The sequence below is a fragment of the Endozoicomonas ascidiicola genome (assembly GCF_001646945.1).
GTDB classification, from domain to species: Bacteria; Pseudomonadota; Gammaproteobacteria; order Pseudomonadales; family Endozoicomonadaceae; genus Endozoicomonas; species Endozoicomonas ascidiicola.
Window position 1 is genome coordinate 710,720 of sequence record NZ_LUTV01000002.1, and the last position, 57,671, is coordinate 768,390.

General features: G+C 45.8%; 51 protein-coding genes and 1 pseudogene (1 of these 52 cut by a window edge). 33 read left to right on the top strand and 19 right to left on the bottom strand.

The genetic code is table 11. From position 1 onward, the window contains the following. Positions 1–242 precede the first annotated feature (242 nt). From AKL11_RS06950 to AKL11_RS06975, 6 genes are all read left to right on the top strand, one after another. The gene (locus tag AKL11_RS06950; protein WP_157673449.1) at positions 243–1,133 is read left to right on the top strand and encodes a DMT family transporter; all 891 of its coding nucleotides are present in this window, start codon (positions 243–245) and stop codon (positions 1,131–1,133) included. A 58-nt stretch (positions 1,134–1,191) separates the two neighbouring features. After that, positions 1,192–1,947, top strand: a complete 756-nt coding sequence (gene truC / locus AKL11_RS06955) for a tRNA pseudouridine(65) synthase TruC (RefSeq protein ID WP_245673254.1) — start codon at positions 1,192–1,194, stop codon at positions 1,945–1,947. 30 nt (positions 1,948–1,977) lie between these two features. Then, positions 1,978–2,403: a YajG family lipoprotein gene (locus tag AKL11_RS06960; RefSeq protein ID WP_067515863.1), complete on the top strand. Its 426-nt coding sequence runs from the start codon at positions 1,978–1,980 to the stop codon at positions 2,401–2,403. 241 nt (positions 2,404–2,644) lie between these two features. After that, complete coding sequence (locus AKL11_RS06965; protein ID WP_067515864.1) at positions 2,645–3,697, top strand: Fic family protein; 1,053 nt, start codon at positions 2,645–2,647, stop codon at positions 3,695–3,697. 104 nt (positions 3,698–3,801) lie between these two features. Continuing rightward, complete coding sequence (locus AKL11_RS06970) at positions 3,802–4,839, top strand: histone deacetylase family protein (RefSeq protein WP_067515865.1); 1,038 nt, start codon at positions 3,802–3,804, stop codon at positions 4,837–4,839. A 64-nt stretch (positions 4,840–4,903) separates the two neighbouring features. Continuing rightward, complete coding sequence (locus tag AKL11_RS06975) at positions 4,904–5,995, top strand: polyamine ABC transporter substrate-binding protein (protein WP_157673450.1); 1,092 nt, start codon at positions 4,904–4,906, stop codon at positions 5,993–5,995. A 49-nt stretch (positions 5,996–6,044) separates the two neighbouring features. On the opposite strand, the gene AKL11_RS06980 is transcribed toward AKL11_RS06975, so the two are convergent. The 3 genes from AKL11_RS06980 to can form a co-directional block, all read right to left on the bottom strand. Beyond that, positions 6,045–6,578, bottom strand: coding sequence for a cytochrome b (locus AKL11_RS06980; RefSeq protein ID WP_067515866.1), 534 nt, complete (start codon positions 6,576–6,578; stop codon positions 6,045–6,047). A gap of 95 nt (positions 6,579–6,673) precedes the next feature. Then, positions 6,674–7,087 carry a hypothetical protein gene (locus AKL11_RS06985; protein ID WP_067515867.1) on the bottom strand — a complete coding sequence of 138 codons (414 nt, stop codon included), beginning with the start codon at positions 7,085–7,087 and terminating at the stop codon, positions 6,674–6,676. Positions 7,088–7,162: 75 nt separating this feature from the next. Beyond that, positions 7,163–7,810 carry a carbonate dehydratase gene (gene can / locus AKL11_RS06990; RefSeq protein WP_067515868.1) on the bottom strand — a complete coding sequence of 216 codons (648 nt, stop codon included), beginning with the start codon at positions 7,808–7,810 and terminating at the stop codon, positions 7,163–7,165. Positions 7,811–8,249: 439 nt separating this feature from the next. On the opposite strand from can, the gene AKL11_RS06995 reads away from it, so the two are divergent. Genes AKL11_RS06995 through AKL11_RS07005 form a run of 3 tightly spaced genes read left to right on the top strand, consistent with a single transcriptional unit; the run spans position 8,250 to position 11,505 of the window. Then, positions 8,250–9,575 (top strand): CmpA/NrtA family ABC transporter substrate-binding protein, encoded by a 1,326-nt coding sequence (locus AKL11_RS06995; protein WP_245673278.1) that lies wholly within the window; start codon positions 8,250–8,252, stop codon positions 9,573–9,575. Positions 9,576–9,602: 27 nt separating this feature from the next. Beyond that, on the top strand, positions 9,603–10,622 hold the full coding sequence (locus tag AKL11_RS07000; RefSeq protein WP_095210233.1) for an ABC transporter permease: 1,020 nt from the start codon (positions 9,603–9,605) through the stop codon (positions 10,620–10,622). Between the two features lie 34 nt (positions 10,623–10,656). Next, complete coding sequence (locus tag AKL11_RS07005; protein ID WP_067515870.1) at positions 10,657–11,505, top strand: ABC transporter ATP-binding protein; 849 nt, start codon at positions 10,657–10,659, stop codon at positions 11,503–11,505. Here the strand turns inward: AKL11_RS07005 and AKL11_RS07010 are convergent. Further along, the gene (locus AKL11_RS07010; protein ID WP_067515871.1) at positions 11,502–12,341 is read right to left on the bottom strand and encodes a hypothetical protein; all 840 of its coding nucleotides are present in this window, start codon (positions 12,339–12,341) and stop codon (positions 11,502–11,504) included. The genes AKL11_RS07005 and AKL11_RS07010 overlap by 4 nt on opposite strands. 261 nt (positions 12,342–12,602) lie before the next feature. On the opposite strand from AKL11_RS07010, the gene AKL11_RS07015 reads away from it, so the two are divergent. Beyond that, on the top strand, positions 12,603–14,006 hold the full coding sequence (locus tag AKL11_RS07015) for a TrkH family potassium uptake protein (protein WP_301335650.1): 1,404 nt from the start codon (positions 12,603–12,605) through the stop codon (positions 14,004–14,006). 2 nt (positions 14,007–14,008) lie between these two features. On the opposite strand, the gene AKL11_RS07020 is transcribed toward AKL11_RS07015, so the two are convergent. Together AKL11_RS07020 and AKL11_RS07025 are read right to left on the bottom strand one after the other, a co-directional pair. After that, positions 14,009–14,659, bottom strand: a complete 651-nt coding sequence (locus AKL11_RS07020; protein WP_067515872.1) for a LysE family translocator — start codon at positions 14,657–14,659, stop codon at positions 14,009–14,011. Between the two features lie 95 nt (positions 14,660–14,754). Further along, entirely contained in the window at positions 14,755–15,372 is a 618-nt protein-coding gene (locus tag AKL11_RS07025) for an outer membrane beta-barrel protein (RefSeq protein WP_067515873.1), read from the bottom strand. Positions 15,373–16,104: 732 nt separating this feature from the next. Between AKL11_RS07025 and AKL11_RS07035 the strand changes: the two genes are divergently transcribed. The 10 genes from AKL11_RS07035 to AKL11_RS07080 all read left to right on the top strand — a co-directional run bounded on the left by AKL11_RS07035 (position 16,105) and on the right by AKL11_RS07080 (position 25,229). Further along, complete coding sequence (locus AKL11_RS07035) at positions 16,105–16,998, top strand: LysR substrate-binding domain-containing protein (RefSeq protein ID WP_067515875.1); 894 nt, start codon at positions 16,105–16,107, stop codon at positions 16,996–16,998. Between the two features lie 328 nt (positions 16,999–17,326). Beyond that, on the top strand, positions 17,327–17,803 hold the full coding sequence (locus AKL11_RS07040; RefSeq protein ID WP_245673251.1) for a F0F1 ATP synthase subunit I: 477 nt from the start codon (positions 17,327–17,329) through the stop codon (positions 17,801–17,803). Between the two features lie 171 nt (positions 17,804–17,974). After that, a complete protein-coding gene (gene atpB, locus AKL11_RS07045) occupies positions 17,975–18,856 on the top strand; it encodes a F0F1 ATP synthase subunit A (protein ID WP_067515876.1) in 882 nt (293 codons plus the stop codon). 111 nt (positions 18,857–18,967) lie between these two features. Then, on the top strand, positions 18,968–19,219 hold the full coding sequence (atpE, locus tag AKL11_RS07050) for a F0F1 ATP synthase subunit C (protein WP_067515877.1): 252 nt from the start codon (positions 18,968–18,970) through the stop codon (positions 19,217–19,219). A 224-nt stretch (positions 19,220–19,443) separates the two neighbouring features. Further along, on the top strand, positions 19,444–19,914 hold the full coding sequence (locus AKL11_RS07055; protein ID WP_067515878.1) for a F0F1 ATP synthase subunit B: 471 nt from the start codon (positions 19,444–19,446) through the stop codon (positions 19,912–19,914). 14 nt (positions 19,915–19,928) lie between these two features. Continuing rightward, a complete protein-coding gene (locus AKL11_RS07060) occupies positions 19,929–20,462 on the top strand; it encodes a F0F1 ATP synthase subunit delta (RefSeq protein ID WP_095210234.1) in 534 nt (177 codons plus the stop codon). 288 nt (positions 20,463–20,750) lie between these two features. Beyond that, entirely contained in the window at positions 20,751–22,295 is a 1,545-nt protein-coding gene (gene atpA / locus AKL11_RS07065) for a F0F1 ATP synthase subunit alpha (RefSeq protein ID WP_067515880.1), read from the top strand. A 116-nt stretch (positions 22,296–22,411) separates the two neighbouring features. Next, positions 22,412–23,272, top strand: a complete 861-nt coding sequence (gene atpG / locus AKL11_RS07070; protein ID WP_067515881.1) for a F0F1 ATP synthase subunit gamma — start codon at positions 22,412–22,414, stop codon at positions 23,270–23,272. 55 nt (positions 23,273–23,327) lie between these two features. Further along, positions 23,328–24,704, top strand: a complete 1,377-nt coding sequence (atpD, locus tag AKL11_RS07075) for a F0F1 ATP synthase subunit beta (protein WP_067515882.1) — start codon at positions 23,328–23,330, stop codon at positions 24,702–24,704. A gap of 99 nt (positions 24,705–24,803) precedes the next feature. Beyond that, complete coding sequence (locus AKL11_RS07080; RefSeq protein ID WP_067516026.1) at positions 24,804–25,229, top strand: F0F1 ATP synthase subunit epsilon; 426 nt, start codon at positions 24,804–24,806, stop codon at positions 25,227–25,229. A gap of 458 nt (positions 25,230–25,687) precedes the next feature. Here AKL11_RS07080 and AKL11_RS07085 read toward each other — a convergent pair whose 3' ends face one another. Next, positions 25,688–26,410 (bottom strand): SDR family oxidoreductase, encoded by a 723-nt coding sequence (locus AKL11_RS07085; RefSeq protein WP_067515883.1) that lies wholly within the window; start codon positions 26,408–26,410, stop codon positions 25,688–25,690. A gap of 146 nt (positions 26,411–26,556) precedes the next feature. Between AKL11_RS07085 and AKL11_RS07090 the strand changes: the two genes are divergently transcribed. Both AKL11_RS07090 and AKL11_RS26610 read left to right on the top strand, forming a co-directional pair. Further along, positions 26,557–27,141 (top strand): LysR family transcriptional regulator, encoded by a 585-nt coding sequence (locus tag AKL11_RS07090; RefSeq protein WP_095210235.1) that lies wholly within the window; start codon positions 26,557–26,559, stop codon positions 27,139–27,141. Positions 27,142–27,194: 53 nt separating this feature from the next. After that, positions 27,195–27,386, top strand: a complete 192-nt coding sequence (locus AKL11_RS26610; protein ID WP_366556851.1) for a type 2 periplasmic-binding domain-containing protein — start codon at positions 27,195–27,197, stop codon at positions 27,384–27,386. 73 nt (positions 27,387–27,459) lie between these two features. Here the strand turns inward: AKL11_RS26610 and AKL11_RS07095 are convergent, their stop codons facing one another. Beyond that, positions 27,460–27,789: a DUF3144 domain-containing protein gene (locus AKL11_RS07095; protein WP_216636437.1), complete on the bottom strand. Its 330-nt coding sequence runs from the start codon at positions 27,787–27,789 to the stop codon at positions 27,460–27,462. A gap of 184 nt (positions 27,790–27,973) precedes the next feature. Between AKL11_RS07095 and AKL11_RS07100 the strand changes: the two genes are divergently transcribed. From AKL11_RS07100 to AKL11_RS07120, 5 genes are all read left to right on the top strand, one after another. Beyond that, positions 27,974–29,206 (top strand): BaiN/RdsA family NAD(P)/FAD-dependent oxidoreductase, encoded by a 1,233-nt coding sequence (locus tag AKL11_RS07100; RefSeq protein ID WP_245673250.1) that lies wholly within the window; start codon positions 27,974–27,976, stop codon positions 29,204–29,206. A 157-nt stretch (positions 29,207–29,363) separates the two neighbouring features. Then, a complete protein-coding gene (locus AKL11_RS07105; RefSeq protein WP_067515884.1) occupies positions 29,364–30,182 on the top strand; it encodes a TnsA endonuclease N-terminal domain-containing protein in 819 nt (272 codons plus the stop codon). Further along, positions 30,179–32,329 (top strand): TnsB C-terminal domain-containing protein, encoded by a 2,151-nt coding sequence (locus AKL11_RS07110; RefSeq protein ID WP_067515885.1) that lies wholly within the window; start codon positions 30,179–30,181, stop codon positions 32,327–32,329. Before AKL11_RS07105 ends, AKL11_RS07110 begins: the two co-directional genes overlap by 4 nt. Next, on the top strand, positions 32,329–33,753 hold the full coding sequence (locus tag AKL11_RS07115; protein ID WP_067515886.1) for an ATP-binding protein: 1,425 nt from the start codon (positions 32,329–32,331) through the stop codon (positions 33,751–33,753). The genes AKL11_RS07110 and AKL11_RS07115 overlap by 1 nt, the downstream gene beginning before the upstream one ends. A 52-nt stretch (positions 33,754–33,805) precedes the next feature. Continuing rightward, positions 33,806–35,290 carry a TnsD family Tn7-like transposition protein gene (locus AKL11_RS07120; protein ID WP_067515887.1) on the top strand — a complete coding sequence of 495 codons (1,485 nt, stop codon included), beginning with the start codon at positions 33,806–33,808 and terminating at the stop codon, positions 35,288–35,290. 34 nt (positions 35,291–35,324) lie between these two features. Here the strand turns inward: AKL11_RS07120 and AKL11_RS07125 are convergent, their stop codons facing one another. The 8 genes and pseudogenes from AKL11_RS07125 to AKL11_RS07160 form a co-directional block, all read right to left on the bottom strand. Beyond that, positions 35,325–36,572, bottom strand: coding sequence for an MATE family Na+-driven efflux transporter (locus tag AKL11_RS07125; RefSeq protein ID WP_366556852.1), 1,248 nt, complete (start codon positions 36,570–36,572; stop codon positions 35,325–35,327). A gap of 19 nt (positions 36,573–36,591) precedes the next feature. Beyond that, positions 36,592–38,228 (bottom strand): annotated as a pseudogene (locus tag AKL11_RS07130) (IS1634 family transposase). A gap of 430 nt (positions 38,229–38,658) precedes the next feature. Then, positions 38,659–40,998: an AAA family ATPase gene (locus AKL11_RS07135; RefSeq protein ID WP_067515888.1), complete on the bottom strand. Its 2,340-nt coding sequence runs from the start codon at positions 40,996–40,998 to the stop codon at positions 38,659–38,661. A gap of 303 nt (positions 40,999–41,301) precedes the next feature. Next, positions 41,302–44,493: a type I restriction endonuclease subunit R gene (locus tag AKL11_RS07140; protein WP_067516035.1), complete on the bottom strand. Its 3,192-nt coding sequence runs from the start codon at positions 44,491–44,493 to the stop codon at positions 41,302–41,304. 25 nt (positions 44,494–44,518) lie between these two features. Then, positions 44,519–45,085: a DUF4276 family protein gene (locus AKL11_RS07145; protein ID WP_067515889.1), complete on the bottom strand. Its 567-nt coding sequence runs from the start codon at positions 45,083–45,085 to the stop codon at positions 44,519–44,521. Beyond that, positions 45,085–46,269 carry an AAA family ATPase gene (locus tag AKL11_RS07150; RefSeq protein WP_067515890.1) on the bottom strand — a complete coding sequence of 395 codons (1,185 nt, stop codon included), beginning with the start codon at positions 46,267–46,269 and terminating at the stop codon, positions 45,085–45,087. Before AKL11_RS07150 ends, AKL11_RS07145 begins: the two co-directional genes overlap by 1 nt. A gap of 272 nt (positions 46,270–46,541) precedes the next feature. Further along, positions 46,542–47,867, bottom strand: coding sequence for a restriction endonuclease subunit S (locus AKL11_RS07155; protein WP_067515891.1), 1,326 nt, complete (start codon positions 47,865–47,867; stop codon positions 46,542–46,544). After that, positions 47,857–49,440, bottom strand: a complete 1,584-nt coding sequence (locus AKL11_RS07160; RefSeq protein WP_067515892.1) for a class I SAM-dependent DNA methyltransferase — start codon at positions 49,438–49,440, stop codon at positions 47,857–47,859. The genes AKL11_RS07155 and AKL11_RS07160 overlap by 11 nt, the downstream gene beginning before the upstream one ends. Positions 49,441–49,688: 248 nt before the next feature. On the opposite strand from AKL11_RS07160, the gene AKL11_RS07165 reads away from it, so the two are divergent. After that, positions 49,689–49,946: a hypothetical protein gene (locus tag AKL11_RS07165; protein WP_067515893.1), complete on the top strand. Its 258-nt coding sequence runs from the start codon at positions 49,689–49,691 to the stop codon at positions 49,944–49,946. 55 nt (positions 49,947–50,001) lie between these two features. Here the strand turns inward: AKL11_RS07165 and AKL11_RS07170 are convergent, their stop codons facing one another. Continuing rightward, positions 50,002–50,292: a hypothetical protein gene (locus tag AKL11_RS07170; protein WP_067515894.1), complete on the bottom strand. Its 291-nt coding sequence runs from the start codon at positions 50,290–50,292 to the stop codon at positions 50,002–50,004. 331 nt (positions 50,293–50,623) lie between these two features. On the opposite strand from AKL11_RS07170, the gene AKL11_RS25885 reads away from it, so the two are divergent. From AKL11_RS25885 to AKL11_RS07190, 5 genes are all read left to right on the top strand, one after another. Further along, positions 50,624–51,130, top strand: coding sequence for a DUF262 domain-containing protein (locus tag AKL11_RS25885; RefSeq protein ID WP_216636766.1), 507 nt, complete (start codon positions 50,624–50,626; stop codon positions 51,128–51,130). Next, positions 51,097–52,482, top strand: a complete 1,386-nt coding sequence (locus tag AKL11_RS07175; RefSeq protein WP_216636435.1) for an HNH endonuclease family protein — start codon at positions 51,097–51,099, stop codon at positions 52,480–52,482. The genes AKL11_RS25885 and AKL11_RS07175 overlap by 34 nt, the downstream gene beginning before the upstream one ends. A 109-nt stretch (positions 52,483–52,591) precedes the next feature. Further along, a complete protein-coding gene (locus AKL11_RS07180) occupies positions 52,592–52,984 on the top strand; it encodes a hypothetical protein (RefSeq protein ID WP_157673451.1) in 393 nt (130 codons plus the stop codon). A 371-nt stretch (positions 52,985–53,355) separates the two neighbouring features. Beyond that, complete coding sequence (locus AKL11_RS07185; RefSeq protein WP_067515896.1) at positions 53,356–54,246, top strand: IS982 family transposase; 891 nt, start codon at positions 53,356–53,358, stop codon at positions 54,244–54,246. Between the two features lie 501 nt (positions 54,247–54,747). Next, entirely contained in the window at positions 54,748–55,158 is a 411-nt protein-coding gene (locus tag AKL11_RS07190; RefSeq protein WP_157673452.1) for a hypothetical protein, read from the top strand. 27 nt (positions 55,159–55,185) lie between these two features. Here the strand turns inward: AKL11_RS07190 and AKL11_RS07195 are convergent, their stop codons facing one another. Then, positions 55,186–56,022: an IS630 family transposase gene (locus tag AKL11_RS07195; protein WP_157673406.1), complete on the bottom strand. Its 837-nt coding sequence runs from the start codon at positions 56,020–56,022 to the stop codon at positions 55,186–55,188. Between the two features lie 532 nt (positions 56,023–56,554). Next, a protein-coding gene (locus tag AKL11_RS07200) for a hypothetical protein (protein ID WP_067515898.1) crosses the window boundary here: on the bottom strand, positions 56,555–57,671 show its final stretch. Its footprint extends 2,039 nt past the window's final position; the window shows 1,117 of its 3,156 coding nt (coding positions 2,040–3,156); its start codon lies off the right edge, out of view; its stop codon occupies positions 56,555–56,557.

The window sequence follows — 57,671 nt, forward strand, 5'->3', positions numbered from 1 at the left end:
CAGAAGATGCCCGGATTAAGTTGAAGAGACTTTACCCGGTGCTGCCAGAATAAGCAGATAACCTGTGGCAAGAATTCTAATTTTTTGAGCCATGGATAAAGCTATAGTTCTATTTTCCCGAGCAAAGCAGGGAGGTGGGTTACTATGTGTAAAATTGTCTACTTATTGTAGAAAATCAAAAAACTCAGTTTAGTTGGTGTGACTTTCGCATTCGAATCCGATGTTTGAGAAAGGCTGGTCGATTGACCACATCTTCTTATCAAATGCTGTCGGATGGAGTACTAGTTAAACTCCATATTGCGGTGATTTTATTTGGCATATCGGGTCTTTTTGGTAAGTTGATACCGATAGACCCAAGCCTGATTGTATTTGGTAGGACTCTGATTGGCAGTATCGTTCTTCTTCTGGTTATGGCTGTTACTGGAAAACTAAAGTCGTTGTCGATGACTCGACAGACCTTGGTTGATATGGCTTTAGGTTCTATCCTGGCGTTTCATTGGATTACTTTCTTTCACTCCATACAAGTGTCTTCAGTTGCCATTGGTCTTTTGGCCTTTTCCTCCTCTCCTGTATTTGTAACTCTCCTTGAGCCATTCTTTTACCGTGAAAAGCTTCGCAAGCTGGATCTTGTCACTGCAATGAGTGTGGTTGCAGGCATCTCCATCATATTTCCATTTAGCTCTATAGCGAGTGAGTCAGGCATTGTACAAGGCATTATCTGGGGAGTAATTAGCGCGCTTTTACTGGCGCTGTTATCACTGGCAAATCGAAGTCGAGTTCAGAAGTCGGATCCAATGGAGCTCACGTGCCTTCAAAATATTGGAGCAATGGTAACGGCCCTTCTTATCATGCCAACATCAGAGTGGTTTTTATTGGCAGACTTCAGTGTTGAAATTATGGCTCTTGGATTGATCTGTACAACGTTACCATTGCTGCTTTTTCTTACCAGTTTGCGTCATATCAAAGCACAATTGGTGAGTTTGGTGCTCTGCCTTGAGCCGGTTTACGGTATTATTCTGGCGGCAGTTGTACTGTCTGAAATACCATCCTTAAGAACGCTGCTTGGTGGTGCCGTCATTCTTATCGCCATCACCGTTGGAACTTTGAGCAGTCGCTCGACAACCGCCCATTAATCTATTGGATTTGGATGGGGCAGCTTATATTCTGCAGCAATTTGTTGGGATGTTGGACATGATGAGCAGTGTCACTGAAGAAACTTTGGATATCATCTATCAGGATGAGTGGCTCGTTGCCATTAACAAACCCTCCGGGCTTCTGGTGCACCGTTCTATGATTGATCGCCATGAGAACCGGTTTGCCATTCAACTGCTGCGTGACCAGATAGGACAAAAGGTTTATCCGCTTCACAGGTTGGATAAACCCACTTCCGGTGTGTTGGTATTTGCGTTGTCATCGGAGGTAGCCAGTTTGGCAGGGGAACAGTTTCAGCAAGGAAGCATCAGTAAAACCTACCTTGCTGTTGTGAGAGGTTTTGCGCCAGAGTCGGGTACCATCGACCATCCCTTAAAAGAGAAGCTGGACAAGATAGCTGATAAAAAAGCGCGTAAAGACAAACCCGCTCAAGAAGCCGTGACAGAATTTGAACGATTGGCAATTACTGAAATGCCTGTTGCCATTGACCGGTACCCCTGCAGCCGCTACTCGCTGGTCGAGTTACATCCAAAAACTGGGCGTAAACACCAGATTCGACGTCACATGAAGCACATCGCACACCCTATTATTGGTGACGCCAAACACGGTAAAGGTAACCATAATCGATATTTTGCGACTCACCTTGGGGCTGACCGGCTGCTACTTCACTGCACCAATATGACCATGACTCACCCGGTGACGAATAAAACGATTAAACTCTCTGCATCACTGGATACCGTCCTGGATCAACTCTTTGATCGATTTGGCTGGACAAGCTTTAAGACCAGTGACTAAATAACGCCTTTTCCATTTTGGGATATATTAATGAAAACAGTTGTTTCCGCAGTGCTGGTCTCTTTTGCTCTTTTACTGACAGGTTGTGCAGCGACTCAGGAAAGCGCCCAGTCCAATACAGAGGTTACCCGTCAGTTCAACGGAAGCACACAGAACCCTGATATGGTTTCCAGGCAAACTCTGGAGCTCAGCAAAGCTGGTGTGCTGAAAAATGTTAGAATGACTCGCTCTATCCCTGCTCAGATTACCGCAACCGGCCCAGAAAATGTGCTCTCCTGCATATCGGTTGAGGGAAACAAATGGGTAACTGAGCATAAGGAATGTGAGTACATGGATGAGAATACCTGCACGGATTTGGGTGGTGAATTTAACGCTTGTGCTTCTGCCTGTCGCAATGACCCGGAAGCTGAAATCTGCATCATGATGTGTGTTCCAGTTTGTGGTTTTGCTAACTAACACCTCGCTTTACAACCCCGTGAAGTACTACTTTGCGGGTTCCTCTGTTAAATCTTCCTTTATCTTCACTCGTTGTAATGATGTTAGGTGTTATTACGAGTTTGATTAAAAAGTATCCAATGAATATCCTATTATGAATTAGGTTTTAAATAATTGAATTTATTTAAGCATTTTTCTACTCATATTCAGCGACCCATAAATTACCCGATAAATAACCAATTATTATTTATCGCTTTGGCCTATGAAGACACTGCAAAATTTATCCAATTACACCTTTAGCAGTTACCAGCTAGGCCTGTTCCGTCAGCTGGGAGAATTCAAAGGGCGTCAGCTGGTGACGGTACGTCAGCAGCCAGAAGTATTGGACACCCTTCGGCAGATTGCAGTGCTGGAATCCGTAGAATACAGCAGCCGCCTTGATGGCATCACGGTCAGCCGAGAGTTGGTGCGTAGGTTGGTTCATAAGGAATTCCAGCCGGTTCTGGCTATTGAAAGCCAGATTGCAGGCTATCGTGACAGCCTGGACATGGTCGTAGAGCCGGGCGAGCATATGACGTTATCAGTCAGCTTGATCCGCCAACTGCATACTATGCTTTACCATCATCTTCCCCATGAGGGCGGCCGCTGGCGAGTCACTAATAAAGAAATTGTTGAGCGAGACTCTCGTGGGCAAAAAGTCGGTATTCTCTATCGAACGATCCCTGCATCTTCTATCGCTGGCGCTATGGAAGAGCTGATTGCCCTTTACCACGAAGGATTACAGCAACAGGTAGAACCTCTGTTATTAATTCCAGCCGTGGTATTGGACTTTCTCTGCATTCATCCGTTCAGTGACGGCAACTCACGCATAGCATGGCTCATAATGTCGATGATGCTGGCATTGAGTGGTTATCGAGTGGCTGAATTGATCAGCCTTGAGAGACTGTTTGTCCGGCACGAGCAATCTTACAAAAGAGCGTTGCAGCTGAGTGTTAAAGGTTGGCATGAGGGAACACACAACCCAATGCCCTGGTGTGATTTCTTCCTGAACACCCTGATCCGTGCTTATGATGAAATGGAAGACAAAATCCATACGCTGCAATGGGAAGGTAGCCGAGCGCCAAAATCCCAATTGATCAGGGGGGCTATTGAACAAACCCGCCGTGCATTTTCCATCGCAGATATCTGTCTGCAAATACCTACGGTCAGTCGAGAATTGGTGAAAAAAGTCGTACAGCAAATGCGCTCAGAAGGGCTTTTAGCACCGGTTGGCAAAGGTCGCGGGGCTCAGTGGCAAAAGAGTCAGTCAGGCTAATTTTTAGTATTTTTGTGTCGTATTTATGCGTGTATACCCCTGAAAGCACTTTTTATAAAATCTCGAGCTTTTAACGCACTACTAATGAGGTGTTTTCTTAAGAAATGATCACCGTTTACTCCGAGCAGCAGGCGCTTCACTGCAATGTGCAGGAAGTTCTCAGTGGCGAACTGATCCCCAGCTTTGAAGTCGCTGAACGAACTGACATTATATTAAGGCATATCAATGCCCGAAATCTGGGCCCGGTGATTGCACCGCATTCGTTTACCCCGGATACCGCTGCTCGTGTTCACACCTCTGAGTATGTGGAGTTTCTTAGCACTGCCTGGCAGCAATGGCTCACCACTTACCCTGATAGCAAACAAGCCATGCCTTACTGCTTTCCGGTAAGAGGTAATCGCGCCATCTGCCCAAAACATATTGAAGGTAAACTCGGTTTTTATTCTTCTGATTTAACGGCTGCGCTTGTCGAAGGCAGCTGGCAGGCTATCTGGTCGGCAGCTGAATGTGCGCTGACAGGGCAACAACTGATTCAACAGGGTGAGCGTTCAGTATTTAGTCTTTGTCGTCCACCTGGGCATCATGCTACTCAGGATCAAATGGGCGGGTATTGTTATCTGAACAATGTCGCAATGGCCGCTCAGGCTTATCTGGATAATGGTTGCCAACGCGTAGCGATTCTGGATGTGGATTACCATCATGGTAATGGCACTCAATCCATTTTTTACGATCGATCTGACGTCTTCTTCACTTCTGTTCACGCTGACCCGGCATGGGATTATCCGCACTTTCTGGGTTATGCCGATGAAGCTGGTGAAGGCGAAGGTCAGGGTTTCAACTTGAATCTACCGCTGGCTCTGGGCAGTCATTGGTCTGACTATCAACCTGTATTGCAGAACGCAATAAATGCCATTTCAAACTACCAGCCGGATGTGCTTTTGGTTTCTCTGGGGCTGGACAGCTACGAGCAGGATCCAATCTCCTTCTTCAAATTGCAATCTGATGATTACACGACGATGGGCAAAATAATTGCGGAGTTGAAGTTACCGACTCACTTTGTCTTTGAGGGTGGGTATGCGGTTGATGCCCTTGGCAGAAATACTGTCAATGTGCTTGAAGGCTTTAAAAAGTTTGGAGCTTAAACTGGCTCTATACAGGGGAGCAGCCTCACGGCTGCAAGTGCTTAACTTTCAGCAGGAGTAATAATTGTTGAAAGCGTTGATTTCTGGTTTGTTGTCTGTAGCGGTTTCTGTGTCTGTCATGGCAGAAGAGAAACCACAGTTAAATGTCTATAACTGGTCTCACTATATTGCTGAGAATACCGTGTCTGATTTTCAGAAAGCCACCGGTATAGAAGTCACTTACAGTTTGTATGACAGCAATGAAATGCTGGAAGGTAAGCTGTTGGCTGGCCGTTCAGGATTTGATGTAGTGGTGCCTTCTGGCTACTTTGTGCCGAAGCAGATTCAGGCTGGTGTTTACGAAGAACTGGATCGTAGCAAAATTCCAAACTGGAAAAACCTCGACCCTTTCCTGATGGAAAAGCTGTCTGCTTTTGATCAGGGTAATCGCTTCACCATTCCTTACCTGTGGGGAACCACTGGTATTGGGTATAACCCGGAAAAAGTTAAAGGGGTGTTGGGTGAAGATGCGTCGCTGGATAGTTGGTCTCTCATTTTTGATCCAGAAAAGATCAGTAAACTGTCATCCTGTGGCGTTGCTATTCTGGATGAACCCACCGAAGTTCTGGCAACGATTCTTGCTTACCTTGGCAAAGATCCAAACAGCAAGAATATAACGGATTGGAAACTGGCGGGTGATCATCTAGCTAAACTGATTCCTCATGTTCAGTACATCAGTTCATCCCGTTTTGTGGATGGTCTGGCGGGCGGTGATCTTTGTGTAGCAATGGGGTATTCCGGCGGCGTATTTCAGGCAGCGGCTTCAGGGAAAGCAAACGGTGTTGATATCCAATACTTCATTCCAAAAGAAGGCGCCTCACTGTGGTACGACCTTGTGGCTATGCCAAAAGATGCCATGAATAAGGAAAGTGGCTATCAATTCCTGAACTATATTCTGGAGCCTGAAGTCACTGCAGATATCAGTAACTACGTTTCTTACGCAAACGCCAATGCAAAGGCGACACCTTTCGTTGATGAGTCTCTGCGTAAAAATCCGGGGGTTTACCCATCTCAGGAATTGATGGACACCTTGTTTGTGGTGCAACCACCGGCAACGAAGCTTTCTCGTTCGATTACACGAATTTGGAATAAAGCCAAAACAGACAGCAAAAACTGATAGTCAGAAGCCCTCACATTGAGGGCTTTTTTCTGGAACTACGTGAGATTTACATCATTCTTTTAAGTACATCGTGCTCTGGTTTATCAAAGAAGCGATGCTTTAAAGCGCCCAGTATATGAAGAGCAATGATGCCGAGCATAATGTAAGGAATCAGTACGTGGATCTCATGAAATACCCCTGCAAGCTCTTCATTTTTTTCCATCAGACTGGGCATCACCAGATTGAACAGTGGCACATCACGCCCACCGGCACTGGACATCAAGTAGCCACTCAGAGGAACAGCCAGCATCAAAAGATAAAGCAGTACATGTATTAAACTGCCCAACTTTTTCTCATGACTCGGCATGGTTGCCGGAAGTTCGGGTACTTTACTGAGGTGACGCATAACAAGACGGGCCACAAATAAAAACAGTACTAGAACCCCAAAAGACTTATGCCAGTGATAAAGGTCAAACTTGTAGCTGACGGATCGATCAAGCCCGGTCATATACCAACCGACACCGATCAATGCAAGAATCATCAAGCTAGCAACCCAGTGCATAAGGCGCATGGGTACCGTATATTTCTCTGAACTGCTCATCAGATAACCCTATTGTTTTTTATCCGTAATATCGTAATTTATTCTGTGGATTTTAGGCTATATATTTTTATATCGAGCGATTAAAAATCTGGGGTTCACAACGCGGAGAGGTGACAGTTCTGCCTCGAAATCCTATTAATGGATTGGTCCAGATCTTTTTTAGATGAAGGTACAAACATCATTAATTGACCTTCGGTATCCATCAGTTTTATGCGATCGGCCTCTCTGGTTAAAATAAATACATTGCTATGATCGTTCTGACTTTTAAGTTCCCAGTTGTTTTGTTTTTCTCGCACACTTCCGGTGACTTGATAAAGCTCGCAGTTGCTGTCAGAGACCAGTAAGGCAAATTGATTGGGTTTATCCAACTTCAGGCTACCAAAAGGCTTTTCATCATCACTATTTTCCAACAACCAATAGCCAGAGGGCTGAGCTACTTCTGCGGCAACAATACTGGACAACAGTAAGCCGAAAATTAGGAGGCAGGATGTTTGAAAAGAAAAGCGCATTAAAATACTTCCATCAATATCAATTGGTGGAAGTATAGAGCTAGAAATAAATGACTTTAGTGCTAACTATTAGGACTAAGCGGAAAGCGCTCCCAGAGCCGCCGGGTATTTGGCATCGATATCTTCATTTGAAGTGACAGTCAGCCCAAGATCACTGACCAGACCATCTTTCAAACCGTAGATCCAACTGTGCACTGCCAGTTTTTGCCCTCTATCCCAGGCATCCTGAACAATGGTGGTCTGGCAAACGTTCAATACTTGTTCAAGAACATTCAGCTCACACATCCTTTGGAACTGTTCGTCATCGGTACCGGCGTTGTTTAGTAGTTGGATATGTTTCTTTTTAACGTCCTGAACGTGTCTCAGCCAGTTATCAATCAAGCCAAGCTTGGAGTTATTCATGGCTTCACGCACACCGCCACAACCGTAATGACCGGTGACAATAATGTGCTCAACTTTCAGATAATCCACGGCGTATTGCAGAACGGAGAGGCAGTTCAGGTCTGTGTGGACAACTACATTGGCAACATTACGGTGTACAAACAATTCGCCTGGCAATAGGTCAACAATCTCGTTGGCGGGAACTCGGCTGTCGGAGCAACCTATCCAGAGGTACTTTGGTGCCTGCTGTTTTGAGAGATTTTCGAAAAAATCGGGCTGTTGCTCACGAATAGACTTGGACCATTGTTTATTCTTTTCAAGCAGGTTTTCCAGACTCGGCATAGGCTTTCCTGATCCACGTTTCCTGATTTTTACTTACAGGAGGTTATAGCAACTCCCCTGAAACAACACCAGAAGAGTAGTGTAATTGGATTGTAACCAGGTTGGCGATCTGATTTGGTGCGTCAGGTGTGTGCAGCCGTTTAGAAATGCACTCTCATCGTCTCTCTCAAAGGTTGGCGGGGTAAGGTCGGTTGGGTGGCAAGGCTCTTTTTCTCTCTTTTTATCAATAATTCAATTGGTTATCAGTTTTCTTTCAGTTTGGCACGCTAGCTGCATTAACCACTTCAAGCATTCCTTTCTTACTCATGCGCAAAATGAAAGCACGGCATGAGCTAAGAGCCAGCACTTCCAGGAGGGGATAATGAAGTGGCTTGAGCCGTTACGAGAAAAATCAAAAAGAACCGTCACCCAGTTGGGTAAAGCTGTCGCCATAACAGCGATGGTCGGCGCCGCAACCGTAACCAGCGCAGAAGAGCTGGGCTATCCGGAAAAAGAAGAGCTCACCATCGGCTTTATCAAACTCACCGATATGGCACCCATCGCCATTGCCTATGAAAAAGGCTTTTTTGAAGATGAAGGTCTCTACGTCACCATCGAAGCTCAGGCGAACTGGAAGGTGTTGCTGGACGGCGTTATCGATGGTCGGCTGGATGGCGCTCATATGCTGGCCGGTCAGCCATTAGCGGCAACCATGGGTTTTGGTACCAAGGCTAATATCATCACGCCTTTCTCTATGGATTTAAACGGCAATGGTATTACGGTTTCCAATGAAATCTGGGCGCAGATGAAGCCAAACATTCCAAAAATGGCGGATGGACGACCACAACATCCCATTAAAGCCGATGCGTTAAAACCGGTGGTTGAAAAATACCAATCCGAAGGTAAGCCATTCAACATGGGCATGGTGTTCCCGGTATCGACCCATAACTACGAACTTCGCTATTGGCTGGCTGCTGGCGGTATTCACCCGGGCTTTTATGCGCCCCATAAAGGTGATACTTCCGGGCACATAGACGCCGATGCACTGTTATCAGTAACCCCGCCACCTCAAATGCCGTCTACTATGGAGGCTGGAACCATCTATGGCTACTGTGTCGGTGAGCCTTGGAATCAGCAAGCTGTCTTCAAGAATATTGGGGTGCCGGTGGTTACTGATTATGAAATCTGGAAAAACAATCCGGAGAAAGTTTTTGGTATTACCGAGGGCTTTTATGAGAAGTACCCAAATACCACCATTCGTCTGACCCGCGCATTGATTCGTGCTGCCCAATGGTTGGATGCCAATGAAAATGGCAACCGCCCTGAAGCGGTGGAAATTCTCTCCCAGTCAAACTATGTGGGTGCGGACTATGAAGTGATTGCCAACAGTATGACGGGCACGTTTGAGTATGAGAAAGGCGACAAGCGTCCGGTAGAAGATTTCAACGTCTTTTTCCGCTACTTCGCAACCTACCCTTACTACTCCGACGCCATCTGGTACCTGACACAGATGCGCCGTTGGGGGCAAATATCTGAAGACAAAAGTGATGATTGGTATAAAGAACTGGCTGCCAAGGTCTATCGCCCGGATATCTACGCCAAAGCAGCGCTTTCCCTGATCGAAGAAGATCTGACCATGCCTGAATTCTTCCCGGACTTTGAGACCGAAGATGGCTTCCGTGAGCCGCAGACCCACTTTATCGACAATCTGGTCTATAACGGACAGAAGCCAAACGACTATATCAACCAGTTCAATATCGGGCTGAAGGAAGGTGACAGGATTTAATCCTGTCATTATTAAGGAGTCCAGACTATGTCAGAAGCCACTACAGTGGGTCAGGTTGAATCCAGTAAACAACCGTTGTTGTCTTTGTTGAACGATTTGGTTAGTAAAACAGGCATTACCCCGAAGTCCGTATTCCAAATATTGGTTTTGCCGTTGATTGGTGTGTTTGCTTTCCTGCTGATTTGGTCAGCTGGCGCTCAAAAAGTCGATACGTCTCTAGGTAAATTCCCGGGGCCTGCGGTGGTTTGGGAACAGTTTGGATCGCTTTATAATGAACATGTAACGGAGCGTGAAAAGGCAGGAGCATTCTATGAGCGGCAGGAAAAACGCAATGCGGCTCGTATGGAGAAAGACCCTGACTACATTCCTAAAATCCGTGCGTATACTGGCAAAGAAACCTTCCTTGATCAAATTGGTACCAGCCTCGTTACTGTCATGAGTGGGTTTCTCTTGGCGGCGATGGTTGCGATTCCTCTGGGTATTGCCATCGGTCTTAATAAAACGCTGAGTGCCGCAGTCAACCCGGTGATTCAGATATTTAAACCTGTGTCTCCTCTGGCCTGGTTGCCGTTGGTCACGATGGTGGTCAGTGCAGTGTATGTCAGCCCAGACCCATTGGTGGCCAAGTCGTTTTTAAACTCCATGATTACCGTCATGCTCTGCTGCTTATGGCCCATGGTGATTAATACGTCGGTCGGCGTGTCATCCCTGGATAATGATTTAGTGAACGTTAGTCGTGTATTGAAATTGTCGGCCATCAAGCATGTACAGAAAATTGTATTACCGGCTTCTGTTCCTATGATTTTCACAGGCATGCGGCTATCTCTTGGTGTGGCTTGGATGGTGTTGATCGCCGCAGAAATGTTGGCTCAGAACCCGGGGCTTGGCAAGTTCGTGTGGGATGAATTTCAGAATGGCAGTTCAAACTCTCTGGCTCGGATTATGGTGGCAGTGATTGTGATTGGTGTGATTGGTTTTGGTCTTGATCGAACCATGTTGAGCATCCAGCGTTATGCGTCCTGGGATAAATCAAAGAGCAGTCATTAATAGAAAGTCCAGCCATTAATAGAAGGAGCGGGCGATGAGTACACTACTGGATATCAGCCACATCGACATGGTGTTTGAAACACCGAAAGGGCCATTTACTGCGTTGCAGGGCGTAGATCTTAAAATCGCCGAAGGTGAGTTTGTGTCACTGATCGGCCACTCTGGTTGTGGCAAATCCACCGTATTGAATATTGTTGCCGGCTTGCTGCAGGCAACCAGTGGCGGTGTGATTCTCAACGGTAAAGAGGTTACTGAACCCGGGCCTGAACGGGCGGTCGTTTTTCAAAACCATTCTTTATTACCATGGCTGACGGCGTATCAAAATGTTGAGCTGGCGGTAAAACAAGTCTTTGGCCGTAAGAAAAGCAAATCAGAAATCAAAGAATGGATCGAACACAATCTACAGTTAGTGCATATGGATCACGCCATGCACAAGCGCCCGGATGAAATCAGCGGCGGCATGAAACAGCGGGTTGGTATTGCCAGGGCTTTGGCCATGCAACCTGAAATTCTTTTGATGGATGAGCCCTTTGGTGCATTGGATGCTCTGACAAGAGCCCATATGCAGGACTCATTGATGGAAATCCAACAGGAGTTAAACAACACCGTTATTATGATTACCCATGACGTGGATGAAGCGGTGCTATTGTCTGATCGTATTGTGATGATGAGTAATGGCCCGGCAGCAACGGTGGGTGAGATTCTGGAAATTAACCTTGAGCGCCCGAGGGGGAGGCTGGAGCTGGCTCAAGATCCAGAGTACACAAGGTTACGCTCAGAGGTTTTGAAATTTCTCTATGAAAAGCAGAGGAAAGTTGAGAGCCTTATCAAGAATAAAGGCTCAACAGTAAGTGAAAGCTCGCAACAGAACGTTGCAGCCTAGATTTCGGTTTCTGACTCAGGCGCCGGGTTAGGTTTTTTTTCGACTGTTTTCTGGAGCTCGTTTATGGCTCTGTCCAGATCGGCTAAATATTCCCCTAAGCCTAACTTGCTGAAAGTATCTGATACTTCCTGGTTGGGCTTAGCACTCAGTAATGTTGATTCATTGGGAGGGTTTCCTGTTGCTGTATTGGTCATTGATTTCAGTACCTGAGAGTTTTGATCAGATACAATACGAAAGTTTTTTGCATCATCTTCTGATAATGTGCCATCGCTAGCACGCTGAAAAAACTCGTCAAGTTCTCTTTTATCGCTTTTGGAATTGCTGTGCGGGTCTTTCATCCATGCGGGGAATTCGTTTTTATGCATTACTGAAGTGGGTATTGGCGCATCCTGACGAGGCTTGGCTTTTTCTGCAACTGCCCCATCTGCTTTAAAACCTTCTTTTAGATGACCAAAGCTTTTTGGGTGGATGCGTTTCAGGGGCTGAAACTGGGTTGCTCTGGGAGTGTATGAAGACGCCCCTTTACCATCCTCAGTGGATGAGTTTTTTTCGCAAATTTCTCGACGTTTATTGAACATAGGGTTGTTTAAAAGTTCATTATCTCCGGAAGAAGTTCGGTCAACTTTTGAAGGGACTCTATTTTCAAGCCTAACGGATTGGTTTGGATTAGAATTGACCTTGCTGGGCTCTATTTTTTTTTCAGTACCAGAGGTGCTTAGAGTGCGTCTGAACGCAGTTTTGTCACTGCTATTTTTCTTTGTTTCAGGCGCAACAGAGGAATCTGTCGTCGCAGTATTGAAGGGCTGTTGGCTTATTGCTGAATAATTAATGGACATGGCGTTTCGATTTGAACCTCGGAAGTTATGACGTCATAAACAAGACTTTTCTGACTAGGGAAAGTTCAGATTATTAAGGGGTAAGAGGTTTTACTGATGAGGTAGGTGTAAATGCAGGCAGACTGCAAGCATCGAAGTGACAATAATTCCTGCTCAAACAACAGCGAAAGATCCTGCGCAATGGCTCATCGGAATGATGAGGTAAGTTGCTTTAAGACCATGCATTATAAACCTGTCTTATACGTCATCGGATTACTATTGATGACGCTCGCCGCACTTATGTGCATACCATTTCTGACGAATGTCATTCTTGATACACCCAGTCATCGGATGGCCTTTACGGCTTCACCGCTGATCACCCTTGGTGTTGGATTAGCCTTATGGCGATCGTGCCGAACCGAGTTATTTGGCCTTCGCTCAAGGGAGATTTTTCTACTTACGAACCTGAGTTGGATCATGGTGTGTGTTTTTGGAGCACTACCTTTTATTTTTGAAACTGAAATCAGTTTTACGGATGCTTTTTTTGAAACCATGTCTGGCATAACTACGACCGGCTCAACGGTGTTGGTGGGTCTGGACAGCATGAATCCTGGCATTCTGATGTGGCGATCTGTTCTGCAATGGCTTGGCGGTATTGGTTTTATCGTAATGGCCGTTGCGGTTTTGCCCTTTCTAAAAGTCGGTGGGATGAGGTTGTTTCAGAGCGAATCTTCGGATTGGTCGGAGAAGGTGATGCCCCGCTCTGGCGTCATTGCAAAACGAATTGTGCAGGTTTATATCGGGCTGACTTTTCTCTGTGGCTGGGCTTATCACTTGGGCGGCATGACGATCTTCGAGGCGATCAATCACAGCATGACCACCTTATCAACCGGTGGTTACTCCACCTCAGATGCATCCATGGGGAATTTTGCTAATCCGGCAGTGCACTGGACGGGTACGTTATTCATGCTGTTAGGGAGCCTACCATTTGTTCTGTTGGTGCGGTTTTTCTCCGGCAGTGCAGAGCCGTTGTGGAAAGATTGTCAGGTTCGAGGTTTTTTAAAGCTGCTGGTGTTTGTCTGGTTAACCATGACAATGTGGCTGATATGGAATTCAGAATATTCTGCTTTTGAGGCCTTAACGCTGGTGGCTTTCAATACGACATCTGTCATCAGTACCACAGGTTTCGCTCTGACCGACTATTCTTTATGGGGCGGTTTTGCAGGTGCCTCTTTCTTCTTGTTGTCGTTTATTGGTGGTTGTTCTGGTTCTACCAGCGGTGGCGTAAAAATCTTCCGGTTCCAGTTGGGGCTGAAGCTTTTGGATGTTCAGCTGAAACTCATGAGCCACCCAAGAGCCTGCTTTAGTATTCAATACAATGGTCAGCCAATCACTTCCGAGATTACCCGGTCATTTGTTGGTTTCACTTTCTTCTTTCTGATGCTGACGGGCATTATGACGCTTCTGCTCAGCTTGATGGGTTTGGATTTCATTACCAGTCTAACCGGTGCCGTGACGGCCATTGCCAATGTTGGCCCGGGGCTTGGTGATATTATCGGGCCTGCTGGCAACTTTTCATCGTTACCGGATATGGCTAAGTGGGTTCTGTCTATTGGTATGCTGATGGGGCGTCTCGAAATTATTACCGTTCTGGTGATGTTCACTAAAGCGTACTGGCAGAGATAGGCTTACATTGGCGGTGGCGATGTGAAAGCACAGCCAATGCTCAAGATAATAAACGCAGTGCCAGACATCCATTTACCCAATTGTGAATGGTTAGAATGCAGGCTTATATATTGACCAACCACTGCTGCGATCAGACCAACCAGAATGTTGACGGGTAAGGCTATCGCAATAAAAAGAAGCCCAAGGTAAAAAATGTCAATGTGAGCAGACTGGCTGGTTAAGTCAATAAATTGAGGGAAAAATGCCAGAAAAAGCAGGATCACTTTTGGGTTCAGTACATCAGTCATAATTCCTTGGAGATAAACTTTCCCCAGGGAGTGCCTGAGTGTCTGTTTTGAGCAACGAATGTTGGCTTCATGACACGAGCTTACTTCAGGGTATAAGGTTTTCAGCCCAAGATATCCAAGATAAATCGCACCGGCGTATTTTATCACGGAAAAAATAATGGGAGAGGACGCAATTAATGCAGAAAAGCCCAAGCATGAAATGATGATATGGACTAAGACGCCTGTGTGAACACCGAGAGCAGAAACAACACCAGCCAGTATTCCCTGAGAAGACCCTTTAGTGATGATATAAAGAAGATCAGGCCCTGGCGCCAAAGCAAGCATCAGGCTGGCCAGGAAAAATAGAGTTTGAGACGACCCGAACATGAGTGATTGTCTCTTCACTGTATAGGAGAAAACTTCTTGAGTTTAGTCGCTGTTCGGGTGGTTCGATGAAAAATAAAAGTCAGAGTATTAACTCATTAGAAATGGATGGATGCAGCTGCGTATATTTGGCGAGAGTCAGTTACTTTCAGTTTGTGGTGGTCGTTACTATGTTTCCATTTATGATCACCACTGTTGCTTTGAAATCTCAGGCCAGCCTCCAGATCAATATTGTCAATTTGAAATAGGGCACCACCTTGGACGCCATAAGCGAAATTCCAGCTCTTTTTATAGCTGGCAGAATCCATGCTTGTTTTGCCTTTACCCTGGATTTCTGTCATGCCAAGAGTCCCACCGATAAATGGCTGGAAGTCAGAGCCTTGCATGAAAAGATAGTCTGCAGAAAGTAAAAGGTTTGTCTGTTTGATACTTTTAACTTTAAGCTCCTTGCCACCAGAACGCAGTTTTATATCATCAGGCTTGTACTGGCTGACTGTTATATAGCCTCTTACTTCATCATCCCAGAAGCTGCCAACCCTTAAACCATATGCTGATGTATCATCATCCTTCTTTGATCCAAAGGAACTGGCCTTTACTTTAGTCTGACCATATCCTGCTTCCAGACCAACAAAAATGTCATCTTCATTCCATTCTGCCATAGCAGCAGAGATAGTGATCGCAGTAATAGCTGTACATAGCGTGGTGAGCTTTTTCATGGGGAATTCCAAAAATCTTCCATATCAGGACTCGTAGGATTTATAAACAGCCATTAGGAAAACACCGATTAGTTTGCGCTACCTACTGGCTAGATATAGAGAATTCTTATAGTTCAGATGTGTTAAATTCGCCAAAATCACAGATGTTTTATAGTTATGATTTCTTGCTAGGCCTTACAAACAAAGCCGTAGCAGTATAGTTTTATTGGGAATAAAAAGACTTTTTGAAATGATAGATGACTTTATGGAAGGCAATGAGCAAATAAAAAAGCCATTAAGAAATTTAATCATTACTTAATGGCTTTTAGAAGGCATGTAAAACTACTTAATATGTTTGTCTGCTTCTTTAAAGAAAAGCGCCATGTCATTCCATGGTGTCGTCTTTCTGGTAATTCGTCTGCAGGCCAAGATGGTTTCCATATAAGGAGTACGTCTTTTAAGCTCGACCCAACCTTCGATGCCACTATTTTTCATGGTATAGCTCGTGATAACTGAAAGCATTCAGCTTCCGGGGTGATAATGGGGTGGAGTATAGGAATGCTTGCAGAACTTAAAAAATCAATAAAACTTTGCCACCCTATAAAGTATGCTTATAGCCTGATTTTCAGAATTGAATGGTACTATGGCTTTGCATGAAAGAGGGCTGTTTATCTGCAATTTATTAAAGAATTATCAATTCAAGTGTTCAAAATTGATTTATATTGTTGATTGATGTGATCGAGTTGTCATCAAATGCATATTACCTTGCGCCAGCTGGAAATATTTCGTGCCGTTGCCCAGTTTGGCCGCGTGACCGGTGCCGCTGAAAGTCTCTATATTTCACAACCCGCCGCCAGTATGGCGTTATCTGAATTGGAAAAGCATTTAGGCCCTCTATTCGATCGAAACCAGGGCGCTGGTCTCAAAATGAATGATGCTGGCAGAGCGTTATTGCCAAAAGCCTGTGAACTGATTGATCGGGCAAAAGAGCTGGAAATGCAATTTGCAGGCACAGGTTCCTATAAGTCCGGCTTGCTGGTCATGAATGCAAGCTCAACGATTGGTAATAATCTATTGCCAAAAATGTTGTCTAAATTCAGCAAAGAGAATCAGGGGGTCAGAGTCGAAATGGATATCGATAACACCCGTGTTATCGAACAGAGGATTCTGGATTTCAAAATTGATCTGGCGGTGGTTGAGGGCACCTGCGTTCATCCGGATATTGCCGTTACTACCTGGCTGGCGGATGAGTTAGTCATCATTTGCAGACCAGGCCACCCTCTGGCAAACAAAAGCAATATTCCGCTTACCGCGTTGTCCGATGAGTTCTGGGTGCTGAGAGAGCAGGGGTCAGGTACACGAGAACTGTTCGATGAAATGATAGCGCCTCAATTGAACTCACCGAAAGTAGCGATGATTTTAAATCGCTCTGAAGCGGTCAAACAGGCGGTCAGTGATGGTGTTGGTATCGCTTGTATATCCAGCCTTGCGGCAAAATCTGCACTGGATAGTGGACATATGGCGACTATCGGAGTCATCGGGTTAAACCTCAAACGTCATTTCTATCTAATCGCGCACAAAAAAAAGTACCGAAGTGCAGTTTTTGAGCAGCTCTGTGATTTTATTGTCGGTTGGAGCCCTCTGTAGGTTGCGTTGATCGCTTGTTGATTTGTAAAAAATTCAACAAGTTTAAGTTGCATAAGTTCTATCTTGCACTAAGCGGTGTGATGGTTTGAGCCCGGTTAACCGGTATTTTCAGTATTAAATTTCACAGGTACAAGTGCTGTTGCAGTTGAATGTAGGTAGTAATACCAATATAATGCAGCCCGCTGGGATGTCGGAATTCATCACACTAATAACAGATGCTGACACATTCCAATATTGTTCGTAAAAGACAGTTGTGCGATGTGTAAGCGGTAATCATTTACTCCCGGTTCTCTTGAGATACAAGAGTTCGAGCTGTAGTAACGGAAGTATGTCAGAAGCAAAAGCCTGGAAGCACCAAATGGCAATGCGTAGTGATGAGTGGGCCGGTTTTTGGAAAAACAAAACGGTTCATACTGATCGCCGCCAATACGCATGGCTTCAGTCACCACCGGTTTACCGAGTTGTTGTGGCTCAGTTTGCTGTCTGTACAGTGCTCACTCTTGCACTGCTCCCCCTGGGAACTTATTTTGCGCTGTCATCCTTGTTGGGTGGTTTGTGCTGTGCATTGCCAAATGCGTACTTTGTTGGCAAAGCATTTCGGTATCGCGGAGCTCGCTCCGCAAAACAAATTGTCAGCTCATTCTATCGTGGAGAAGCAGGCAAGTTGGTGTTGACCACCGTCGGTTTTATTCTGATTTTTACACAGGTAAAACCGATAGAGCCGCTGGCACTGTTTGGCGCGTTTGTCGCAGTTCAGTCGGTCAGTTGGTTTGCACCATTGCTGGTGGTTCGCCGGCAAAGTTGAACTAATGAAAGTGTGGATAAAAAAACAGTTTGAACTGTTGTGCTGAGTTAGCTGGAAAGTTAGGTGGAAGAGTTACTTCAAGTTATGACAGGATGCCTCTTAGAGGCGGAGTTGAGCGCTTGAATTAGCTTTGAAAGTAAGAAGTATGATGGACGGTTTACAGGAATAACCATGGCAAATACTGCTACTGAATACATACAGCACCACTTGCAGAATTTGACGTATGGTCAGCTGCCTGCTGGTTATGAGCGTATCGACAACTATGGAAATGCTCAGGGAGTTCTGACTGAGCCAACCTGGACGTTCGCCATCACGTCGGCGGAAGCCAAAGAGATGGGTTTTTGGGCGATTCATGTAGACAGCATGCTTTGGTCCGTATTTCTCGGGTTCGCCTTTGTATTGCTGTTCCGCTATGTGGCTAAGCGTGCGACTACTGGCGTTCCCGGTGGCCTGCAGAATGCTATTGAATCCATTATTGAATTCATTGATACCAGCGTTCGCGAATCGTTCCACGGCAAAAATCCGATGATAGCGCCATTGGCGTTGACCATCTTCGTCTGGATTTTCTTCATGAACTTGATGGACCTGATTCCGGTTGACTGGATTCCGGGGCTTGCCACGTTGGCAGGTGTTCCTTATATGAAGATCGTGCCATCCACTGACCCGAACATCACTATGTCGATGTCCATCAGTGTGTTCTTTATCATGATTTTCTTCTGGATCAAGGTAAAAGGCATCGGTGGTTTATTTGCCGATCTGGCTCTGCACCCGTTCTCCAGTAAGAACCCGGTAGCCAAGGTTGTCCTGATTCCAATCAACCTGCTGCTGGAAACTGTCTCTCTATTAGCGAAACCCGTTTCTCTGGGTCTTCGACTGTTCGGCAACATGTATGCCGGTGAACTGATATTTATCCTGATTGCCATGATTGGTTACGCACAGCTGCCATTGCACTTTGGCTGGGCCGTGCTGCACATTCTGGTTATTACCCTTCAGGCTTACATCTTCATGACACTGACTATTGTTTATCTGAGCAGCGTTCATGAAGATCACTGAGTGATAGAAAGGTAAGTGGGCAGAGTGTGAAAGCAGTTTGCCCACTGGATAGATTAACGACGACTAACCACTAAATCTCACAACACACGACCTGAAAAGTCGGGAGGAAATATGGAACTGGTAGTAGGACTGACTGTAATCAGTGTTGCAATTATGTTGGGTGTGGCTGCACTAGCAACTGGTATTGGCTTTGCACTTCTGGGTGGCAAGTTTCTGGAAGGGTGTGCCCGTCAGCCTGAAACTGCACCAATGCTGCAAACCAAAATGTTCATCGTAGCGGGTCTGCTTGATGCGATCCCAATGATTGCCGTTGGTATCGCCCTGTTCTTCACCTTTGCTAACCCGTTCGTTGGACTGCTGTAAGCAAAGACGTTAATGCCCGACTGGCCTGACGCGTTATGAGTAGCTCTAAATTCTTATAAAGATTTTTAGCGAAAATGACGCCAGGAAAGTACGTAGTACTTTTCGATAGGCGGGCTTACTGTGAAAGCATTAGCCCGCAGTTGTATAAAGTATTGGTACTGAAAGTCGGAAGGCAAGGCTCTGAGACGAGCCAACGACATTAACAAGAAGCAAGAGGTGGTGGCGTGAATTTAAATGCAACTCTGATCGGCCAATCCATCGCTTTTATGTTCTTTGTGTGGTTCTGCATGAAATATGTATGGCCACCGCTGACACAGATACTGAGCGACCGACAGAAAAAAATAGCCGATGGTCTGGCTGCTGCTGATAAAGCAGAAAATGACCTGGCTCAAGCCAATGAAAAAGTCGCTGAACTGCTGAAAGAAGCCAGAGTGGAAGCTCAGGGTATTCTTGAGCTGGCGAACAAACGTGCAAGTCAGATTGTAGACGAAGCAAAAGAACAGGCTCGTGCCGAAGGCGATCGCCTCAAGGCTGCGGCAGCTGCTGAAATTGAGCAGGATGCCAACCGTGCCCGTGAAGCCCTTCGTACCCAGGTGGCCACGCTGGCAGTAGCCGGTGCCGAACGTATTCTGGGCGAACGTCTGGATGAAGCGGCAAATGGTAAGCTGGTTGATGACTTGGCGTCTGAACTTTAAGAGGGCAGGAGATCATGGAATTAACCACATGTGCCCGCCCTTACGCCAAAGCGGCGTTTGAGTATGCCCGTAATGAGTCGCTACTGGCTCGCTGGTCTGAAATGCTGTCACTAAGTGCCAGCGTGACCGCGTACCAGAAAGTAGTTGATATGCTGAGCAACCCTCAACTGAGTGGCGCACAGCAGGCAGATATTATTATCGGGCTTTGCCAGGACAGTCTGGATAAGTCGTTTGAAAACTACCTGCGGGTATTGTCAGAACATCGTCGTTTGCAGCTATTGCCTGAAATCGCGGTTCTGTACGCCCAGTTGAGAGCAGAAGAAGAACGCTCCCAAAAGGTATTTGTGACTTCAGCCTATCCGTTGAGTCAGGCACAGCAAGATAAGCTGGCTGAAAAAATGGCGGCCCGTCTAGGGCGTTCTGTCCAATTGGAGACAGAAATCGACAGTAAAATTATAGGTGGCGTTATCGTCAAAGCGGGTGACATGGTCATTGATGGCAGTCTCCGCGCCCGGCTGAACAAGCTGGCCGATGCGATGATTTCCTGAGTATTGAACCTTTCATGGAGCCACGGCGCTCATGAACCGTAAAGGTACAGTTTTACTCATCATGTGCATCAGCAACAAAGTTCATGGCCATTGGCAGCAGGCGATAGCGTCGGTTTAGAGAATTTAAGCCCAAAGGATTTGGAGTTGATACGCGGCGGCAAGGGAGCGAATCCCAGGAGCTTAGATAGCTAAGTGACTGGGGTGAGTGAGAGCAGCCAACAAAGTAGCAACTTCAAAGGCGACGGGCATAAGACTGTATTTTTTGCGGTAGAGTGAGGCAGGTAAGCTATGCAGCAACTGAATCCTTCCGAGATCAGTGACATCATCAAGAGCCGAATTGAGCAACTTGATGTGTCCAGTGAAGCCCAGAATGAGGGCACGATTGTCAGCGTAACTGACGGTATTGTACGTATTCATGGTCTGGCTGATGCCATGTACGGGGAGATGATTAAATTCCCGGGCAATGTTTACGGCATGGCACTGAACCTTGAGCGCGACTCTGTTGGTACAGTAGTTCTTGGTGACTACGGTGATCTGGCAGAAGGCCAGAAAGTACAATGCACCGGCCGAATCCTTGAAGTGCCAGTAGGTAACGAACTGCTGGGTCGCGTTGTCGACGCACTGGGTACTCCGATTGATGGAAAAGGTGCACTCAACACCACGCAAACTTCTCCTATTGAAAAAGTAGCTCCAGGCGTAATCGCACGTCAGCCAGTTGATGAACCCGTTCAGACTGGTTATAAAGCGGTAGATGCCATGGTGCCAATCGGTCGCGGCCAGCGTGAGCTGATCATCGGTGACCGTCAGACCGGTAAAACCGCACTCGCTATCGATGCCATCATCAACCAGAAAGGCACTGGCGTTAAGTGTGTCTACGTTGCGATTGGTCAGAAGCAATCCACCATTGCTAACGTAGTGCGGAAGCTGGAAGAACACGGCGCGATGGACCACACCATTGTGGTTGCTGCCGGTGCTTCTGACCCTGCGGCTATGCAATTCCTGGCACCATTCGCTGGTTGCTCCATGGGTGAATACTTCCGTGACCGCGGTGAAGACGCTCTGATCGTTTATGATGATCTGACTAAACAAGCTTGGGCTTATCGTCAAATCTCCCTGCTGCTCCGTCGTCCACCAGGCCGTGAAGCATACCCGGGTGACGTCTTCTATCTTCACTCTCGTCTTCTGGAGCGTGCAGCTCGAGTTAATACAGACTACGTTGAAAAGTTCACCAACGGCGAAGTGAAAGGCAAAACCGGTTCCCTGACTGCGCTGCCAATCATTGAAACGCAAGCGGGTGACGTATCTGCTTTCGTACCGACCAACGTAATCTCTATTACCGACGGTCAGATCTTCCTGGAAACTGACCTGTTCAACGCGGGTATTCGTCCTGCGATGAACGCCGGTGTGTCCGTATCCCGGGTAGGTGGTGCTGCTCAGACCAAGATCATCAAGAAATTGGGTGGCGGTATTCGTCTGGCGTTGGCTCAGTATCGTGAACTTCAGGCATTTGCCCAGTTTGCTTCCGATCTGGACGAAGCGACCCGTAAGCAGCTGGAACACGGTCAGCGAGTTACCGAGCTGATGAAGCAGACTCAGTATGCGCCGATGTCGGTTGCAACAATGGGTCTGGTGATTTTCGCTGCAGAGAAAGGTTATCTTGCAGACGTTGCCCTGAACAAGATTGGTGCCTTTGAAGGCGCGTTGATCAGTTATGCCAATGCAGAGCACGCAGCTCTGATGGCGAAGATCAATGAATCCGGTGACTACAACGGCGAGATTGAAGCTGGCCTGAAAGAAGTCATTGAGAAGTTCAAGGCTACCCAGACTTGGTGATTGATATTGTCGGCTTTCCCTTGCTGGGAAAACCGACCTACGAAATAAATGTAGGTCGGTTCACCGTAGGTGAGCCGACAATTAGCCAGCCAACTGCTGGAGGTTAAGAACAGATTATGGCCGGTGCAAAAGAGATAAGGACGCAGATATCGTCCATTAAAAGTACGCAGAAAATCACCAGCGCCATGGAAATGGTGGCGGCGAGTAAAATGCGTAGAGCCCAGGAGCGGATGCAAACCAGCCGCCCTTATGCGGATCGCATTCGTCAGGTGGTAGGACACATTGCCAACGCCAACGCTGAATATGAACACAGCTTCATGGTCGAGCGCGAAGTGAAACGGGTTGGCTACGTTATTGTTTCTACCGACCGTGGCCTGTGCGGAGGCTTGAACATCAACCTGTTCAAGAAAACCGTAGAGGACATGAAGGCCTGGAATGATAAAAACGTTGAGATTGACCTCTGTCTGATTGGCAGCAAAGCCGTCTCCTTCTTCCGCAGTTATGGCGGAAATGTTGTAGCAGCCCTGACCCACATCGGTGATGCACCGAACATTGCCGACCTCATTGGTGGTGTAAAAGTCATGCTGGACAGCTATGAAGATGGGCGGATTGATCGCTTGTTCGTGGTGCAGAATGAATTCGTCAACACCATGACCCAGAAGCCTGACATTTTGCAGCTGCTGCCACTGGTTCCTGATGACGATGAGTCCCTGAAAAGACCATGGGATTATCTGTATGAGCCCGATGCCAAAGAGTTGTTGGATGGTCTGCTGGTGCGCTATATCGAATCTCAGGTATTTCAGGCGGTTGTTGAAAACAATGCCTGTGAACAGGCAGCGCGGATGGTTGCGATGAAGAGCGCCACCGACAACGCCGGTGACCTGATTGATGATTTGCAGCTGGTGTACAACAAGGCTCGACAGTCGGCGATTACACAAGAATTGTCAGAAATTGTAAGCGGCGCCGCTGCGGTATAAAGCGCCCGCAGCCGCATAAAAAGCGCGGTCGGAAAATAGAAGGTGAGGAAAGGCTATGAGTAGCGGTCGTATCGTACAAATTATCGGCGCCGTCATCGACGTCGAATTCCCAAGGGACAGTGTCCCAAAAGTGTATGACGCACTGAATGTAGATGGTAAAGAACTGACTCTGGAAGTTCAGCAGCAGCTGGGTGACGGTGTGGTTCGTGCCATCGCCATGGGTTCCACCGAAGGTGTTTCCCGCGGATTGAATGTTGCCAACACTGGCGCACCTATTCAGGTGCCGGTTGGAACTAAAACCCTCGGACGTATCATGGACGTTCTGGGTAACCCAATTGATGAAAAAGGCCCGATCGGCGAAGAAGAGCGTGCCTCTATTCACCGTAAAGCGCCAAGCTATGCGGATCAGGCATCCAGCAACGAACTGCTGGAAACCGGCATCAAGGTTATCGACCTGGTTTGCCCGTTTGCCAAAGGCGGTAAGGTTGGTCTGTTCGGTGGTGCCGGTGTTGGTAAAACCGTAAACATGATGGAGCTGATCCGTAACATCGCGATCGAGCACTCCGGATTCTCGGTATTTGCTGGTGTTGGTGAGCGTACCCGTGAAGGTAACGACTTCTACCACGAAATGACCGATTCCAACGTAATCGACAAAGTATCCCTTGTGTACGGCCAGATGAACGAGCCACCCGGAAACCGTCTCCGTGTTGCCCTGACTGGTCTGACCATGGCTGAAAAATTCCGTGACGAAGGTCGTGACGTACTGTTGTTCATCGACAACATCTACCGTTACACCCTGGCGGGCACCGAAGTATCTGCACTGTTGGGTCGTATGCCATCTGCGGTAGGCTACCAGCCAACACTGGCGGAAGAGATGGGTGTTCTTCAGGAGCGTATTACTTCTACGAAGACCGGCTCCATTACCTCTATCCAGGCGGTATACGTACCAGCGGATGACTTGACTGACCCGTCTCCTGCTACCACGTTCTCTCACTTGGACGCAACTGTAGTACTGAGCCGTGACATCGCTTCCAAGGGTATTTACCCAGCGATCGACCCACTGGATTCCACCTCGCGTCAGCTGGATCCTCTGGTCATTGGTCAGGAACATTACGATGTGGCTCGTGGCGTTCAGACTGTACTGCAGCGTTACAAAGAACTGAAAGACATCATCGCGATTCTGGGTATGGACGAACTGTCTGAAGAAGACAAACAGACTGTATCCCGTGCTCGTAAGATTGAGCGCTTCTTGTCTCAGCCATTCTTCGTAGCGGAAGTATTCACTGGTTCTCCAGGTAAATACGTGTCTCTGAAAGACACCATCCGTGCATTCAAAGGCATTCTGGAAGGTGAGTACGACGCACTGCCAGAGCAGGCCTTCTACATGGTTGGTTCCATTGACGAAGCGGTTGAGAAAGCCAAGTCCATGTAACCGCTACCCGTTGTCCGATGACCGTTATCCGCAAGAGCGCTGCTTTTTACGGATAACGGAATGCGGTCAACGGATGACGACCCGAAGGGGGAAAACATTATGGCTTTAACCGTAGATTGCGACATCGTAAGCGCCGAAGAAGAGATCTTCAAAGGCCAGGTAGAGATGTTAATCGCTACCGGCGTGATGGGTGATTTGGGTATTTCTCCAGGCCACGCACCATTGCTGACTGAACTGAGCCCTGGCCCAATTCGTCTGGTAACTGAAGGCGGTAATGAAGAAGTCTTCTATGTGTCTGGCGGCTTTCTGGAAGTTCAGCCAACACAAGTAAAGATTCTGGCAGATACAGCACTTCGCGCAGATGACATGAATGAAGCTGCGGCTGAAGAAGCCAAGCGTCAGGCTGAAAAAGCACTTGAGAAGCAAAGCGGTGACTTTGACTACTCCAGAGCGGCAACTCAGTTGGCGGAAGCCGCTGCTCAACTTAGAACGCTTCAGGCGATTCGTAAAAAAATGGGTAAGTGAGCTAGCTGATTTCAAAAAAACCCTGCTATTGCAGGGTTTTTTTATGCGTGATATTTATTACTGGAATAGTTGATCGCAAACTCCAGAAAACTCGTTCCCTCGTTCGGAGTCTGTAGCAAAACTCTCAACCAACTCGTTCCCATGCTCCAGAGGGTGTCGCAAAAGGTATATTGATAAGGATAAAACACTTAATCGTCATCTCCGCGCAGGCGGAGATCCACTGTTCGTGGTAGGTTCCCGCCTACGCGGGAACGACGATATTAGAATATTTAGCCCTTCTCACCCTTTCGCGACAATCTCGCTCCAGCGTGAGAATGCATACTGGCCAAACTATGTGTGAAAAAATCATTTTCGCACTTGCTTTGGGCGCTTCACGCAGGTTAGTTCATTCACGGATGCTTTGGTATGCGTTCCCACGCGGAGCATGAACGAGGTTTCTGGAGTTTTTCAACGGCCGCTTAAGGCTGTTGTCGTGTAGCTGCCACCACCACTTCCCGCACACAAACATTCTGTGGCATGTTGTATGCAAAACTCACACAATCGGCAATATCATTGGCATGGATTGCACCGCCAATACTGTCCTTCCAACCTTCATAACCTTCTTTAATTTCATCGCTGGTGGTATGACTCAATAGTTCTGTTTCAACAGCGCCTGGTGCAACAACAATTATACGAACATTATCGTTAGCAACTTCTTCGCGCAGGGTTTCGGTGATGCCATGAACTGCGTACTTGGTACCACAATAAGCCACATGATTTGGGAAGCCTTTAATACCAGCCACAGAGCTGATATTAATGATGGTCCCGGCTTTACGCTCCTGCATGGATTTCACGACACAGTGAATTCCATTCAGTAAACCTTTGACGTTTACATCCAACATAGCATCCCATTCGGCAGGGTCTTGAGTAGCTGCTGATCCTAACTGCATTAATCCAGCATTGTTTACCAGACAGTCTACTGGCCCGAAGGTTTCTTCTGCTTCAGCAATAGCGGCTTTCACCGCGTCACGATCAGTGACATCAACCTTTCGGTTAAGTGTGTTCGGTAAATTTAGAGCATCCAGCCGATCAACACGACGCGCCAACAGAAGCAATGGATGGCCTTGGCCACTCAACTGCCTGGCAATTGCTTCACCAATACCAGAGCTCGCGCCTGTAATGACTACCAGTGGCTTTGACATGTAACATACCCTTCATTTATTTCGGATATCCGGCAAGCCGGAAAGAACGGAGGTCACTCTACGGGTTATACCCCATACACAGAAATACCGTTTAGTTAGATCATCCATAATCGGTAATTATCTCTGGTTCTGTATCTGGTGCTCTTATGGATGTTCGTCTGCTCAAACAGTTTGTTGCAATTTATGAAGAGCAAAGTATTTCGAAGGCGGCTGCGCGTACTTTTGTGTCACAGCCAGCGTTATCAAACGCGATCAGACATCTTGAAGAAGAGCTGGGAAGTTTACTGTTTAACCGAAGCAAGCGAGGGGTAACTCCAACCCGGGAAGCTGAGCAACTCTATCCAATGGCTACAAGAGTTATTAATGAGCTGGAAAGGATTCCTGAGCGTTTGAAAGCACAACATAAACGGCAGACTATCTCTATTGCCGTGATGCCAGAACTTCCCCACCATTACATGGGCGAGTTCCTGAGGCAAATTCAAGATAGTCTGTCCGGTACGCAAATTATTCTCAAACATCTGGGGGCACCTGCAGAAGCACGAATCATACTGGATTCCATGAAGCGTGAAGATGAATTGTTTTTTCCACTCTGGCGGGAAGAGTATGTATTTTGTGTTCATAAAGACCACCCTCTTTCCACTAAAGAAGAGATTAGCCTGGGAGACCTGAATCAACAGGCATTTGTTATTTGCCCTCCCTGTGAAGCTCATCAGAGAACACTGGGTCTTTAAGCCAGCATGGTCTTGATGTGGATATAGTTGCCAGCGTGGATACAAAGGATCAGGTGGCAATGTTGTTGTTGGCGAACCAGGGGGTTTCTTTTTTACCACAGGGTATGGCAAAAGCGTGGCCCGAACTATGTATAAAAACGTACCTTGGGCCAACAGATTTCCGACAGGTAGGAATTGCTTGTTCCAGCAGCCGACCATTATCACCTGCACTGCAGATGGTTTTGCAGTCATTCAAACAGAAATAGGAGGTCGATTCAGCATCTCCCGCTAAACCAAATACGTTTATCTTTGGCTTAGCGGGTTTTATTCGCAGGTTGCTCAGCCTTGATTCTGTTGCTCTTCTTTCATGATGGCCAGCTGCATCTGCATATTTTCAGTCAACATGGTTTTAAACTGACCGTTAATCCAGTCTTCCAGCTTTTCACGATCCTCCTCAAGGTTCTGGCTGCCAACCGCTGACTCATGAGAGCTGTAACGAGCAGCAGCAAAGCGGAAAGCAGTGCCAATTTTCCATAGCTCCTTCTTTTCTCTCATATTCATATTGTTGGCAAGGGCGATAAACTTGTCTGCCAGCTTGAAGATCTCCTGCTGGTTTTCTTTATCTTCTTCGGACATTTCTGGTTGATTCTGGTTTTGTTGGTCTGTCATTGGTTGTCACTCAAAAAGTTATTGTGGTCGTTAATGCAGACCATATTAAAGATTATTAGTTCAATAGTTCTTGTGGAGAGAAGTGGCGAGCTGACTTCAGGCGGGTCACTACTCACTGGAGTATATCGGCGGCTTTCGATATATTTCGCATCGAAATACCTGCCCATCTCTGCGGAACACTGAAATGCCACTGACTAAACCTTTACTGCCAACCATGAGCTATGACGCCGTCATCATCGGGGCGGGCGCTTCAGGGTTAATGTGTGCATTAACGGCAGGTGAGCGTGGCCGGAAGGTACTGGTCATCGATCATGCCAATAAATTAGGTAAGAAAATTCTGATCTCTGGCGGTGGGCGCTGCAACTACACCAATATGTATGCAGAACCTGCAAATTACCTCTCGACCAACCCCCATTTCTGCAAATCAGCCCTGGCTCGCTTTACCCAATGGGACTTTCAGGCGCTGGTGGATAAACACAATATCCCCTGGCATGAGAAAACCCTCGGACAATTATTCTGTAACGAGCAATCCAGCGATATTGTCGAGATGATGGTGGAGGAATGCAAAAATGTCGGCGTAACCATTCGCCTGAAAACGGCACTGAATCATGTAAAGGTAAAAGGGGCGAATACAGGGTTTCAGCTGGATACCACCTTGGGAAACATTTCCTGTGAATCACTGGTGGTCGCTACTGGCGGTTTATCATTTCCAACCATGGGCGCCTCCGGTCTTGGATATGAATTGGCAGAGCAGTTTGGGCATCACCTTATTGAACGCACTCCCGGCTTAGTCCCGTTTACTATGGATAAACAATGGATGTCTCATTTTATAGAGCTGTCCGGCGTGAGCGCAGATGTGTTAGTCAGCTGCAACGGCCAAAGCTTCCGTGAAAACCTGCTGTTCACCCATAAAGGTTTAAGTGGGCCAGCGATTCTGCAAATTTCCTCTTACTGGAAAGCCGGTCAGAAAGTCATGGTGAACTGGCTTCCCGGCATTTCAATTGCAGACTGGCTTGCTGAACAGAAAGACGTAAGACCGAAGGCAGAATTCAGAACCATTCTGTCCGATAAGTTAACACGACGCCTGACAACGGCACTTTGTACTTTCGGTGAGTTCAAAACACTCACTGATGATGGTCGTAAAATAATAGGGCAATTGAATACCAGCCAGCTGCAAGAAATCTCCGAATACCTTGAATCTTGGGTGCTTATGCCTGCAGGCACTGAAGGTTATAAAAAAGCTGAAGTGACCCTTGGCGGCGTCGCTACCGATAATATCTCTTCCAAAACTTTCGAGAGTCAGAATCAAAAAGGCCTCTATTTTATTGGAGAAGTGTTAGACGTCACTGGGCACTTAGGTGGGTTCAACTTTCAATGGGCTTGGGCGTCAGGGTATTGCTCTGGTCAATACGTCTAATAATGTGCAGGGGGAATAAATATTGCACACTAAGCAAAGTTAATGCACACTAAATAAAGTTAATGCACACTAAAACACTATTGAGGGTTAAATACTGCACACTAATCTACCATATGGATGTTGGTAAATAGAGTAACACAAAGGGAAGGGAGTAGTTATGGCCAGAGGACGTCGGCTGAAAACACTTGATGATTATGCGCGGTCATTAAAAAATAAATATGGGCTGGGAGAAGGGGATGATTATAAACCCTGGCTTCGGGTTCAGGATGTACCCTCCATCGGATTGGCATCCAAAATTCAGGGAATGAAGGCCAATCGAGAACATCACACCTTATCAAAGCTCGAAACAGAGTTTTTCTTTCTGGCAGAATTTTCTGATGTCGTCATAGATATCAGGGAACAATTCCCACTATTGCCTTTAGATCTAACCGTCAAGATTTCCAAAACGATTAGTGTGTCGCATCCGGTAGTACCAGGTACGGATACAATGCACCTGATGACAACAGATTTCTTGTTAACATGCTTTGATAATGAAAAACAGTGGCATATTGCCGTGAGCGTCAAATCAGAAAAAGATCTCAGAGATAAGAGGGTGCTGGAAAAGCTGGAGATTGAACGATTGTGGTGGGAGCTATTGGGGGTTGAGTTTGTCTTGTTTTGTGGAACAAGTGAAACCAGCATACAGAGTAAGAATATCGCTTGGGTGACTGACCCCATCCGGCATCGACTGGAAAGTTTGAACAAGATTACAGAAGACTTGAAAGAAAATGCATTGGGACTTATTAAGTCGGGAAAGCAGTCACAGGAAGTTATTTGCCAGAATTTTTTATCCAACTTGGAGCTTGAAGGTATCGACCCATTGATGCTTCTGAAAGTGCTTATAGCTGAGAAGAGACTGATTGCCGACTTGACGTTACCAATGATCGAGACTGGGTTTATCTCGATCATTGCGATAAACGCAGCTGCAGAAATATGAATATCGAAATAAATAGTGTCTGGAGTTTTAACGGCATAGAAGGCATTCCTGACGGCTGTTACAGAGTTCTCAAGTTCTATGAAGAATTTGAGGAGCTGATAATTTTTCCAATCAAGGATGAAAGCACTATTCAACGTCCAATATCGTGCGATGTTGAAATATTTGCCATTGAATATAACGAAGGTAATATAAAAGAGTTCCACTTTGAGTTGCCATGGTATTTATTGGTTTCTGAAACAGATATTCCGGAAATTCACAGGATAACAAGGGATTTAAATTTTTCTCTTATAAAACCACTTATCGAAGATAAAGGTTTTTATCATGACCTGGTCGTGAGTCAGCGAGTCAAATCGATAAGCAAAAGAGCGAAAGAAATAAGTAAGCCTGTACAAACATTATATAGGGTGTTGAACAATTTCTGGAAATATGGGCAGGATGCTTCTGCTCTGATACCAGCATTTAAAGATCGAGGAGGTAAAGGCAAGGAAAGAGTTGCTGGTGATAAAAAGCGCGGTGCTCCTGTTAAATCAAGAACCGGCGTTATAGAGGTTGCTCCGGGTATTAATATCACTGAAGAAGATAAGAAAAAGATTGAAAAAGGGCTTAAGAAATTTTACCTAAACAGTAAAAGAATGTCTTTAGCGAAAGCGTACAAAAACACTATAAAAGCATACTATGCAAAGGAAGTGAGAGAAGCTGAGGTTAACGGAGACTTCCCTAAAATACCAAATCAAGATCAATTCAAAGAATGGAAAAACATTCTAACGAAAAAGAGTGATGAAACGAAAAAGAGGAGTACAAAGCGACACTATCAAAAAAATGAACGGGGCCTTCTTGGTAGTGCGCTAGAAGATGCAGCTATACCCGGTGAATGCTTCGAATTGGATGCAACCGTTGCTGATGTGCACATTGTATCGAAGTTGAATAGAAACTTGTGCCTGGGTAGACCTACAATCTATCTGGTAGTCGATAAAACCAGCAGGATGATCGTTGGAGTTCATGTTTCTATGGAATATGCTTCTTGGAGAGCTGGCAGACAGGCGCTCATAAACAGCTTTACGGAGAAAAAAACATTCTGTGAAAAGTATGGAATCACGATCACCGATTCACAATGGCCCTGTTATCATCTTCCACGAAGACTTTTATGTGACAGGGGAGAAATGGTATGCAAAAAGCCTGAAGAGCTTGTAGTACCGCTTATGCAGCTAGATATTGCCGCTCCATATCGGGCTGATATGAAAGGTATAGTAGAAAGAAGATTTGGACTTTTGAATGAAGAAGTGTTCCATCAGTTAGTAGGAACAACCAGAGGCACGATCAGAATTCGGGGAGAGGATGACCCGCGAGATAGAGCTCAATATACAATTGATGAATTAACAAAAGAAACAATCAAAGAAATCAGAAAACATAATAGAAAGATCTTTGATAACTTGAAAACAGCCAGCCCTTTGCTGATGGAAAACTCTCTCGCTGCTACACCAATTAACTGTTGGAAGATCCACCTCCAAAAACATAGACATTCTCTGAGAATAGCGGAGGAGGAAGAAATAAGAGCAAAACTCTTACCCAGTGTGACGGCCTCAATGACAAAGTACGGTATCCTTTACAATGGAGTGTATTACTCATGTGAAAGAGTAAAGGAAGAAAATTTGGCAGCTATTGCAAGAAATCATGGAAGATGGTCGTTGGAAGCTCGGGCCGACCTTGATAATAGCTCTTTTTTGTATGTACGGCTTAAGCATGGTGAGGGTTTTACAAAGTGCCATATTCTTCCCAGAAGCAAAATGCTTGCTGATCTTCCCGAGAGTGATATCGATTGCTTTCATGATTGGCATAGGCAGCAAGACAAGAAAAACGAATTTACCAGTGAAGATATTTCTGATTTTGAAGAGAGCAGGGACGACGCAAGATACTCTGCTCAAGAGCAAAAGAAAGCACCAAAAAATGCAAATAAAAAAGACAAAAAAACAGGAATTAAAGATCGCAGAAGAGAAGCAATAGAACAGGGCAGGAAAGAATTACAGGATGAAAAGTCCAAAGTGTTGGAAGAAGTTATCACTTCACCTGAATCAGGTAATATTGCTGATACTCAAAATAATTCTGGGAAGAACTCTATGTTTAGCCGAAGTCGAAGGAGAAAGGAATAATGAGCACAGATGCATTATATAAAGAAGTCAATTTTCCAGACTTTAAGGGTAACCCTCTGATAGAAGCATTACCCGAAAAGCTATCAAATGAAAAACAGATTCAGATATTAGAGAATTATCCTGAGCATGATGAATCGGATAGAGACTTGAGCGCTGTCGACAGGTTGGATTATTTGTCTCGGATAACCAAGCTAACTCAGCCTATGCCTATTTACATTGAGTTTTTCCGCCTGCTTGAGTCTGCGATAAATGAGGGTTACTCAACCAAAAATCCATTAACCCCGACAACTCAACACTACCTTACCTATCCAGTTGACGATGAGCCTGAAATTATTCCCACATCGGGCAGGTTTGAGCCAAAGGGAAAAGCAATTACCCTACTGGGGGATAGTGGTGTGGGTAAGAGCCGTATGATAAATCGCTGTCTTGGGTATTTCCCGCAGGTAATTAGTCACAGCTCATATAAAGGTAATGATTTAGACATAAAGCAAGTGACATGGCTTTACGTCGAATGCTCTCACGATTCGTCATTAAGAGGCGTGTGTGATGCAATATTAGGAGCTTTAGATGATGCACTTGAAACAATAACTACGCCGAAGTCTACGATTGCCGCTCTTCTGAATCAGATTGAGAGAAAACTTAAGTCTTCTTTTGTCGGGATACTGGTTATTGATGAAATTCAGGCCATAAGCGTTGCAAAGAGTGGTGGTGCAGCTAACCTGCTTGGCTTCCTTCTGAATTTGAAAAATAAATGCGGCATTCCTATCGTGCTGTCTGGAAATCTGGAAGCCAGAGGTCTTTTGGAAACAACTTTCAGGATAGCACGACGGGCAGAGAGTGGTGGCTATATAGAAATGCAGCGCCTTTCGTATAACGAGATGTGGCAGTATTTTGTTGAAGAAATTTGGTGTTTGCAATGGACGAATACCAAAACTGAGCTGACGGATTCATTGAGCAGGAAGCTTTTTGACCTATCAACAGGAGTATTTGACATTGCAGCCAGAATTTATCGAAAAGCTCAGGAAATGGTGATTGGTAGTGGCGATGAAATTATAACAGAACAGGTTTTGGAGAGTGCGTATAACGCAGCCTGCCAGCTCACAAGTAGTGACCTTACTTTATATAGAAGAAGAGTTAGACAGCGAATCTCTGATGACCGACAACAGAATAACGAAGCCAATACCAAAAATGACAGTGAAGCTAAACCAAAGAAAAACTACATCGCAGGAGATGTGACCAGGCCGCAACATCCAGAGTTCAACGAGAAACTGGTAGAGTTGAAAAGCGGTATTGATTTAATCAGTCAGATGAAAGACCCGGATCTTTTAAGAAATTCTCTTGATGAAGAAGATCAAGTGGCGTTTCTGACAAAGAAAGGTGTGCTTTGTAAGGATCCACTGTCTTTCTTGGAAGAGACGGGTTAGTAAGAGACAAAGGGAAATCAAACGCTAGACAAGATTATGGAGTACTTCGTCTATGCTGATACCAGGGAGCTTTCCTGATGAGCTATTGTTCAGCAGGCTGATCAGGCACTTTATTCAAAGTGGCATAACTTCAACAGATTATCTCGAGTGGATGTACGGCACTAGAAAAGTCAGTATTCATCCAGTGTTGACCTGTGATCTGAAAAATATATCCAGATTCGCAAAAGAAAACGCACAAACCTTATTTTACCAGCAGACACTTGCGCCATTATTTCTGACATTTATGCCAAATAAATCAGCAGCTTTAAAAAAGCTAATGGCTTCCGGAGGCAGTAGCAAGGCAATTAGAATCTGCCAGTATCATCAATTCAACCAGAGTGCAGGTTTGTCTCTGAAATACTGTTCTCGCTGCGCAAAGCACGATATTCAAACCTATGGCGTAGCATACTGGCATAGAGAGCACCAAATACCGGGAGTGGGTGTTTGTTCAACTCATGGAATACTATTAGCCGTTGAATACCTTCCAGAAAGGCAACGCCTTAGTGAATCCCTCCTGCCTGTTGTTAATGAAGATAAAAGAGCGGGATCAACAACGGATACGAGATTCTCACAGTACTCTAAAGATGTTTTGAATCACTTCAGTCAACCAGACAGAAAGCTTAACCTGACCGTTTATAAGAATGAGCTACAAAAGCAGGGCTACATAACCAACTATGGAAGAGTTCGGAGGAAGAAATTGGTTGGCGATTTCTTCGAGTTCGCAAAACAGTTCACAGCGACAGACTCAATATTCCTTCCAAAAAACGAGGAGGATTATAAGTACTTCTCATTTTTGCTATCTGGTAGCATTAATCAGCATCCCACCAAACACCTGTTACTTGAATTCTGGTTGTTTCGTGACCTGGAAAAACTGCTGTCAGCAAAAAAAGAGAAAAGGAAGAAAGCCAAAGTCAAAATAGCCAAGGTGCACAAAACCATCAAAGTCGTAAAAAAGATACAAGTCCCAGATAAACCGGTCAAAATCACCAAAGCCATCAAGCAACAAATATACACTCTGGCCCTACGAGGGTTTCATCGTTCAGCGATTGCCCGCCAGTTTGGTATTTCAGCCGGTAGCGTCGAGCAGGAAATCTCAAACCACCCCGGCATGGTAGAACACCGAAAGCGCTGTAAGTTTGAATCCAGAAGAAGGCGCTATCGTTTGCAAATCACCCGTTTCCGTCAATCCAATCCAAATGCACTGCGGAAGGATGTTCGTAAGGCTCATGACAAAGCATATATCTGGCTCTATCACTATGATCGGCCGTGGTTAGAACAGGCGCTTCCAAAAGCAACAAAACCAAAGCCTAAAGGACGAGTAGACTGGACTCAGAGGGACAATGAGCTGGCTGATCGAGTCCGAGTATTGATGGTCGCACATAAAGGCCAACTTAGTCGCTCTAAACTGGACAAGCTGTTAGGCGGCCATGGTTGGATGATCAAACAGCAGAACAAGCTTCCCAAGGCTATGCAGGTATATTGGGATTTGAGTAAATAGCTGGTTGATGCGCTCGCTCTCGGTCATCTACTGATTATACGCTGTGCGATAATTGCCAGAGTCTCTGCTTCTCCACCACAATGTAGAAGAGCACAGCTGTAACTAATGCGTCCAGCGTAATACCAATACCAAAAAGAATGGCAATAGAGTCCAGTGTTGGAACAAACTTACCCTGCAGGTATAGGAGGTAAGCACTGCCATAATAAAAGCAGCTCACAATTAGCGATTGATAGAGCAACATATCGGTTCGACCAATCCCATAAAAGTAGCTGTCAAGAATATTGTTGAAGGCAAAAACAATATAAAAGGCCAGCATCAGCCCGGCTAGATAAGCGATCTCGGAAGCTTGTGGAGCACCCATTATCCTGTGAACAAACCATTCCCAGCCCGGTAGCGTCAGAAGCCAAATAGTTGAGATAAACAGAGTAACCTGAAAATAGCCTTTGAATCTTGCACCAAGCTCACCACCATTTTTTGCAGAATCCTGCTTAATCAAATTGCCCAGAGTAATAACAGGTAACAGCAACCACCCCCAGATAAACTGGTTAGTCACCCAATAGACGCCAGCCTGTTCAACTTCATTGACCATTTTCAGAATCATTAGCATAAAGGCAAGGTTGCGAATCAGAGACTCCAAGCCCGACTTAACGCTTATACGTATCCACGCCTTAATCCATCTCCGCTGCAACCACTGCCTATCTGCCGTGAGTGTAATGCCAGAGTGGAATAACCAGCGAAGCGATATAAGGGTCAAAACTGCGTTAACAATAATATTGCTCCAAGCTACACCATTGACGCCCAGTTGAAAGGATATAGGTAGCTGGCTGACTAGAATGGTATCCAGAGCAATAATCGTCACAGTTTTGAGTACCAATAGCTGATACATCAAGCGTTCTCGATTCTGCAGAACCAGCACCACCATAACCACCGCATACACTGATGAAAGTAATAATGCGATACTCTCCAGACGGATATAGCTCACCGTAGCAACTAATCGGGACTCGGCCTGTCCCATGGCTTGTACGAGAGGCTCAGCAAAGAACAATACTGCTCCGGATAACAGAACGTACACACCAACCACAAGCTGCAGTGCGACATTGATGCGCTCGGAAAACAGTTTGGGGCTACTGATGACCTGCCCGAGAATAAAGTAGAGTGGTAACAGCAAGCCTTCAGAAATGACCTCATAAAACAGGTTCAACCATGCTGCCTGAGCTGCAATGCTATAGCCCCATGTATCTGGAATATCTCCAAGAAAATAAACTCTGGCCGTTGAATAAATCCGTCATTCAGCACCYGTATCAGGAATAAATTTCTTGATACGGTCGCCCAAGGATTGAAATGATCGTTAACTGCCTCTCCTGCAAACCAACAACATGCTTTTCATGGTCATCGACCAGCAGAATATTAATACCCTGAAAGCAGAAAAACACCCAGCGTGCTGTTGGGGTCTGACTGGGTTTCCGCTTCATGTCCGGGAAAAAACGACTCTGTTTCTTTAATTCAAGTCTGATTCGATGTTGAATGGCGGCGTAAACCATCAGACACAGTGTCATCACCATAAGCAGCGCTTCTATSCGTTCCGGCTTTTTCAAAAACAGCGCCGAGACCATAAACTCCGGACTCTTCAGAAAGCGAAAGCCTCGCTCAACCGACTGCTGTGATTTATAAGTGCTCAGTACCTCTGCAGAGCTTAGCGCATTCTTGTCCAGATCATTGGTCGCTAATACAAAGCATCCCAAGGTGGTTTCCGCAACTTCACGACAGTCAACAGCTAACCACGGATGACCACTGACATAATATTCCATGCTGTCTGGTTGACTGCCTTTCTCCGGACGCCCTGCTTTTGTATAGCATGGTTTCTCAGTAATCACAGGTTCAGCCTGACAATAGATGTTTTTGGCTTGCCATTCCTTGAACGCACGCAGGGCATCTGTCTTACATTTGAATGGCTTTTTAGCCAATGTATTCGTCAGTGCTTCTGCTTCTTTTTCTGACTTCTTCAGCATCCTTTTCAGAAGTGTCTTCTGTTCACTTTTCCGAGCCTGTTCACTGCGGATCAGAACCCATCGCTGTGGCACGTCAGCATAGTCTGAAAGCACTTCATAACTCTCATAGCCTTCAGCGCCTTTCACCGGCGTCATTGGACAGGATGCRACGCTTTCTATGAGCTCGTTTGCCGATCTGATTTTAGCCGGGACACGGGTGACAAACAGTTGCTTCTGCTGATGGAGCGTTTGCACGTTATCTGTTGTATAAAGAGCCGCATCACCGATTAGATAACGATTATTCAGTGCSTCCTTATAGCATTTTAAGTKCGTCTTGATGACTTTGTTAAAATTCTTGTTGTCGTTTACATTGCCGCTAGAGGCTGCCATGAAGATGGGGATTCCGGCCTGATTCTCCGTCATCATCAGCAGTATTGCCTGATTGAGTTCGGGCCGGTGATCTCTGCTGTATCCACGACAGAGTTTAATGCAACTCATGTCGCCTTCATCGACTTCGGACTCGCTGTTATAGCGACCATCTACATGAAAGCTAGTTGAGTCGAGGTTCAGCGCCTTACACGGCAGTTTTAATACAGTAATCGCCTTGACAGCCAATGATAAATAGACCTCACTTACACCGAGTTCATAAAGCTGATCCAGCGCTCTGCCAAGCACGCTTTGTTGATATGTTCAGGTTCGATACCCGACCGGATGAGTTTATCTAGTGGTTTATCTGCGTGAAACTCGGGAAACATATGCAATGTGCGTGCAGTGAAGCCTAAACCGTTAAGCAGCATCGAGACTACGGTTTCACCGAAGCTGATTTTTCGGGTTTCAGATTGGTTTGGAACCAATGAATCCAGAAGATTGGCAATGCCAAGTTCTTTGCACATACCGGCCACTAATCCCATGTGGTCAATACGCTGAATATGAAATTGATGAGGGTGCACAGGATATGCTCAATCTGAAAATTTTCTACAGTTTAGATGGTTTTGGGAAATTCTCAGATTAAGTGCTGAATGACGGATAAATAACCGGAATAAAGTTAGAAAGAAGCAGAACCAGAAACAACCGGAAGTCTATGTTCCGTACTGAGTTCATCATTAAAGGTAACCCTTGATATTTTTATAGCAGCTTCTATGCCACAAAGTGCACAACGATCAAACTGAACAGATTCTATTCTTTACTTCTCTTTAAAAACAGGGGGTAGAGTGCCCCCAGATTGTCTCCTGCATAAATGTATTGAAGCCCTCACTTCAAAAACAAATGTCCCCAACAGCCCCACTTTTTCCCTGTGCTTCCAAGATAGGTCATTTCTAGGAGGCTGGTCGGGACACGTGTGAACCTGAAAAGCGTTCCAGTATCAAGAAGAAAAAGGAATTATGAAGCAGCTTCTGGGAGAGAAAACTCAACGGTTTCTACCCTAATTCCAGGGCTTGATATGCCTTCTATAGCAGTTGCTTCAAGGGCTGTCTCCGTATCCGAAGCCTCAGGTAATCCCTCAGTTTCACCAGAGCCGGAACTACTACCCGTCATCATGTTGTAATGCCCAATCTGGCGGGCTCTAGAGAAAATTTCACGAAAAACGCACAAGTATGATTCATTGGTCTGATCACCATGATTGATATAAAGATCATCATGAATAGAGTGGGAACCATCATTGACCCAAGAGAACAAAGATTGACAAATAAGCTTGTCACGCCCGTCAAAAAGAGCACATATATCATTCTTACTCATTCCGCCCCACATGGTGAAGTAGTTTTCCAATATACGACGTAACGTGTTCTGCAGGTTAACACTCGATACATTCTGCGACTTCACATCTTCCCACAATAGCTCATACGCCGAACGGATTGGATTTGTCTCACAGCGCTCAACAACTGAACCATTCTGTGTCTTTTTAACCAGCCAGAAACTTTCTTCACTGAGAGAACCATTCACTTGTCTGCTTTTATTAAAACTTATTTCCTTATGGAAATAGACATTATGCGTAAGGATAAAAACCTGCTTAATCTGAGAGTTCGGATTTCTAACATCATCCATCACCCCCTTGATAAGACTACTGACAATGTAAAGAATATCACTGTCTAACGATGAGATAGGGTCATCAAATACCACTACCCGATTTTCGGTTATACCTGCAGGGAACTGTGCTCCTTTGATAAGGTGATAAAAGTAGAGAAAGGTGATAAAGGTCTTTTCTCCTTCACTCAGAGAACTGCTGGCATCATCACCGTTGGCACGTACAATCCGATAATGACGCCCCTCATCAGCACCATCAATTGAAAAAGAATAGAAGCCGAATTGCTTTAGTAAGCCATTGATGGCTGTAATAGTTGGCATACTGGATGAGGTTTGTTGTTCTAATTCGGCTACTCTATTTTTCAGATTTTGACGCCGCTCAGATGCTTGGTTCAGTCCATTCTCCATACCATTTATAACTCCTAGCAGGTGCTCCCTATCTTGCTGATACTGTTGTAAATCAGCAGCTAGTTGATTTACCACATAACGCCAAACCTGTGATATTAAGACTTGTTTCTCAGACGCAATATTTGCCACAGTTTGGTTATGCTGCTCAGTAGCCTGATTAGTAGCTGCTACCAATCGCTGTAACTGTGCGATCATCGGTTCAATCGGCTCCAGCTCTACTTTACGGCTTGGTTCATCAAGTTTGCTGGTCAATTTTGACTGATTAATTTGCAGCCTTTCAGCAAGAGCTTGAGCTTCGGCGTGGTACAGCTCATCTTGCAGAAATGGGTTATTGAGCTCAACATTTCTTCGGATGCCGGCCTCTAACTGCTCGGATGCATATTGATAGTCCCTCTTCATAGCTTCCAATGCCTGAATGTCACTATCATAGTCTTCGTTAAAGAATGCCGATAAGCTAGCAGCAAGCTCCTGATCCGTTGATTGTTGGCAAAATGGGCAGATATCCCGGTTTCCCTTATGATACTCATGACCTTTTCTCACCCAATCACTATTACCCAAATGATTGATAAGTGGTGCGATAGCAACATCTTGGCTCCCGATAATCACCTTTTGCAGTAACTCGTTTCCTTCAATAGCTTTCAGAATATCAGCTGTTAAATTCCCAAGTAGAGAAGCACGTTCGATGCTATTTGAAAAAATGGTTGTTGCTTTTACTTTCAGCTCATCCAAAGGACGTAATTCAGCCCTATTCGATGATTGTTCAGACAGTACCCTCGCTTTAAACCTATCAGCATTACTTCGTACACCGCTGAAAGCAACCTGAAAATGGTCATCATGTAGTTGTTTCTGTTTCCAACATCTCTCCCTTAACGCAGGTTCCAGGTCCGCAAGTTCTTTACGCTTACCAGATTGCCCATCTTCCCCTTCAAGTTGAATATTTAGTCTCGAAATTTTATTGTTTTCTCTTTCTATATCAGGATGTAAGCTTAATATCTCTTGTTCTGCATCAACCTGATTCTCACCCAGAGTAAATACACCTTGCAGAGGGCCATCCTGATTAAAGTTTCGTTCAACAAAGTCTCGGTTATACACCATGCATTTAAGCGGAACTCCACCCCGCCAAGTCAAACCGCAGTGACCGTGACCTGTAGCCTGTGCAATAACACGGCTGATAGTAGTTTTCCCAACGCCATTGGCACCAAACATATAATTGACGCTGCAAAGATCACTAAGTCTTGCCAGGTTCTGATAGGTGGCTACCGGTGGATTAATTTGAATTTCGTCAATCATACTCTTTCCTTAGGAATCTGGTTTCTGCTCATCGACTCGTATTGTTATCACTTCGCTTAATTTTCGAAGAGGCCGAATAGCGTCTTGTATGCGTGAATCTATCACGCATTTGTTTCCGAAAAGATCGTGGGTTTCACAGATCGCACACATTAGTGCCGCCCGAACTGGAGTTTTGAATCGCTTCAAGGAAAGGAGTAACCACTTAGGACTTAAAGCCCCAAAAGGGGCTTTGATGATAGTAGCGGCTATTACATTGAGAACATCTCTGACGCATTGAAAGCAAAATGCTCTCAAAAAATAAGTTCACCCCCGCCCCGCCTTAAAATGCTCCGCCTGCTCAAACACATCCTGATACACTTCATTAAACGACACTGGTGGATACCCATGTTTCGCCAACAACATAATCAATTCCACCCGCAGTGACGCTTTGATATCCCCGCGATTATTCCAGTCCGGAAAGCGTGCCTTATCATCCACCACGGCTTTCACTTTGCCCGCAAGATCCAGCAGTCGATCTTCGTCGTAGGCAAAGTCGTACTTATCCGCCACCTTCTTCAGAATATCGTAAAACGCTTTCTCCTCCAGAGAGATACCCAGCTCTTCAAACGAGCTCATCTCCGTTTTCAAATCTGCCATCAAATCAAACAGGCCGGTAATGGCTTCATCGTGCACGGCGGTGGTGAAGGCGTCTTCTTCCTTGCGCTCGTTGTACTTCTCAATCAACGACTGGAACCGTTTGGAGAAATCCACGCCCTTGGCTTTGTTGGTTTTCTTAAACTCCGCCAGCGCCTTGGCCAGCAGCTTTTTCAGTAACTGAATTTTGGTGTTCGGCAGTTTGATTTTATCGATGCGGTCTATGTAATCGTCATCAAAGATATCAATCTCCGAAGCCGATTCTTCGCCGAGTTTGAAGATTTCCTCAACACCATCGCTCTTAATGGCCTCTGCCAGCATCTCTTTTACCCGGGCATTCATCAGCGCGGTGTCCGGCGCATCGCCTTTGGTGAGTTTGAAGACGATGGAGCGCACCGCCATATAGAAGTGAATATGTGCCTTCTCATCTTCCGAGAGCCGATCACTGCCACAACACACGTCGTAAGCCGCCTTTAGCCGTTTCACCAGCGCCATAAACCGCTTTTCCAACTTCTCGGTTTGCAGCACAAACTCGGCGGCACGGTTCAGGCAGTTGAGTTGTTCAACCGGCTCACCAGTGAAGTAAGGCGACGCATCAAATGTGTGAAACACCTGCCGCAGCAAATCCAGATGATCTTTCACCGCCACCACGGACTGCTCAATCTCTTCAAAGTTGGTTTCATCGGCCTTGGAGAACTGCTTCAACGCCTGATTCATGCGGGATTTAATCCCGATGTAATCCACAACCAGCCCTTTATCTTTGCCCGCATATGTGCGGTTTACTCGAGAGATGGTCTGAATCAGGCTGTGCTTTTGAATTGGCTTATCAATGTAGATGGTGTCCAGACAGGGCACATCAAAACCGGTGAGCCACATATCCACCACAATGGCGATTTTGAAATTGGATTTCTCATTCTTGAACTGCTTATCCAGCTCTTTGCGGTAATCTTTGCTACCCAGCAAATCATATAACTCGCTGTCGTCGTCTTTGCCGCGGGTCATTACCATCTTCACCCGCTCCATGGGTTTGATGCTTTTCTTCTCCTGCTCCGTCAGGGTTGAGCCCGCTTCACAGGCCAGCACCTCAAACCATTCTGGTCGCAAGGCCCGCAGCTGTTGATAAAACGCCCAGGCCACCTTGCGCTCGCTGGCCACAAACATCGCCTTGCCTTTGATGGTGGAACCTTCCGCCACACGGTTTTCGTAGTGGTGCACAAAATCCTTCGTCAGCGCCTCAATCCGATCCGGATCACCCAGAATGCTGTTCATACTGGCGGTGGCTTTCTTGCTCTCTTCAATCTGGTATTCGCTGGCACCGGCCTCGGCGCACTCATCGTAATAGGCTTCGATCTCTTTCAGTTTGCTGTTGTCCAGCACCACTTTGGCTGCCCGACCTTCGTAGACAATCCGGACAGTAATCTCATCCTTCACCGATTCATTCATGGTGTAGCTGTCCACCACTTGCCCGAACACATCCAGCGTTGCGTCAATGGGGGTGCCGGTAAAGCCCACAAAAGTAGCGTTGGGTAACGACTGATGCAGATAGTAGGCAAAGCCATAAGTCTTACGAACAGTGCCGCTTTTTTCGTCGATCACCACCTTCTGATTTTTGTTCACCTGACTGCGGTGGGCTTCATCGGAAATACAAATCACATTGGTGCGTGCGGTGAGCAGCTCGGTATCTTCGGTAAATTTGTGAATAGTGGTGAGAAACACGCCGCCACTGTTGCGGCCTTTCAGCAACGCCCGCAGATGATCCCGACTCTCCACGGAGACAATGGTTTCATCCCGAATATATTCTTTGGCATTGATGATCTGGCCCGCCAACTGATCGTCCAGATCAGTCCGGTCGGTGATCATCACAATGGTGGGGCTGGCAAGCTCAAGGCTGGTCATCAACCGTCTTGCCAGAAACTGCATGGTAAAACTCTTGCCGCAGCCGGTGGCGCCAAAATAGGTGCCGCCTTTACCGTCCCCTTCTGGTTTTCTGTGAACAAGAATATTGTCGTACAGTTTGTTTACCGCATAAAACTGTGGATAACGACAGACGACTTTGACTTCCTTCTTCGAGGTATCCGGAAAGAAAATAAAATCCCGAAGCACCCGTCGCAGCCGGTCTTTATGGAACAGGCCGTTAATCATGGTGTGCAGCGAATCAATGCCCTCTTTTTCCACAGATTCATCGCCGGTCACTTTGCGCCAGGCATAGAAGAATTCATAAGGGGCAAACAGGCTGCCCATTTTGTTATTCACGCCATCGCTGATAATGCACAGGGCGTTAAACACAAACAGCTGAGGAATATCCCGACGATAGCGCACGGTAAGCTGGCGGAAGGCGTCGTGAATGGTGGCCTCATCTTCACGAATGGCGCTCTTGAATTCGAACACCACCAGAGGCAGACCGTTGATGTACAAAATGGCATCGGGAATGCGGCTGGTCTCCCGACCTTCGATCTCCAGTTGGTTGACCAGCTTGTAGATATTGCGATCGTTGTCGGAAGCAACGCTTGGGAAGTCAATCAGATGAACATGGAAGTCTTGTTTTTTAGCGCCATTCCCCGCCTTATCAGAAAACGAGTCTCTTTTCAGATCAAAGCCGTCCGACAGCCACTGGCAAAATTGTCTATTGCTGTCGTACAAATCACTGGCGGGCAAGGTTTCCAGCTGGCGGATGATGGCAGCTATCTCGCTTTCGGTAATCCCCTGTGGTGCGTAGCGATTGGCCAGATATTGGCGCAGGTCGTCTTTTATCAGCACCTGTTCCGGTTGGCGGGTGATGGTACTGCCGGGAACATACGGATAACCCTGTTCTCCCAGCAGTTGAATAATGGCTTTTTCCAGTTGTTCTTCTGTGAACTTCATCTTACGATCCATTGATGGTTCTTCGTCAAGCTGTCTCTATCTGGGCAAGATAAGTCTGTAATCCGCTTAACATATTCTGAAAACTCAGGGAGGTATTGGCTTCGAGTGAAAGATGCGGAGATATTTTTCGGGCTCCAGCCATTTTTTGATAGTTCTTTACCAGCTTTTTCAGCTCTTCCTGTGCATTGGCCAGAGCATCGGGATTCCTGAACTTTTTGCTCTGCTGCTTGCCAGGCAGCTTCGGCAGATCAAAAGCGGCTCCAACCGCAGCAAGGTCACCCAGAAACCAGCTTTCCAGCTCATGAACGACGATTCGAACGAGCGTTTCAGGGCGATGACTGTCTATACATAATTGCTTTAAACGCTGCTTCAGCTGAACGCAATCCCCCTGATCTTTGTCTCGAATCACAACAAACCAGCTGTCTGGTACATTCCAGCTCTTAAGTTTGATGGGGATGGATTTTTCCAAATCCTGCTTGCCCTCATGGGGAATACAGAGAAACGAAACATTCGGCGGCAAAACACGGGGCAAAAGATGGTCGAGTAAAATCTTTGCAGAAGGCTCTTCCAGCATAAACACCAGCTGAGTCATTAAGGGTTTACCCCCTCAAACAGACCTTGTTTCCACAGTGCACCGGGCAAATCGCCCCCTTTGATTAAGCTAACAAGCAGCGCATTATCAGAGGCGCGTTCAATGGTGGTGACACCGTCTTTTTTCTTGAGCCAGAAAATCTCATCCAGCTGAATACTGTTCAGCATATCTGGCGAGTGACTGGTTACCATCACCTGACCGCCGCGGTCAGAATATTCCCTGAACTCTTCAGCCAGCTCAGGCATCAGGCTTGGATAGAGCTGGTTCTCTGGTTCCTCAACACAGAGAAGAGGGTGGGGGGAAGGGTCGTTTAACAGCAATAGATAAGCAAACATCTTAATAGTTCCATCGGATACGTACCGGGCAATAAAAGGATCTTTGAAGCTGCCATCCTGAAACTTTAATACTATCCGTCCATCGTCGGTTTCTGCTGCCTTAACGCCCTCAACCCCCGGAACTCGCTGCTTCATTTTATCCAGCACACGCTGAAAAATATCCGGATGCTGTTCAAAGAGGTACTGCGCGACCAACGCTGTATTATCCCCACGGGATGAGAGGTGTTCAGCATAGCCGGCATCATTGGTAATACGTGCATCGCTGATATGAAAATCCGATACATGCCAGTGTTCGATCAGCTGGCGAAAAGCATTGGCGGCCTTAAAACGCTGGAACTGCCCTAAACCTTTGACGGCCAGAATATCCGGGCTATCTAACGTTTGTTCTTCCCGATCCAGTTCAGAGTCTTTTTTATTGAAATCTTCTTCGTTCAGGATGGCGTAGCCAGAGCCGTTACTGAAATCGAGAAAGTGAAAAGGGGAGCCATAGCTACCCCGTTTATAGCGTAATATTTCTCTGGCTATCACTGGCTTATTGTTGTCCAGCTTGATTTCCAGAACGTAAGTAACCAGTCTTTCCACATCGCCGATGGTAATTCGGAACTGAAGGGTAAAGACGATTGGTTGATCAATACAGCCCCGGGTAACGACTTCTTTAAAGCCGCCACGCTTCTGAAGCGCTGTACGAACATTGCCTGCCAGAGCATCTTTCAGAAAACCGAACACATCAAATAGAGTGCTTTTACCGCTGCCATTTGCCCCTACAAATACACACAGGCCAGGCATGTTTCGAATCTGAACATCCTGAAAAACCCGGTAATTTTTTATAGAGAGGGATTCAAGCTTCAAGGTGCTGCTCCCGTAAACGTGTCAGTTAATAATGATAGTTTCATAAGGTTACCATTTTTGACTTAGCTTGTTCGACTCGCATCGCTGGATGAATAAAACCAGCAACCGCTGCCATTTCCATCCCCACGCAGGACCCAAAGAGCCTAACAGCATGGGAACGAGATAATATTCTGTTCCCGTCGTAGGTCGGTAATTCTGCAAGAATTGCCGACATCATGCCGCATCTCGGGGTCCGATTGTCGGCAACCCTGCGGGTTACCGACCTACATTTATCAGGCCGCAACGATTTCCTTCAAGGCTTCTGTGCTGGTGTTTTCAGGCAGGCGCAGTTCGCCGGAGATTAGTTTGGGCAGCAAGGTGTCTCTGAGTTTGGCTAAGCTCTGAATACTTTTTGTGAGGCCAAATGATTTACTGAATAATGAGTCAACTTGCAGATCAAATGCTCTCACCAATTTTTCATCAGGAACGGTTACCATAAGCTCTTTGAGATTTTTTACGGTTACGTGTCCCAGTCCAGTCGTCTGTTTATCTCTGGCTATCTCGGCAAACACTGGCCTCAGGTAACGGAGTAAACCTAAAAGGAAAGATCGACTTATATCAGTATTTGGATCAACTCTGAAAATATGCTGATTCAGCCAAGCAGGGCCAAGAGGCCAAACAAATGTATCGATTGATGTGTCCGGATTACCCGACCAGGAAAAGAGAATATCCTCATCTTTTAAACGATACTTCTCTGGCATTTCGATAGTGGAAAAACCAGTCTGCGGAGTAATACCTGACTTTAATTCGGCAATCTTAATAATTGGTAAGCCTTGTTGATTTTTATTTGGGTTAAACGCTTTATAAGCCGCTCCATTCACAAATACAGCCAAATTGTATATTGGCTTTACCTCCCACCCCTCCGGAATCCACCCCATTTCCGCATCAAACACAAAGCAGTTGGGAAATAGTTGACGAATAGACTCCGGCAACCTGTCGTCTGAAGCATCCGTCGAAAGGAAGGCTTTGCGCTGTTCGGCACGAGCCTGCAACGGCTCGGGAATCTCATGCCCCGCCGCCAGTGCGTTATCGATCACCGGATCAAAATCCACAAACCAGCTTTTAAACAGGGCTTGCGCCATGGCTTCGAGGGTTTGGTTGGTTTGACGATTGAGTTGGATTTTGTCATCAAGAACAGAAATCAGATTATCAATGTGATCTTGAATTTCTCTCTTAGGCCATTTTGTTGGCAATAGGTGTACATGGTTGCGGTTAAGAGCAGGGTTTGCCGCCCCAACGTCCATCTTTTTCAGTGCTTCTGCCATGTTTCTGAAGAAGTAATAAACAAACCTTGGATTATTTCCCTTAAAATCCTTTACCCACAAAGTCGTATCATGCGGCCAATAGTCTTTATCAAGATAAAATGCAGTTCCAAGGCTGCCTTTTCGTCCTAGAACAACACCAGGTGCCTGAACTTTGGACTCATTATGAAAGCTTGATATGCCACCAGAAGATACAACAGGTATTTCACCTGGTTGTTGTTGCTTTTTAGTGATATCAAAACCACGTTGTAGAGTTACCTGATCGCCAATAGTTGTATCAAAAAAGTCAGCGACCATAACCCAACACCTCCAGATTCCCACGAATCACAGCATCCAGCTTTTCCGCATCCTGCATTTGTTGATAAAGGGTCTGGCTCAGTTCCTTCATTTTGGTTTCAAACAGCACACCATCGTCTTCCAATTCCGCTGCGCCCACATAGCGCCCCGGCGTCAGCACATAGTCGTTTGCTGCCATTTCTTCGAGGGTGGCGACTTTGCAGAAACCGGCCTTATCGTCGTACATGCCCGCTTTGGTTTCACCACGGAAGGCGTGATAGGTGCGGGCAATCTCGGCAATGTCGTCGGTGGTCAGTTCTTTGGTGGTGCGGCTGATCATGGTGCCCATCTGGCGGGCATCAATAAACAGGGTTTCCCCTTCACGGCCTTTCGTGCCTTGTTCGCTATTGCCTTTTTTGTTTTTGGTCAGGAACCAGAGGCATACCGGAATCTGTGTGGTGTAAAACAGCTGCCCCGGCAGAGCGATCATGCAATCCACCAAATCGTTTTCGATCATCTTGCGGCGAATGGTGCCTTCGCCACTGGTGTTGGAACTCATGGAACCGTTGGCCAGCACAAAACCGGCGGTGCCGTTGTCGGAGAGTTTGCTGATCATGTGCATGATCCAGGCATAGTTGGCGTTGCCCGTGGGCGGGGTTTCGTAACCGTCCCAGCGCGGGTCGTCGCTCAGCTCGTTTTCCTGCCGCCACTGTTTCTGGTTAAAGGGCGGGTTGGCCATGATGAAGTCGGCCTTCAGATCGGGATGCTGATCTTTGAAAAAGGTGTTGGCGGGCACATCGCCAAAGTTGGCAGAAATGCCCCGAATGGCAAGGTTCATCTTCGCCAGCTTGTAGGTGGTGCTGGTGTATTCCTGCCCGAAGATGGCGATGTCTTTGCGGTTGCCCTTATGGCTGTCCACAAATTTGATGGATTGCACAAACATACCGCCGGAACCACAACAGGGGTCGTATATTTTGCCCTTGTAAGGTTCAATCATTTCCGCAATCAGCGTTACGATGCTTTTGGGCGTGTAGAACTCACCGCCGCCTTTGCCTTCCGTTGCCGCAAACCGACCGAGGAAGTATTCATAAACCCGACCCACCACATCCTGCTCGGTCATGTCGCAGTCGTTGGCGATGGTTTCGATATTATTGATGGTGTCGATCAGCGCCGACAGTTTGGATGCATCCAACCCCAAGCGGGAGAAATAGTTATCCGGCAATGCGCCCGCCAGCGACGGGTTGTTCTTTTCAATATCGTGCAGCGCCGAATCAATTTTGATGGCGATGTCATTCTGCTTGGCGTGCTGTAAAACATACGACCAACGACTTTCTTCCGGCAGGTAGAACACGTTGTCTTGCGTGTAGAAATCCACCATATCCACAAAATCGGCGCCGTATTCGTTGGCGACTTTGGCTTTCTGAACTTCAAACTTGTCGCTGATGAATTTCAGGAAGATCAAACTTAAGACGATGTGCTTGTATTCAGAGGATTCAACACTGCCACGGAGCTTGTTCGCGGAATCCCAGAGGGTTTCTTCAAAGCCTTTTGCCGGGCTTTTTTTAGCAGGACTTTTTTTAGCGGGAGTAGCCATAGGGAGGTCGGTATGATGGGTGTGAAATGGATAACGGAGTCATCGTATCATGGATGACTTTTTGGGTGTATTACTTTGGTTTAGGGGAGTAACCGATCAAATTTAAACGCAATGGGTATGATCATGCTGTACGTTATCCCGAGGGGGAAACGGCAAATTTCTGCAACATCTACGCATCTATATGTCGTTCTGTTTGTAGTGACTTTCTTCTTTCATCAAGACATATTCAGTAGTAAAGGTGCCTGATAATGAGTGAACCGCTTCCAGGAAATAATGAGCTCTATGCTGCAGAGCAGGCTTTAAGAAAAATTGGTTCTAATGTTTGGTTTTCTGGGCTTTCTGATGAGTGGCAAGATTTTTTGATCTCAAACACCGTGGAACATTTTGATACTTACGAGCTATCAATGCACGAAGCTGCGATGATTATGATTCAGGTCTTTCAGAAGCTGATAGGAAACAACCCCGAACTCTTGCAGTTAAACCCTTGGGAAACCGTATTGAAATAATATTGAGTGACCGCTGTATGCTGATACCCAAAAAACACATAGAGTTGAATTATTGTTAATCCACCTGAACCTCAAGCTTGATCGCTATTTTTTCTACGAGCTCTGTCAGGTAGTTTAGTTGCCCGGTGTGATTATCCAGCACTCCCCGCTGTTCTTTCTGTTCACTTTGCAGGTTGTTCATTTGCCGTTGCTGGTTGTCTGCACTGTCCTGCAAGTGTCTGATCAATTCCCCGTGATGTTGTAGCTGGCGTTGAGTTTCGTGCGCCAGTTGTCGTAGGTCTCGCTGTCCGTTGATCAGGATGTCCATTTCAGTCGTTATTTGTTCGATTTTTTCTTCGGTTGCCATAGAGTTGCCCCTCTGTATTAAGGCAACTATAGGGATTGGGTTGAGTGTGGCAAGTTCTGGACTACTGTATATTGCGCTGTATAGTTCAAAGCTGTCTAATAACGTCTAGATTTAGTTCCCCGCCACCGACAGGAGCGTGGCTCTAATGGATGACGGAGCCTCGGGGTGGGGTTCTTTTCAGTGTAGCTTTTAGTACGATGACTGAAGTTGAAATACTGTGTGTCGGTCTAAAGGTTTTGCATTCTCAATGGAAGTTGTCGTATGAAATTAAACAGCTTAAGCGATATATTTGAGCGCCGTTTGCTGAGAATCCCTGATTATCAGCGTGGCTATGCTTGGAAAGAACACCAAAGTAGAGGACTTTTGGGAAGATATTTGCCAATTGGATAATGACCGTATTCATTATACTGGTGTGATTACGCTTGAGCCTGTGAAATCCAATCTATTCCAACGCTGGGAAAAAGATCTCTGGTTAATCGAAGGTGTTGGTTTTCGACCTTTTTATGTGGTTGATGGTCAGCAACGCTTAACCACTTCGATGATTCTATTGCAGGCTATTCTTGAGTCTGTCGATGAAGGGGCAGAACTGAATTACCAGTCTATCGCCTCGATTCGTAAGCATTTTATTTTTTTCGAAGCGGACAATAAGCTACAGCAAAGTTTCATCTTTGGGTATGAGAGAGATAATCCCAGTGATGAGTATATGAAAACCAAGATATTTTGTGAGCACTCCGGCTCGAACCAGTTCGTAGAAACGCTCTACACCCGAAATCTAAGCTTTGCCAAGCATTACTTTAAGCTCGTTTGGGTGAAATATCTACAAATGAGATCGCCTTAATATTTAAGAAGCTCACACAAAAACTGAAATTCAATCTATACGAAATAGATGAAGAAATTGATGTGTTTGTTACCTTTGAGACAATGAATAACCGAGGCAAACCGCTTACTAGCCTTGAACTACTCAAGAACAGGTTGATCTATCTTTCTACCTTATTCAAGGATAATGATGGACGAGATCAGCTCAGGGTTAATATCAATGATGCGTGGAAAACCATGTATGAGTATCTTGGGAAAAATCCTGAGGCTCCTTTGGATGACGATCTGTTTCTCCGTAACCACTGGACGATGTATTTCAAATATACCCGCCGCAAGGGGGATGATTACATCAAATTCTTATTGGATGAGAAATTCAATGCGAGAAATATTACTCATCCTAAAAATGCAGATGATGAAATCCAGATTGAAGAAATCTCAGAGTATGTAAAGAGCCTCCAACAGTCAGTTGTCTGCTGGTTCTATATGCACAACCCCTATCATGCACAGGAAAATCAACTGACAGATACTCAAAAACTGTGGCTTAGCCGTTTAGACCGCTTGAGCTTTAGGTCTTTCAAGCCCCTGATTTTGTCGGCATTCGTCTCAAAGCAAGATCCTGAGATGATCAGAAAGTTACTAGAGGCTGCCGAACGTTATAACTTTACTTTGTTTAACTTGAGTCAACGTCGCGCTAATACAGGTGATACTGAATTTTTCACTTTGTCGCGAGAACTTCTGACAGGGTCGAAATCCATTGAGGAAGTGGTAGCCACTATTGATGGATGGATTAATTATTACTATGACCCTGAGAGGTTTCTAGCCAACATTGAAGAAAAATATGAGCTAGGCGGAGATGGTTTTTACTACTGGGATGGCATTCGTTACTTCCTCTATGAGCATGAGCAGTGGCTTAGAGAGAAACGAAAACAGGCAACCAGTAAGCTGTCTTGGGAAGTGCTGAAAACCAACAAGAAAGACCATGTGACCTTGGAACACATTTTCCCGCAAACACCAGATAATGCCTACTGGATTGATCGCTTTGGTCATCTAAATGAGCAGGAAAAGCGTGCTCTAACTCATTCTTTGGGTAACTTGTTACCTTTATCACGCTCCAAAAATTCGTCACTGCAAAACGACAGCTTTCCACAAAAAGTGAATAATGGTGATGGGGTCGGTTATTACAACGGCTCTGTATCAGAGAACGAGGTGGCACAAAACCAGGATTGGACTCCCGTTGAAATTCTAAACCGTGGATTGGAACTTCTCGGGTTTATGGAACAGCGTTGGAATATTGAGTTAGGTGACATGGACTTTAAAGGTCGATTACTCCATTTAGATGAAATCGAGATCGAGTTCGAGATCGAGATGGCATAACAAGTTGTTACCCACCGGAAAATCGAGAGAAGGCGAGTGATTTTCCGGTGGGTAGTGCGTTAACCCTAATAGCAAGCACCCCGATAACCGGTAATTTGAGAGCATGACAATGAAACTAAAGGAAGTCCTTTCATATCTTGAACAAAATCCTGGCGGCTCATTTACTGCCATCAGCTACGATGAGACTGAACGGTTTATGAAGGTCTATCAGGCATCAAACAACGTAAGTGATCCCGAGTGGATTACGGTTTGGTATGATGGAAGTGAGTTATTTTCAGGGACTGGTGAAGAAGAAAGCTATACGCCAGATGAACTTCCAGCAGAAGTTAGTGATCTTAACTTTCAGCCATCTAAAGAGTTACCTTCTATATTAGGCTACACATCAGAACATTCAGCGCATCTTCTTTTCCCCGAGCTCCCAGACCCAGAATTTCTCGCTACGCCTCAAGAAAAAAGAGATTTTGCAAACCAGTTGGCAACTATTTTTAGAGACAGACATTAAACTGTTTTTTCAGTGGAAGTACCTGACTGCCCCCTGAATTTGACGCCCTATTCCAAATGAGCACATAGCCTTACTAACAGCGGCAGGTACTTTATTTGATAAATGGAAAGTCATAGCTTGCCTCCGCATCAAGTCCAGCGTCTTCGCACTGATGCGAGAAACTAAAGTGCAGATGCAATTCAACATCTATCAGTATCTATGATTATACGAAGCTATTAATGATGCAGGAAACCGCTGGCACAACCCAAAACCAAAGGTAGTATAAATTTAAAAACCCACGCGATGTTCGACTTTTAAACTGACCTGACAAAGGCATGACTGACCTACTTTTCTGCTATTAAAAACAGTGGATACAAAGGAGGAAACCAGCCATGCCCATTGAACAGTTTATCACTACTGTCTTCTGCCTGATCGACGATTTAATCAAAGAACTAGTTCCATCACCTCTGAGAAGCCGCGGTTATCCACCAAAGCTTTCAGATAGTGAAGTGATCACCATGGAGGTCACCGGTGAATGGCTTGGACATCATGCTGATAAGCATATCTGGAAGTATTTTGCTCAACATTGGCGACACCTGTTTCCTGATATTCCATCACGGTCCACATTCGTCAAGCAGGCCGCTAACTTATGGGCCGTTAAACAGAAACTTCAGCAGCAACTCGTTCAGTTGATGCATGCTGATAATGCAGATATTCACCTGATTGACGGCTTTCCCATCGATGTCGCGGTAAGGACAAGAGCACCCAGAAGTAAAGTCTTTAAAGGGGAGGCTGACTACGGTTACTGTGCCTCAAAGAATAAGCATTTCTACGGATTTCAGGGGCATCTACTGGTTGAAGCTCGCGGTATTCCCGTTGGATTTACGCTGACTGCCGCTAATATTGATGAGCGTGACGCTGCTTATGACATGGTGGAGGTCATTGCCGGACTCTTGTTGGGTGACAAAGGATACATACGACCAGAGTTCAAAGTAGACTGTCGGGAGTTAGGTATCGACCTACAGACACCGCTAAGAAAAAATATGAAAGATGATAGACCAAAGTCGTTTTTGAAATTAATCATGCGGGTACGACGGAGGATTGAAACAGTTATTGGCCAACTGGCAGAACAATTTGAAATCGAAAGGTGCCGTTGTCGAGACAGGTGGCATATGACTTCGCGTATAGCCAGGAAGCTTTTGGCTCACAACATGGGTTCATATCTGAATATCAGTGCAGGGAAAGCACCGATTCAGTTTGAAAACCTGATTGCTGCCGCTTAAAAATTAGTGAAACTTCGCTGTGGTACAGCTTTTGAAGTTTTAGTTGGACTTACTTTCATGCAAAGTTAATAACCTGCAAGTCGAACATCGCGTAAACCCAGAATAAATATTGACCGAATGATCAATTTTAGTTGGTGTAGGTGTTTCAGATGTCTGTACGATGGTTTTGAAATGGATAACAGAGTCATCGCATCATGGAAGACTATACCATTGAATTACTTTGGAAGAGGCGCGATGCTATGTTGAAACAGTATAACATTCACCCCTCGGAATGATGGTAAGGTTCACTAATGAGGGGCTCAATTATGCAGGAGTAATCTCTCAGGGATGATTTGCCTCCAACCAGCGGAAGACGAACATTTTGCCTCTTTTCTCTGCAGGCAATTACATATTCGGGGAGAAGTGTGGTCCGTCGTTGAGCACAAAAGATGCTTCCTCAATAACAAAGGTGGAGCTCCGCGTTTCATTCCAGGTCCTGATCATTTCTCACTCTATGCAAAGATGATGAGGAAGTCAGAAGCACAGTTCTTTGATGAACACACGCTGTTTTTACTATTGGTGATTTACCATCAGGAGAGGTCGAGCTTACCACCTGCCCCTGAAGATGTTTCGCTGCAAAGCGCCCTGCATTTTTGTGCGTCCTGTATGATCGAATCGGTACAGTCCAATGGTTGGGCATATATCAAACGGAGCTGGGTTGTTCCGGGTGTTCGGTCATGCCTCAAACATAAAAAAAAGCTGATAGACATCCGCTCTGTGTATTGCGGTTGCTATTCATTGGATGTTCCCAATTGGTTTATAGACTTTCTGCTGGGGAAGTGCTCAGAATGTCAGAGTTATTTATGGGGAGAAACACAGGAGGTGGCAGAAGAGGAGGATATGACGTTTGCCCGCATTCTGGAAAGCCTATAAACCAAAACTCACTTGAAACCATCGGTTTTATTTTGGTTTTGGCTTAACCGGTTTTCTGAGCACCTCTTCCTCCTCGTCAAGAGACGTCTTGGTATGGAGTCTGTCGGCTAACTCGACTGGTTTTTGGTTAATCTGCACGCAGAAGGCTTTGACATTCTTCACCAGTTCATCTTGGGTGCTATGACAATAATGATAAGTTACCTCCTCTCTCAACCAACGCCAAAGAGCCTCAACTGGCATAAAATCAGGACTGTACGGAGGTAGCCAGACTAGCTCTATTTTTAGATTTTTTGCAGCCTCGCAGACGTCAAATGACCGATGATAGGACGCACCATCCCAAATAACAGTAATTTGTCGTTCAAGATTCTCCTGTCGAATACGCTCCAGAACATTCACAGTATGTTGTGAATTGCCTTTGGGGTATGGCCAAATCCTAACCTGGCCCTCGTTGTAGTAATAAATCCCGTAAAACGTGACTTTGGATAGCCCTGGAGAGCAAGAAGACACAAAGAGTCTACCGCCTTTAGCTGACCACCCACTACCGATATCCGTATCCTGATGAATGTGCGCTTCGTCAATATAAACGATCAGTTTTTCTTGCCTGGTTGCCTGCTGAAGTAACGGCTCAAGCTGCTTCAGATAGTCTGCTCTTTTTTCAGGATCGGCACGATTCAGGAGCTTCTTCGCCTTTTTCCAGGAGATATTATTCCTTTTCAAAACACGGCGAATAGTTTCCCGGGAGCAAGTAAAGTTCCATTTCACCTTGCACCAGTTTACTAACCTTTTAAGAGTCCAGCGAGGGAGTGACGACTTTTCAGCATTTGCAGCGGCTTCAGCCGAACGGTGGATGGCTTGAGTGATGATTGAGGTAACGGTTAGACAAAAGGGGGGTGTCCGCCTGTACGCTTATACTGCAGAGCCTTTGGGCCGAATTCATTATAAGCTTTGATCCATTTCCACAAGGTGTGTGTTGCGCGTTTGGTGCTGAAGGCCACCTGTGAAGCGGATTGCTCACAACAGACTTGATAAAGGGCCATAAAGCGTTCGCGCGTCCTATGGTGAGGTTCTGATAATCCAGATTGATAGAGGCATTCTGGGGATTGATTCCATTTATCGTGTAGGACTTTAAGCATGAATCGAATAGTTATGGCAAAAAATGATCTGTAATTATACGTCTTGAATCGTTTTTCGTTTCATGCTTTGGATCAATTTATCTGCTCATTTAGAACCGTATGTTTCAAATGAGTTTTGGTTTAGCACCCTAAAAAACCATAATTCCGTTTGTTAATGTAACGCTTGCAAATGACTGCGATGACTCAGAGAAACATATTTTTTGAAAAATAAAAACTCTGATAGCACTATAGGAAGCATTCCCAGATGTTCGCAAAACCATAAATTATGATTTTCTGTAAGGTGTTGGCTGGTTAGGGTTAACATCTTCAAACCTGCTTTCAGTCTCTTTCAGATAAGGCTCATGAGAAGCCAGTAAAACCGCCTCAAATGCCTTAATCGCAGAATCAAACGCATTTGACTTGACTGTCGACCGAAGCGCAAACTTTTCACGCTCATTAATGGTCGTTGCTGTCGCCAGAGTGCTGTATTTCTTTGACACCTTGCTAATACCTGACTGGAGCTTCCTGCTCATCCCGGAATCGGAAAATGCAAGGTTAGAGGTATAAAAAGTAAGGTATTCACCTTTTAAAGTGGAAAAGCATTTGTCCCAAACACCATTTTCAAGCTCATCAAGAATCGTTTGAGCCTTTGTCTTGTCTTCCGCTAAACCATGTTGACTATCACGAACGGCCTGATAATGATTTTTGATAATATCCTTCATGCCGCTGAATTCATGGCCTGCATTTTCATCTTGAGATGCCATATTGACCATAATTTTGGCGAGTCTTTCTTTATTATTACTGTTCTCCAAAAACGCCTGCCACTTCTCAGCCTTCTGCCCTATTTTCCAGCCATTATAACGAGTCTGCACATAAGTGACCGTATTCGTGCCCAGCTCTTCACCTTTATAGTGGTATGCATAATGATCAGCCGCCACTTGTCCAGAAACAGAAACCATCCCAGTAATGGGCACTTTCCCACCCTGTTTCACAGCGAGTTCTTCGCCAGTGAGCAAACGCTTGTATTGCTGGTGGTAACATCCATCCTCTCCCTTGACAAAAAATAGTTCCATTTTCAGGTGTTTGGCTCCTTGCAATAAAGACTCAGCCCCGGATGTCGCATCTATCATTAAGGGAGCCTCACCATCGATAGAAGGCAACGTGCCCAGCAGCCTGGTCAGTGACTCCGTCAGGTCACCTTCAGCCAAAGAGGCTGTGCCTACAAAACTTCCTCTCAACACCACGAATAAATAGTCACCATCGGAATCAGGATTTGGTTCATTCCTATTCTTGATGCGTCTTACATCAACCAGCCCTTCGAAAGGTCCCAGAGCTAGCTTTGCGATTTTGTCATTGAATTTTATAGAACCATGAAGCTGTTTATTAAGCATTAAGTACTTT

Coding starts and splice junctions, on each gene's coding strand:
- can (WP_067515868.1), bottom strand. CDS start 7,810: ATGCCGAGTCTGGAAAACCTGCTTGAAAAGAATAAACAATGGTCCAAG.
- atpA (WP_067515880.1), top strand. CDS start 20,751: ATGCAGCAACTGAATCCTTCCGAGATCAGTGACATCATCAAGAGCCGA.
- AKL11_RS07040 (WP_245673251.1), top strand. CDS start 17,327: ATGTCAGAAGCAAAAGCCTGGAAGCACCAAATGGCAATGCGTAGTGAT.
- AKL11_RS07060 (WP_095210234.1), top strand. CDS start 19,929: ATGGAATTAACCACATGTGCCCGCCCTTACGCCAAAGCGGCGTTTGAG.
- atpE (WP_067515877.1), top strand. CDS start 18,968: ATGGAACTGGTAGTAGGACTGACTGTAATCAGTGTTGCAATTATGTTG.
- atpG (WP_067515881.1), top strand. CDS start 22,412: ATGGCCGGTGCAAAAGAGATAAGGACGCAGATATCGTCCATTAAAAGT.
- AKL11_RS25885 (WP_216636766.1), top strand. CDS start 50,624: ATGCTTGGAAAGAACACCAAAGTAGAGGACTTTTGGGAAGATATTTGC.
- AKL11_RS07180 (WP_157673451.1), top strand. CDS start 52,592: ATGAAACTAAAGGAAGTCCTTTCATATCTTGAACAAAATCCTGGCGGC.
- AKL11_RS07115 (WP_067515886.1), top strand. CDS start 32,329: ATGAGCACAGATGCATTATATAAAGAAGTCAATTTTCCAGACTTTAAG.
- AKL11_RS06970 (WP_067515865.1), top strand. CDS start 3,802: ATGATCACCGTTTACTCCGAGCAGCAGGCGCTTCACTGCAATGTGCAG.
- truC (WP_245673254.1), top strand. CDS start 1,192: ATGATGAGCAGTGTCACTGAAGAAACTTTGGATATCATCTATCAGGAT.
- AKL11_RS07170 (WP_067515894.1), bottom strand. CDS start 50,292: ATGGCAACCGAAGAAAAAATCGAACAAATAACGACTGAAATGGACATC.
- AKL11_RS07015 (WP_301335650.1), top strand. CDS start 12,603: ATGACGCTCGCCGCACTTATGTGCATACCATTTCTGACGAATGTCATT.
- AKL11_RS07095 (WP_216636437.1), bottom strand. CDS start 27,789: ATGACAGACCAACAAAACCAGAATCAACCAGAAATGTCCGAAGAAGAT.
- AKL11_RS07165 (WP_067515893.1), top strand. CDS start 49,689: ATGAGTGAACCGCTTCCAGGAAATAATGAGCTCTATGCTGCAGAGCAG.
- AKL11_RS07185 (WP_067515896.1), top strand. CDS start 53,356: ATGCCCATTGAACAGTTTATCACTACTGTCTTCTGCCTGATCGACGAT.
- AKL11_RS07025 (WP_067515873.1), bottom strand. CDS start 15,372: ATGAAAAAGCTCACCACGCTATGTACAGCTATTACTGCGATCACTATC.
- AKL11_RS07110 (WP_067515885.1), top strand. CDS start 30,179: ATGAATATCGAAATAAATAGTGTCTGGAGTTTTAACGGCATAGAAGGC.
- AKL11_RS07190 (WP_157673452.1), top strand. CDS start 54,748: ATGATGAGGAAGTCAGAAGCACAGTTCTTTGATGAACACACGCTGTTT.
- AKL11_RS07135 (WP_067515888.1), bottom strand. CDS start 40,998: ATGATTGACGAAATTCAAATTAATCCACCGGTAGCCACCTATCAGAAC.
- AKL11_RS07155 (WP_067515891.1), bottom strand. CDS start 47,867: ATGGTCGCTGACTTTTTTGATACAACTATTGGCGATCAGGTAACTCTA.
- AKL11_RS06960 (WP_067515863.1), top strand. CDS start 1,978: ATGAAAACAGTTGTTTCCGCAGTGCTGGTCTCTTTTGCTCTTTTACTG.
- AKL11_RS07090 (WP_095210235.1), top strand. CDS start 26,557: ATGGATGTTCGTCTGCTCAAACAGTTTGTTGCAATTTATGAAGAGCAA.
- AKL11_RS06995 (WP_245673278.1), top strand. CDS start 8,250: ATGGTCGGCGCCGCAACCGTAACCAGCGCAGAAGAGCTGGGCTATCCG.
- atpD (WP_067515882.1), top strand. CDS start 23,328: ATGAGTAGCGGTCGTATCGTACAAATTATCGGCGCCGTCATCGACGTC.
- AKL11_RS07105 (WP_067515884.1), top strand. CDS start 29,364: ATGGCCAGAGGACGTCGGCTGAAAACACTTGATGATTATGCGCGGTCA.
- AKL11_RS07010 (WP_067515871.1), bottom strand. CDS start 12,341: ATGTCCATTAATTATTCAGCAATAAGCCAACAGCCCTTCAATACTGCG.
- AKL11_RS07100 (WP_245673250.1), top strand. CDS start 27,974: ATGCCACTGACTAAACCTTTACTGCCAACCATGAGCTATGACGCCGTC.
- atpB (WP_067515876.1), top strand. CDS start 17,975: ATGGCAAATACTGCTACTGAATACATACAGCACCACTTGCAGAATTTG.
- AKL11_RS07080 (WP_067516026.1), top strand. CDS start 24,804: ATGGCTTTAACCGTAGATTGCGACATCGTAAGCGCCGAAGAAGAGATC.
- AKL11_RS06985 (WP_067515867.1), bottom strand. CDS start 7,087: ATGCGCTTTTCTTTTCAAACATCCTGCCTCCTAATTTTCGGCTTACTG.
- AKL11_RS06965 (WP_067515864.1), top strand. CDS start 2,645: ATGAAGACACTGCAAAATTTATCCAATTACACCTTTAGCAGTTACCAG.
- AKL11_RS07145 (WP_067515889.1), bottom strand. CDS start 45,085: ATGACTCAGCTGGTGTTTATGCTGGAAGAGCCTTCTGCAAAGATTTTA.
- AKL11_RS07085 (WP_067515883.1), bottom strand. CDS start 26,410: ATGTCAAAGCCACTGGTAGTCATTACAGGCGCGAGCTCTGGTATTGGT.
- AKL11_RS07035 (WP_067515875.1), top strand. CDS start 16,105: ATGCATATTACCTTGCGCCAGCTGGAAATATTTCGTGCCGTTGCCCAG.
- AKL11_RS07140 (WP_067516035.1), bottom strand. CDS start 44,493: ATGAAGTTCACAGAAGAACAACTGGAAAAAGCCATTATTCAACTGCTG.
- AKL11_RS07120 (WP_067515887.1), top strand. CDS start 33,806: ATGCTGATACCAGGGAGCTTTCCTGATGAGCTATTGTTCAGCAGGCTG.
- AKL11_RS07020 (WP_067515872.1), bottom strand. CDS start 14,659: ATGTTCGGGTCGTCTCAAACTCTATTTTTCCTGGCCAGCCTGATGCTT.
- AKL11_RS06980 (WP_067515866.1), bottom strand. CDS start 6,578: ATGAGCAGTTCAGAGAAATATACGGTACCCATGCGCCTTATGCACTGG.
- AKL11_RS07005 (WP_067515870.1), top strand. CDS start 10,657: ATGAGTACACTACTGGATATCAGCCACATCGACATGGTGTTTGAAACA.
- AKL11_RS07000 (WP_095210233.1), top strand. CDS start 9,603: ATGTCAGAAGCCACTACAGTGGGTCAGGTTGAATCCAGTAAACAACCG.
- AKL11_RS07160 (WP_067515892.1), bottom strand. CDS start 49,440: ATGGCTACTCCCGCTAAAAAAAGTCCTGCTAAAAAAAGCCCGGCAAAA.